Source organism: Acidicapsa borealis (assembly GCF_059115245.1).
The window spans coordinates 5,007,320-5,064,990 of record NZ_JCACNY010000001.1 but is presented as its reverse complement, the minus strand read 5'-3'; the positions used below and the strand labels follow the sequence as shown (position 1 = coordinate 5,064,990).

Sequence of the window (57,671 nt, the reverse complement as noted above, 5' to 3'; positions counted from 1 at the left end):
GGAAGCTTATCCGTTCTCAGTCGCTTTGTAGAAGATTTCGGCGAAGTTTTCGTACTATGCCGTGCCGCTTCAGGCGGTGAGTCGGGTGAGGGTAAGAACGGTGATGTCATCGTCCTGGCCAAAGGCAACAGCCGCTTCGGTTGCCTGCTCCGCCGTCGGCTTCGTAGCAAAGAGCGTCTGTAATCGCTCAAAGCTATACAGCTCACCGCTTGGACTACGCGCTTCCAGCAGGCCATCAGTATAGAGAGCAAGATTGTCGTCAGCCCCGAGCTGGACAGTAGTTTCCTCGTAAGTAGCCTCAGCAGTCAGCCCCAGCGGAAACGCTCCCGGCAGATCGACCTCCCGCTCATTGATAAACGGCGAAGTATGCCCGGCACTGGCAAAGACGCAGCTCCCGTCTGCATCCAGCCGCAGCGCGATCGCCGTAGCAAACCCGCCGCTGAGCCTTCCATACAACCGGCGATTCAACCCACTCAGAATCTCTGCCGGACTCGTCGATGTCTCCGCGAATGTCCGTATCGCGCCCACGATCATCGACACCGCCATCGCGGCCTTCAACCCCTTGCCACTCACATCCCCCAGGACAATCAGCGTCGAGCCAGATACGAGCGGAATCACCTGGAAGAAATCCCCGCCCACCTCGCTCGCCGGCCTGTAAGCGCTCGTCAACACATAGCCAGGCACCGCCGGCAGGTCTTCCGGAATCAGCACCTGCTGCAACTCCCGCGCGCTCTTGAATTCCTGCTCGATCACAATCTGCCTCTGCCGCTCCTCCTGCATAAAGCAATAAACCGCATACACAATGGCGATCAGCAACAGGAGCTCCGTAACTCCGGCAGCGCTCATCGAATTGCCGTAGATGTTAAACAATGGCCCATCGACGATCGCCGCGAGCCACTGCATGTGCGTGTAGCGGCTGCCTTGCGTGAATAGATCATGCAAGGTGGGGATCAGATCTTCCAGAAACGCGCCAATCGCCACCAGCCAGTTCGCGACCGGCAAGCGCCTCCTTCGGAAGAGCGCGCAAAGAATCAGGGCCAGGGGAACGAAGTTGAGAATCGTGTAGATAGCGGTCAGTACCGCATCCGCCTGCTGCACGAGCGGGGAGTTACCCGCGGAGATCGCAGCTGGCGCAACGACCAGGCAGCCATCCAGCGAGAAAGACACGATCTCGATGATCGCCAGCACTCTCAGAATGCGCGAGATCGTCGGGCTCTCGTTCAGGCGCAGAAGCAGGAACAGGATGTACCAGATCGCAACATTGGCCACGCCAAAGATCGGCTGAGTTAACCCGAGCGCCAGCAGATAGTGAATCGGAACCCGCATGATGTTCAGGAAATCCACGACAACCACGGCCGTCGCGTAATACGCCATGCACAGCAGCAACCACTGACGGCGGTCGCGCACCCAGGCAAGAAACGCCAGCAATCCAATCAGCAGGCGCAGCGCGTGAAGTCCGAATCGAAGCTGGCGCCGGCGCAACCACTGGAAATCGGAAGCCTCCTTGATCGTGCCGATAGCCTCCGGGCTTCCCAGAACCGGAGGAGCGGAAAACCCTCCCAGATCTCCCGAATCAAACGACACCAGGCCCGCCTTCCAAACCCGTACTGCGAGCACTCCTTCGCTGGCATGCCCCAGTCCAAACGTCTGCGGCGGCGCACGCATGTACCAGACCGGATGCGGAGGCAGCTTGCCGAAGCGGCCCACCAGCGCACCATTCCAGTACACCTCGTACGCGTCGTCGATCGTAGGAACGAACAACGCAACATCCGGGGACGCGCCAGCCGACATCTGCACCGTGATATGACGCCGGTACCAGCCAAAGCCCGTATAACGCGCATGGCCCTGCAAGCCCCAGGGCTTGTTCGCAGTCAACTGCTCCCAGCCACCCTGTCCCGTAGCATCGTCAATTCCCGGTGCAGCCCAGCGCGCATCATCGCCTGTATGAAACTGCCAGGGGCCATCCAGCAGTACTGCCCCCTTGCCAATCCCTTCCAGCGCGAGCACCGGAGCAAGATCGCCGGCGGATGACCCCGGCGCAGGTTCTGCCGCAATCGCCGCCGATACTCCGACCAACATCATCAGGGCCCAGGAAAGACAGCGCGAGAGCATGACGCAAGCATACCCGGACACACCGCCGCCGTCGTTAGTTTTCCTCTCCAGCGGTGCCGCCCCGCAGCACATACATTCCCGCTGACCCTGGTTTTGTGGAGGGATTCTGAACGGCTGCGGTTATAGTCGTGCTTAGTCACGTAGTTCAGTCAGCACGCCCAGCACCATTCCTGCAATCGATTTCAGTGGAGGTCTCATGTCCCTGCGCTCCCGCATCTGTGCGCTCGCAATTCTTATCTGTTGCTCCACCTTCTCCTTCGCCCTGCCGCCGGAAGTCCATCATCCCCTCGACGGTCTGACCCCGCAGGAATACTGGAAGGCCTACAACGCCCTTCAGGCCGCAGGCAAGCTCGCCCCCAAGACCGCCTTCGCCAGCATCCTCCTCCGTGAACCGCCCAAGGCCGAAGTCCTCGCCTGGAAGCCCGGCCAGCCCATCGTCCGCAAGGTCGACGTCATCCTGCTCACCGAGAGCAAGACCTACGCGGCAGTAGTCGATGTCTCCGGCGAAGCACCCAACTCAGGCAAGATCGACTCCTTCACCGAGATGCCCAAGGATCAGGCACCCTTCACCACCAGCGAGTCCCGCTCCCTCGATGACGACATCAAGAAAGATCCTCGTGTGCAGGCCGCCTTCAAGGCGCGCAACATGACCGATCTCCGCAACGTCCACTGCGGCGTCACTCCGGCAGGTTTCGTAGGCCTGCCCGAACAGACCGAAGGCCGGCGCATCGGCTGGGGCGGCTGCTCCGATACCTCAAACGCTCTCTACAACTGGGACCGCCGCATTGAAGGCATCTTCTTCGTCGTCGATCTCAAGGACAAGAAGATCCTCCGCTTCACCGACTACGGCGCAGTGACCCTGCCGCCCACCACCAGCATCTATGACGCCGACGGCGGCCCCGCCGTCCCCGGCACCAAGCCCATCCAGATCACCGAGCCCGATGGCCCCAGCTACACCATCAAGGAAGGCCAGATCACCTGGCAGCACTGGAACTTCCGCTTCCGCCTCGATCCGCGCTTGGGCCCTGTCGTCAACCTCGTCAACTACGAAGACGCAGGCAAGCAGCGGTCAGTCCTGTATGAAGGCTCGCTCTCCGAAATGTATGTCCCCTATCAGGATCCGTCCGAGACGTGGAACTCGCATGTCTTCCTCGACGCCGGCGAGTACTTCCAGAACACCGGCTCCGGCGGCATCATCAAGCCTCTCGAACCGGGCATCGACTGCCCCACCTACGCAACCTTCTTCAGCGGAACATCCTTCAACGACAGCGGCGCGCCCTACATCCGCCCTAAGCTAGCCTGCCTCTTCGAGCGCGTCACCGGCGACGCCGTCTGGCGTCACTGGGACGGCAGCACCGGAGCCATCTCCGGCCGCCCGGGTAGGGAACTGGTCTTCCGCACCGTGGCCACCGTCGGCAACTATGACTACACCTTCGACTGGCGCTTCGAGCAGGACGCATCCATCATCGTCGGCGTAGGCGCGACCGGCATCCTTGAAGTGAAGGCCGTTCCCGATCAGCGCGCCGACGGCCAGCTTTCGCCAGCTATGGCCGGCAAAACCCCCGAAGGCCGCCAGGTCGAGTTCGGCCAGCTCATCGCCCCCGGCATGTCCGCCGTCGATCACGACCACTTCTTCAGCTTCCGTCTCGATCTCGACGTGGACGGCCAGAACAACTCGCTCATGGTCGACAAGCTCATCCCCTACAAACTCCCCGACAGCTCGCCCGGCCGCAAATGGATCTGGGCCATGATGCCAGACATGGCGAAGACTGAAAGCGATGCCAAGCTCGACGTCTCGATCGAACACCCCGCCATGTGGCGCTTCGCCAACGAAGGCACCAAGAACGCCCTCGGCCAGCTAAGCAGCTTCGCCATCATGCCCGGAGAAACCGGCATCAGCCTCCTGCCCTCCAGCGAATGGCCGCAGAAGCGAGCCGGCTTCTCCGAACACATCCTTTGGGTCACCCCCTATGATCCCAGCCAGCGCTACGTGTCAGGAACGTACGTCTCCGGCAGCAAAGGCGAAGACACCCTCACCGAGTGGACCAAGAAGAACCGCGCCATCATGAACACCGACATCGTCGCCTGGTACACCATGGGCTTCCACCACGTCCCCCGCCCCGAAGACTGGCCGCAGATGCCCACCATGTGGCACACCTTCACCCTGCTCCCCTACCAGTTCCTCAACAAGAATCCAACGATGGATCTGCCAGTAGTTCCGTAACTCAGCGATGCTCCATAAAACAAATAAGCAACGAGTCTGGGCTGACGAAGCAATCCTTCGTCAGCCCAGTTTTTCGATATTGGAAATACAGATACAAATCTCCGCAGAACCGCAGATTCCTTAGGCAATTGCGACATGTCGCTACGAACCCTATTCAACCAGTAAGTTGGCGATGATGCGCCATTTGAGAAACTTCTGGTGATATCGACGGACTATCGGGCTTATTCTGTTCTCAATGCCTGCAGCGGCTCAATGCGCGAAGCTCGTCGAGCGGGAATGTATGCGGCAATGAGCGCGACCGAGCAAAGGAGCAAACCAACACCCGAGAAGACAACCGGGTTTGTTGGAGTTGTGCCAAAGAGCAAGGACTGGATTCCTTTGCTCAATGCGAAAGAACCGAGTGTGCCGAGCGCAACGCCAGCGATTGCGAGTCGCAAGGTGGTTGCGAGAACTCCTCGTAGCACAAGGGCAGCGCTCGCTCCCAAGGCCATGCGTATACCAATTTCTTTGGTGCGCTGATTCACCGAATGAGAAATCAGCGCGTAGATTCCCAGTGATGCAAGCAACAAGGCGAACCCTGCAAACCCCGAAAGCAGCATAACCAGAAAACGTCGAGGGGATACCACTTTGTCTACCAGTCCCTGAAGTGTCTGGAACTCGGTCAGCGGGAGATTCGGATCGATTGGCCGGAGCGCCATTCGCATGCCTGCCGTGAGGCTTTCTGGTGGGAGAGTGCTTCGCACAACCAGCCTCATTGCGGCAAAGTCCCCAGTTTGGCGCATCGGCAGGTACATTTCAGATCCGCCTGATTTTTCGGGACTCCCGTGATGCACATCGCCGACGACGCCGATGACTCGCCTTCCGCCATCCTGTGTCATCATCTGCCCGACTGGGTCCTGGCCCGGCCACAGGGTACGGGCGAGGGTCTCATTCACCATAACGACGGGTTCAGTCGACGCGCGATCGCTCTCGGTGAAATATCTCCCCGACTTCAACGTGATTCCCAGTGTCTCGAAATATCCATCCGTTACCACGCGAATGAACGCCTCGGGATGATGGTTCTTGTCGTATACCTTTCCTTTGGCTCCGACCTGCCACCCTCGATTTCCATCCAGCGGCAGGACGTCGCTGATGCCGGCTGCCGAGACTCCAGGGACCGCACGGGCGCGATGCAATACTTCGTCGATAAATGCGTTCTCTTGTTCGGGGACCAATATTCGAGAACTCGGGTCGATTCGCAATGCGGCTGCGCGTTCCGGCTGGAAACCGAGATCAACTGCCAGGATGCGCAGGAAACTTTGCATGAGCAGCGTGGCGCCGACGAGCAGCACGCAGGCGAGGGCGAACTGAGAGACCACCAGACCGTCGCGAAACCAGGTATGCCGGCTGCCACTCGACTCGCGTCCAGCCTCCTGCAGACCGTCACGGAGCTTATACGCGGGGACCTGTAGCGCGGGTGCCAGTCCAAAGAGCACTCCCGAAGCGAACGCCGTCAAGATGGCGAAGGCGAGGGTGCTGCTGTCGACCCGAACGCTTTGAAGAAGTGGAAGGTTGAAAGCACTGAGATGGGCCACCGCGCGGGTGCCGGCAACAGCGAGCAGCAGGCCCAACGCGGCGCCGCAAAACGAAAGGGTGACGCTTTCGGTAAGCACCTGCCGCAGAAGCCGAAGACGGCCAGCTCCCAACGCCGCTCGAATCGCCATTTCCTTTTGCCGTGACCCCATGCGGGCCAATTGCAGATGCGAAAGGTTGGCGCAAACAATCAGCATGACTACGCCTACGGCACACAGAAGCACGATGAGAGCAGGGCGCACCTGCCCGCTTACGTGCTTTGCCAGAGGGGCCAATTGGGGGGTGATGGGATTCCGCTCTGAATGTTGGCTATTGAGTTGCTTCGCCAGCGTCGTAAATTCCGCCTGTGCGCTCGCGACGGTGACGGCAGGCTTGAGCCTCCCCACGATTCTCATTGAGTTCCCGGCCGGTTTCGTTGGATCGTTAATCGGCCAGGGAATAAAGACGTCGATCGGGGTGCCCGGGGCAAATATGCTCGCGAAATCGAAAGAGGCAGGCAAGATGCCGACGATCGTTACCGGTTGGTTGTTCAGGGTCAGCTTCTGTCCCACGATGCTCGGGTCCGAGGCAAACCGTCTGCGCCAAAAGCTCGAACTCAACAGCATGGCGGGAGGAGCGGAAAACTTGCCCTCGCTTTCCTCCCTCGTGAAGGATCTTCCGATGGCGGGTTGCACTCCCAACAGGGTGAAAAAGTTCTGCGTAACCGGAACACCGGTAAGACGTTCGGGCTCACCAATCCCTGTCAGTTTCATGTCGCCCGCGCTGTAGGCTCCGAACCAGCCCGCGAGATCGGAGAAGGATTGATTGTGATCGCGGAGATCGGCGTATTGTTCCGGTTGGGTGGACGTAAAGTCATCGCCGTTGGTGATCCAAACCAATTGCCCAGGATCGCGAAAGGGGAGCGGGCGTAACAGCATCGCATTGACCACGCTGAATACAGTCGAAGCGCCTCCGATGCCGAGACCTACGATGAGAATCGCAAAGATGGTGGAACCGGGGTTGCGGCACATTCCGCGAATTCCGTACTTTAGATCGCTGATGAAGGATTCAAGCCAACTCCATGACCAGGTGGCGCGGGTTTGCTCGCGAATGAGCGTTGGATTGCCAAAAGCGCGAAGAGCCGCATACCGAGCCTGTTCTGAAGTCAATCCGCGTTCCCGCTGCTCCTCTTCTTCCAAGGCAAGATCGGATTGCAGTTCGCGATCCAGGTCGCTATTTCTTTTTGAGTTTTGCCACCAACGCATCCTAGCTCTCCTCCGCAGTGGGCCACATAACACGAGCTACAGCTTCGGCCATCTGCTTCCATTGCGATTCTTCGACAACAAGCTGCTTCCGCCCCTTTTCTGTGAGCCGGTAGTACTTGAATTCCCTGTTTTTGTCGGAGGCCATCTCCCACTTGGAGACCACCCATCCCCTCTCCTCAAGGCGGTGGAGAGCAGGATAGAGAGAGCCGTGTTGCATCTGCAGAAAATCGTTTGTGGTCCTCTGAATGTGCTTCCCGATCTGGTGACCGTGAGCGGGTCCGTGAAGAAGCGTCCTCAGGATGAGCATGTCGAGAGTGCCCTGAAGGAGGCCTGAGCGTGGTTGTTGGTTTTTCTCTGCCATGGAAGATCGTCTACCCTCAACTTGACGACGATAGTAGACAATCGACCATCGCTTGTCAAGGATTCTGCAATGGATCGATTCACGAATCGTGACTTCAGGCCAACGTACTTATTGACCATGCCCCGTTTCGCTCTTGGATCGTTCGTCCCGTGAAACGCGCATATCGTTCTTCCGCTCCACATGTTGAAGCCAGCCAATTCTCATCTGCCCCCAGCAAGATGCATCTCGCCGCAGTTGATACGATAATGAGTTGGAGCCAACCATGCCAAAAGTCTTAGACGGCGTAGCCATCGCCGCCGAAATCAAGCTCGAAGTCGCAGAGGAAGTCAAGAAGCTCGCCCTGGGAGGCATCCGTCCGGGCCTCGCCGCCGTGCTTGTCGGCCATGTTCCGGCGTCCGAAATCTACGTCCGCAGTAAGGTCAAGACCTGCGCCGAGCTCGGCCTTTTCAGCGAGATGATCACCCCGCCCGAGTCCGTCACCACCGAAGAGATGCTCGCCCTCGTCGCCAGCCTCAACGCTCGCGAAGACATCGACGGCATCCTGCTGCAGCTCCCGCTGCCTGCCCACGTAGACGCCAAACTTCTCCTCGACTCCGTCAGCCCGGATAAGGACGTAGACGGCTTTCATCCCGTCAACGCAGGCCGTCTGCAGGCAGGCCGCCCTGCGCTGGCTCCCTGCACTCCCGCAGGCGTGATCGAGATCCTCAAGCGCAGCGGCATCCCCATCAGCGGCCAGAACGCTGTCGTCGTCGGCCGCAGCGACATTGTAGGCAAGCCAGCAGCCATGCTGCTGCTCCACGAGAACGCGACGATCACCATCTGCCACTCCAAGACCCGGGACCTCGGCGCAGTCACGCGCGAGGCGGACATTCTCGTCGCCGCCATCGGCCGCCCCGGCTTCATCACGCCGGAAATGGTCAAACCCGGCGCAACCGTCATCGACGTCGGCATCAACCGCATCACCGATCCCGTCGAGTTCGAGAAGTTCTTCGCCGGAGACGGCAAACGCGCCGACACCTTCTCGAAGCGCGGCTCCACGATCGTCGGCGACGTCCATCCGAAAGCTTTTGAAGTCGCCGGAGCTTACACACCTGTCCCCGGCGGCGTCGGCCCATTGACCATCGCCATGCTCATGTCGAACACCGTCCGCGCAGCCCGCATGCGCCGAGGCCTCTAGCTCATGGTCCGAGTCGGACTTACCGGCGGCCTCGGCAGCGGCAAGAGCACCGTCGCCAACATCTTCCGCGAACTCGGCGCCGAGGTCATCGAAGCCGACGAGCTTGGCCGCGCCATGATGGAGCCCGGCCAGCCCGTCTTCGATGAAATCGTCTACGAATTCGGCCCTGCCGTCCTCACCGCCGACGGCCGCCTGGACCGCGCAAAGCTGGCGGATCTCGCCTTCCGCGGAGGCCGCCTCGACGACCTGAACGCCATCGTTCACCCCGCCGTGATCGCCGCGCAGGGCGACTGGATGCGCAGCATCTTCGCCCGCAACCACGAAGCCATAGCCGTCGTAGAATCCGCGCTCATTTTCGAAGTCGAACGCGATGCCCGCCAGCGCGGCGAGTCCGAAGGTCTGCTCTCCTACTGGCGCCGCCGCTTTGACCGCGTCATCGTCGTCACCGCTCCCGAAGAAGTCCGCGTCGCCCGCTACGTCGCCCGCCAGTCTCCCGGCGGCTGGGACGAGAAGGTCGCCGCCGACGCCCGCTCCCGCATCGCCCGCCAGATGACCGACGAGCTCAAATCCGCCCGCGCCGACTACGTCATCGAAAACACCAGCGACCTGGCCAACCTCCGCACCCAAACCGAGGCCATCTGGCATCAGCTTGTCGACTTCAGCAACAATTCCGAGAGCTACGAGTTATTACAATAGAAGAGATTCTTATCGTGTGCAGGCCTCCAGTTTGGTGCGCCTGCCGCTGTATTTCTGAAAGGCTTGTAAGCATATGAAACTGCGTCGCGTGTTGCTGGTCGTCCTTCTGGTAGGCGGATTCTGGTTCGTCACCAGCCATTTGCCTGAGAGCCTGAGCCACCTCAATCTCACCAGGACTTCCTGGTCCGGCTCCGGCGTGAAGTCGCCCCTGGAACTGACCGAGGCCCACGCCGCCCCCAACTATGACTCCGAAGAAGTCAACAACATCGCCGTCTACAAGAAGGTCCTGCCCTCGGTCGTCAACATCACTTCGAAGTCGATGACTTTCAACTTCTTCTACGGCCAGGTACCGCAGGAGGGCCAGGGCTCGGGCTTCATCCTCGACAAGGCCGGCCACGTCCTGACCAATTTCCACGTCATCGCCGATGCCAACCGCATCGAAGTCATGACCAGCGACAAGCACCACTACAAGGCCACCATCGTCGGCGCGGACAAGGTCCACGATCTCGCTCTCCTGCAGATCAACGCACCCAACCTGCAGCCCGTAACCCTTGCCGATTCAACCGATCTCGTCGTGGGTCAGAAAGTCTACGCGATTGGGAATCCCTTCGGCCTCAGCGGTACCATGACCCGCGGCATCATCAGCTCCATCCGCTCCATTCGCGGCCCGGAAGGCGCACCCATTGACGACGCCATCCAGACCGACGCCGCCATCAACCCCGGCAACTCCGGCGGTCCGCTGCTCAACTCCCGCGGCGAAGTCATCGGCATCAACACCCTCATCGCCACCGGCGGTGCTGAGCAAAGCTCCGGCATCGGTTTCGCCATCCCGGTCAACACAGCGAAGACCGTTCTCGGCGACCTGACCAAGTACGGCCGCGTCCGCCGCCCGTCGCTCGGCATCGTCTCGCTGGCCATCAATGCCGATCTGGCGGACCAGATGGGTCTCGCCGCTGAATCCGGCGTCCTTGTCCAGAAGGTTGTTCCCGGCGGAGCAGCCGAACGCGCGGGAATCCACGGCGGCAACCAGCAGGCCTACCTCGGCAATATGCCCATCGTCCTAGGCGGCGACCTCATCGTGGAACTCGACGGCACCGAGATCAACGACACCACTGATATCACCGCAGTCATGGCCCGCCACCAGCCGGGCGACGTGATCAACGCCACCATCTACCGGGGCCGCAAGAAGCTGACCGTCAAGCTGGCCCTGAGCGAAGGCCGCGAAGTCAACACGTAGCGTTTTGCCTGCGATATATCTTGAGGGGGTGAGGGGGTATTTCTTTTTCCTCTGACGGATGCGCTTCTGTTCAAACAAAATAGAACCAATGGCCGGGACTTCTGTTTGGAAGTCCCCGGCCCTGTTTTCCTGACTCTCTAGAACTTCACGCCCAGAGTCTCCAGGAACTTCTTCACATCCGGCCAGACAGCCTTCAGATCGGTAGCCGTCTGAATGTCCAGTGCGATATTCAGCGGATTGGCCGCAGCGCCCGCCAGTTCCGCCAGCGGCTTTTCAGCCGCCGTCACCAGTGTTGCCAGCGCTGCCACCACCCCCGGCGCAGCCGCAACGATGCCGTGAGCCTTCCCCAGCCACTTCAAAGCGTCTTCCGCGGCAAGCTCGATTCCTTTTTCAATATTCACCAGAATATTTGCCATGGCACTTCCACCCTTCCTTCCGCCTGGGCCGCCTGTCCGCAGCGTCTCAGGCCTGCTTTTCACGTGAATTTGGCCAGGAAATCTCCGCCCGCCACTTACGGCTCTCCATCAACGTACGTACAGAGGGGAGGACCGGGAGAACCACGGGCAGCAGGCGGAGCGTTCCCCGGCCAGTTCCAAGGCTAGGCCAATCGCGATTAAATCAACGCAATTCGGAGGGTGGAAATAACTTCATTAGAATAAGCAGCTTGCGGGGGATTCGTGTAAGCCGCTACTTGACAGATCCGGCTGCAGCCGCGCGAACATACCGCCGGCCAACGATTTCATACTCGCCGGACAGCACCCGGACAATCGCTTCCGTATATGCCATGTGCTCCTCGACAAGGATCCGGAAAGTCAGCGAGTGCGCATCATCCTCGTCCAGAACCGGAATGCAGCGTTGCAGAATGATCGCGCCGCTATCCAGCCCCTCGTCCACGAAATGCACAGTACACCCGGCAACCTTGCAACCGTAGTCAAACGCCTGGTGCTGGGCATCGAGTCCCGGAAACGCGGGCAGCAGCGAAGGATGAATGTTCAGGATCCGGTTGGGAAACGCCGCCACAAACTCCGGCGAAAGCAATCGCATGTACCCCGCCAGGCATACCAGATCCACATCGTAATCCCGCAGGCAAGCCGCTACATCGGCATCGTGTTCCGCCCGCTTGCGGCCTTTGGAAACCAGTAGAGCAGTCGGCAGGCCCTGTTCCCGGGCCACAGCAATGCCCTGAGCATCCTCAGTATTGGCGATTACGATCGCGATCTCTGCGTTCGGCAAACGTCCTTCACGGATCGAGCGAGCGATAGCCTGAAAGTTAGAACCCCGTCCCGATAAAAGAATGCCCAATCGTGCCTTACCTGGGCTTGTCATACGTAATGTACCTTGCGACCATCCTTATCATTCTTATCGGACTTGATAATACGCCCGATGACATGGAACTTTTCTTCGGCGCGGCTGAGAACCGCCTGTGCCTTGCGGAATTTCTCCGCTGGCACCACGACGATGAGACCGACGCCCATGTTAAAGGTACGCATCATCTCGTCCTGCGGTACCTGCCCCAGCTCCTGCAAATGAGAAAAAATCGGCAGCACCGGCCATGAGCCAAGTTCTACCTGCGCTGCCGTCCCTCTTGGTAGGATGCGCGGCAGGTTCTCGGTGATTCCTCCTCCGGTAATATGCGCCATTCCGGCCGCCAGCCCGGCATTCGACAGCTTCTGCATGATCGAGAGATAGCTGCGGTGCACCTTCATCAGCGCTGTCCCGGCCTTGTCCCCGATCGCGCCGACGTATTGCGTTGACTTGTATTTCGCAACTTCAAAAAACAGCTTCCGCGCCAGGGAATATCCGTTGGTATGCAGCCCGGTCGAGGGCAGCCCGATCAGCACATCCCCCGGAGCAATTGTCTCCCCGGTGATCAGCTTGCTCTTGTCCACCGCGCCCACGATAAATCCGGCCAGATCGTACTCGCCGTCCTGATAGAAGCCTGGCATCTGCGCCGTTTCGCCGCCAATGAGCGCGCAGCCATTCGCCTTGCAGCCGTCGGCAAGGCCGGTCACGATCTGCTCGATCACGGAATTGTCCAGCTTGCCCGTTGCGAGGTAGTCGAGGAAAAACAGCGGGGTCGCGCCCTGCACCGCAATGTCGTTGACGCAGTGGTTCACCAGGTCGCAGCCCACGGTATTGTGGATGCCGAGATCGAAGGCCAGCTTCAGCTTGGTGCCCACGCCGTCCGCCGAACTCACCAGGATCGGCTCCGCCCACTTCTTCATGTCCAGCTGAAACAGCGCCCCGAAGCCGCCAATTCCGCCCAGAACGCTGCGGTTGAAGGTGCGCTTGGCCAGGTACTTGATCCGGTCCTTCGCCCGGTCGCCCGAGGAGATATCCACGCCGGCATCGGCATAGGTGACAGGCTTGCGAGCCGTTGATGCAGTTGTTGCGGTGCTGGTAGACGTGGCGGTGGAACCTGCGGCGGAGCTGGACGAAGTTTTGGGCAAGGTGTGCCTTCAGGGAGGGAATTTGCGGTTTGCGGAAGCAAGCCGGAAACCCTGATTTTAACAGGCTGCAACCCACCTGGTGGTATCGATTCGCCATAAGATGCGACCGCATATACTGGCCAAGGAGACAGAGGACAAAATGGCCGACCAAATTCACACGCAGTCGCATGCATTGCAGCTCAGGGCCGAAGGCCTCTTTCCCGGCGGCGTCAACTCGCCTGTTCGCGGCTTCCGCTCCGTCGGCGGAGATCCTCCGTTCGTCGCCCGCGCCGAGGGAGCCTACCTCTATGACGCCGATGGCAACCGCTACATCGACTTCTTCGGTTCCTGGGGTCCGATGATCCTCGGCCACGCTTTCCCGCCGGTTGTCGAAGCGATTCAGAAGGCCGCGCAGAACTCCTCAAGCTTCGGCGCTTCCACCGCGGCTGAAGGCGACCTGGCTGAGCTGGTCATGGCCTGTTATCCGGCGATCGAACGGATGAGGTTTGTCAGCTCCGGCACCGAGGCGACCATGTCTGCCATTCGCGTCGCCCGTGGAGCGACAGGCCGCAAGTACATCATCAAGTTCGAAGGCTGCTACCACGGCCATTCCGACGGCCTGCTGGTCAAAGCCGGCTCCGGCATCGCGACGCTGGGGATTCCTGGGTCGGCTGGAGTTCCGGAAGAGATCGCTTCTTTGACCATGGCGCTGCCCTACAACGACCTGGCAGCGGTAGAAGCCGCATTCGCGCTCCACCCGGACGACATCGCCTGCATCATTCTTGAGCCGGTCGTCGGCAACGCCGGATGTATCGCCCCGGCGGAAGGCTACTTGGCCGGTCTGCGGGCGCTCACCTCGCAATACGGCGCGCTGCTCATCGTGGACGAGGTGATGACCGGCTTCCGGCTCGCCCTTGGCGGTGCGCTGGAACTGTATGGCGTCGATGCCGACCTGGTTACTCTCGGCAAGATCATCGGCGGCGGCTTGCCCTGCGGAGCCTTTGGCGGCAAGCGCGAATTCATGGAAAAGCTCGCCCCGCTCGGCCCTGTCTATCAGGCAGGAACGCTGAGCGGCAATCCGCTGGCCATGGCCGCGGGGTTGGCCACGGTAGGCTATCTCCGCGAACATCGCGAAACCGTCTATCTCCAGCTCGAATGGATCTCTAAAACCGTAGCCGACCGCGTAGCCGCCGAAGCAGAAGCTGCAGGCATCCCAGTCACGCTGAACCGGGTAGGCTCCATGTGGACCTGGTTCTTCACCGACAAGCCGGTCAAGAACTACGCCGACGCGACCTACAGCGACACGGAGGCCTTCGGCAAATTCCATCGGGCGATGCTAGCGCAGGGCGTCTGGCTGCCGCCATCGCAGTTCGAGGCAGCGTTCCTGGGTACCGCCCACGGCAACGCCGAGATCGAAGCCACAGTGGCAGCCGCGAAGGTGGCCTTTGCTAGCATCTGAGGCTCAGATTCAGAACGTGCAGAAGGCAATCTGCGCTGAATATGACGCAGCGTTTTGTGCTGCACATAGCGAACACAAATGCGGGGTGGCATTGCATACGAGCGGCCTTGAGCCAGTGAATGGGCTACGTCATCCGCCAACAACCGATACGACTGGATGGTACATCTGGTGTGGAGAAGAGTATTCGACAAACTCTGATTTCTTCGCATCGCAATGTACGAGCCACCTCTATGAACAGCTTCCGGCAATCGCAAAGTATCTCGCCCTGCCTCCCGGTTACCGGTTTCTGATTGCGGAGGATCACGTAGACATTTGGTTTGATGAGCAGCTGCTTGTCGTCTGATTTATTTGTTCGAGAACTTGCGTATTATTTATCTCGAAAAGCGCATAATAGAGGTTAGGCAGTCTTCGCTACCAGCGAGACTGCCTTTGCTTTTGAAATTGCCCTTGTTTTTCTTACTGTCATTCCTGAAGGGAATCTGCTGTTAAACCGCAACAAAGTGCAACAAAAGCGCACAAAATAACGACGCAACCATAGCGGTATCAAGGGGTTACGAACAAAACACGTACCCACCCACCCCTAGGCTGAGAAATTGCCCATTTTGTAATTTCGCTCAACTCAAACCGCAGCATCCCAGGCATCCAGGCGCACGAAGTCGTGGGTTTGGCGGAATCTCTGAATCAGCATCTCAGTAGCCGCAATTGTCCGCGAACGGTCCAGATCAAGGCCACGATGGCTGCCATCATGCAGCACAGAATTGGTGGCATTCCCACTCCGCTGGTTGCGCCCGATGATGCCGGTTACGCGGTCAGCGATCTGATCGGCGGTTAGCTTCGTCCAGTCATTTCCAATCGAGTTCCAGGTCACCGGAATCAACCCCAGCTCCCGCGCAATCCGGAAGGTAGCCGGCCTTCGCCGGCCAAACGGGGGCCGGAAGTAGCGGATTGGCGAGCCGGTCAGGTCTTCGAGCAGCGCGGAAGTCCGCGTGATCTCGTCGCGGGTTTTTCGCGAGCTAGTCAGAGCCAGGTTCGGATGCGTCCAGGTGTGATTGCCGATCAGGTGCCCGGCAGCATGCGTCCGCCGCACAAGATTCGGGAACTCGGCGGCGTACATGCCGATCAGGAAGAAGGTGGCTTTCACCTCAAACCGGTCCAGCAGGTCCAGAAGCATCGGCGTCCAGCGCGGATTGGGCCCGTCGTCGAAGGTCAGCGCAATCTGCGGTTTACCGGCGGCTGGATTCGGAACTCCGGCCAGTGCGGCACCAAAGATGCGCGACCCCGGAGCCAGAGCTGCATAGATCGTTCCGCCGGTCAGAGCCAGCGCGGCAGCGATGGAGGCAATCGCGATTTCTGTCGTTGTGGGCATCGTCTCTCCGTTATTGTCGCGCATTGCGGTGACCTGCTTTTGCGCCCGACGAGCCAGCAGGCGTACACTCTGAGAGGTTCGGACCGCATCCTGAGCGCACGGAGCGGCACTGGAGAAAAATGAGCCTTACGACGCCTCCCAACGAGAGCCGCGACCAGAATCGCAACGCGGCTGCCCCGACTTCCTCCCTGACAACCAAAGTCACCATGCCAGCCCTCGCAGCCATGAAGCGCGAAGGCAAGCCCATCACCGCGCTCACCGCTTACGATTACGCGACTTCGCGGCTGGTGGACGAAGCTGGCATCGACATGATTCTGGTGGGGGATTCGCTGGCGATGGTCGTGCTTGGGCAGGACAATACGCTTTCCGTTACCGTCGACGAGATGCTGCATCACACACGTGCTGTCCGCCGCGCTGTTCGGCGTGCGCTGGTGGTCGCGGATATGCCCTTCGGCAGCTATCACGGCAGGATCTCGGAAGGCGTCGCCAACGCTGTGCGCTTTATTAAGGAAGCGGGAGCGGAAGCTGTGAAGGTCGAAGGCGCGCGGACTGAACTTGTGCGTGCTCTGACCGATGCGGAGATTCCTGTTGTCGGCCATCTCGGTCTCACGCCGCAGTCTGTCCATCGCATGGGCGGATACCGCGTTCAAGCCAAGACCGCCGAGACGGTGCTGCAACTCCGCGCTGACGCCGAAGCTCTGGCCGAAGCGGGCGCAGGCGCGATTGTGCTCGAAGGTGTTCCCCGCGAAGTGGCAGCAGCCGTTACCGCCAGCCTCGATATTCCGACCATTGGGATTGGCGCTGGTCCGGAGTGCGACGGCCAGATTCTCGTCTTCCACGACATTCTGAATATGACCTTCGCGCCGCATGCTAAATTTGTCCGCCAGTACGCGGATGTGTCGGCCGTGATTCGCGGCGCCGTTGAGCAGTATAGGGAAGACGTGGAGCACCGCAGCTTTCCCAGCGATGCCGAGAGCTACCATCTGCCAGCAGCTGTACGAGATGCTGTCGAAGCGGAACTGGCTTCAGAGAGCACGCCGCAACTGAAGATCGTCGCCGGGATCCACAAGGTCTAGTTATGAAGGTCTAGCATGCAGGTCATTCGAACCGTAGCCGAGCTGCGTCAGTGGTCCCGCGCAGCTCGCAAATCAGGCAAGACTGTCGGTCTTGTTCCGACGATGGGTGCGCTGCATGAGGGGCATATTTCTCTCGTGCGTGCGGCTGAGGCGCAGTGCGGAGCCGTTGCTGCCAGTATTTTCGTCAATCCGACGCAGTTCGGGCCGAACGAGGATTTCTCCAAGTATCCGCGAACCTGGGATGCGGATATAGCGATGCTCGAAGCGGAAGGCGTCGATGTGGTCTTCGCGCCGACGCCGGAAGAGATGTATCCGGCGGGTGCGGTGACCTTTGTCGAAGTGGCCGGGCTGAGTGACCGGCTCGATGGTGCTTCCAGGCCTGGGCACTTTCGCGGGGTCGCGACGGTTGTGATGAAGCTCTTTACTGCGGCTGAGCCCGACCGCGCTTACTTCGGGCAGAAAGACGCTGCGCAGGTGGCGGTGCTGCGGCGGATGGTTGCGGATCTTTATCTGCCGGTTGAGATCCTTGTTTGTCCGATTGTCCGCGAGCCGGATGGACTGGCGATGAGTTCGCGGAATCGCTATCTGAGTTCTGAGGAGCGCAGGCAGTCGCTGGTGTTGAGCCGTGCGCTCAAGTCTGTTGAAGCAGCGGTGACGAAGGGCGAGCGTTCGGCAGCAGTTCTCATCGAGGCTGCTCAGGCAGTGTTCGCGGCTGAGGCGGCGGTGCGGGTTGACTATACCGTCGCTGTCGATTGGGAAACGCTGCTGCCTGTCGAGAAAGTAGAGCAGGGAACGCTCTTCGCAGTCGCCGCATACGTTGGGACAACGCGGCTGATCGACAATCTGATCGTCAGCTAAATTAAAAATCCCAGGCTGCAATCTGCGGCCTGGGATTCTGTCCTACGACAATGCGCGGTTTAGTGCGCGTGCTCTTTTTCCGGAGCTGGCGTGAAGGGTTCTGGGCCGAGGTGACCGCGGTGGCAGGTTCCGCAGGTGACCGGAGCGCCGGAGCTGTCGATCTTTGATACGTAGTTGCCGTTGATGTCTTCGGTCATCTTGTACATGACGCGAGCTGTCTGCTTCTCTTCCTTGGCGTCGCTGGCGAAGTCGAGGCGCGGCTTGCCGTTCGGGCCGATTTCCTTAGAGGCGGCGTGGCAGGTCTTGCAGCCAGTGCCCAGTTCGCCTTCCCACTGCTCCATGATCTCGTGGACTTGCTGACCTGTGAGGTTCCGCGGCAGAACTTTGAGATTGACCGGCGCGGGCATTTCGTGGGGCGGCGGAGGAGCCTGCGGCGTCTGGGCCGGAGCAGGCTGACCGTTGGAGGCGGCGAATACGAGAGTTCGTCCGGCTATGAGTGAGATGGATGCGGCCGTAAGCGTGACAACGGCGGCCAGCGAAATGCGGGAAAGTCTCATGCGCAGAATCCTTTGGGTGCGGGAACAGTCACCAGTGTAGACGGCGACATCTGAGGTCAGTTTACACAGCCGTTTTCCCAACAGGTCTGGCAATTGCAAATTTTGATTTGGGGGATCGAGAGACGCACGGGTTGCCTGGAAGAGAGAAGCGTAGGGGCAGGTCGGCGGCGTGGCGGATGCCGATGCGTGGGGTAATTTCCGGTTCCTGGAAGGGGAAGCCGTCGTCGCGAATCTGCAGGGGCGATTGCGGGTCGATCAGGTCGAGGCCGTTATGTGCCGGACGGGTGATGGCGAGCGCCTGGCAGAGAATTCCCGGGCCTCCGGTCAGCCAGGCGGGCGGAGGATTGGCGGGCAGCTTGCGGTTCAGGGCCATGATGTCCAGTCCGAGGACTGGTTCCAGGGCGCGGATCAGGATGGCGCCTGCTCTGCCTTCTGGTTCGCAGGTCACGTTCATGCAGAAGTACATGCCGTAGATGAAGTAGACGTAGCTGAACCCGGGCGGTCCGAACATGACCTTATTGCGTGGAGTGATGCCGCGAAAGCTGTGCGAGGCGGGGTCCGGAGTGGCGGTGATATGCGGGCCAAGGTAGGCTTCGACTTCGACGATGCGTCCTGCAAGCCAGCCGTAGTGAGTCCGGTGCGCGAGCAGTTTGCCGAGGAGCAGGGGAGCGACGGATTCCGGCGGCTCGGCGAAGAACCGCCTTGGAATCTGCTTCCAGCTTCTCGGCAACGATTGCGCTACCACGGTTAGCCTTTGTGGGCTTCGATGGCGGCGAGGACTTCTTCGGCGTGGCCTTCTGGTTTGACCTTGGGGAAGATCTGGAGCAGCTTCTGGTCGGGGCCGATGACGAAGGTGGTGCGTTCGATACCGATCACTTTCTTCCCATACATATTCTTTTCCTTGAGCACCCCAAACTGATTGCACACGATTTCGTCTACATCTGCGAGGAGCGGGTAGGGGAGATTGTATTTTTCCTTGAACTTGCGCTGGGATTTGACGGTGTCGCGTGAGATACCGAGGACGATGGCTCCGGCGGTCTGGAGCTTTTCGAAGGTATCGCGGAAGCCACAGGCCTCAATGGTGCAGCCAGGCGTGTCGGCTTTGGGGTAAAAGAAGAGTACGACGGGCTTTCCGGCGAAGTCGGTCAGGTTGACTGTCTTATCCTGATCGTCCTGGAGGGTAAAGTTGGCTACGGTTTCGTTCAGTTCCATGGAGGGTTCCTCATTGGATGGCGTTGGGGTAAGAGTTGCGGGATTGTCTGGATTGCCGGTCAAGGCTGCTGGGTTAGCCGGCGTAGACGCTTGCGCTGTATCGCGCAACACTCTGGATTATTCCCGATGTGGGTTGGGTGTGTCATTGCCGGGGTCAAAGACGGTTTTCATGGGACTTGGTTTGGCTGCGTTTGTCATGGCCTTCGGCGCGGGTGCGGCGATGGCTCAATATCCGGGTAAAGCTGCGAAGACGGGGAAGCCGGAGCCGGTGTTGCGCTCTGTGGCGGTCGTCGAATGGACGGGCGAGCCGGGAAAGCCGTCAGCGAGCCGGTTGGTGCCGGTGGCGGTGTTTGACGGTGAGCAGCTGAACGACGGCACGATCTACCTGAATCGGCCTGAACCGCTGGCCTTAGCTGGCGGTACTGAATATGAGCTACAGAAAGATGGGAAAGCATCAGGGGTGTTCGATGTCTTTGGGGCGAGCGAGATCAATGGCGCTTGGCAGGGCTTTGGCGCGTGGAAGCCACTGACGGCGACTGAGGCGGCCAAGGCGGCTGGAGCGTATAACACTAGTTCTCTCTATGCGCCGGTCGATGTGCCTGATGATGACCATCCGGTGCTGAAGCGGAAACATCCGAAGGGGACGGATACGGACGAGCCGAAGCCGGCTGATTCTTCTACGAATGCCTCGACGAAAAGGCCCGATTCAGGTTCGACTTCGGATGATCCGGATCGCCCGAAGCTGAAGCGGAAGAGCGATGACTCTTCTGACACGACTGCGAAAAGTGGGGCAGGTGTAGGGTCGGGGACGGCTTCGCCGGACTCGGATCCTGACCGGCCGAAGCTGAAGCGGAAGGCGGACGATAGCTCGGTTACGACTGCGAAAAGTGAAACAGGTTCTACGACCACCGCAAACAATGATCCTGACCGGCCGACGATCCGGCGCAAGAGACATACGGATGAGGAAGGTGGATCTTCGAATGTTGCGCCCGACCCGGACCGTCCGCGGCTGAAGCATGGCAAGCCGGCAGATTCGGTGGAAGAGACGACGCATCTGGTGGGCTATCCGCCGACGCTGCAACAGGCTGTGGCGGTCTCCGATGCGCGCAAGTGGGACGAGCATCCGTGGAAGTACAGCTGGGCGAATCCTGAGGATGAGGCGAAGATGAAATCGGCGCTGGAGGCTCTGGCGCGGACGGCGCTGGGGTTGGATCCGCCTCCGGCGCCTGCCAAGCCGGTTCGCAAGACGGCGGCTGGGAAGACTGTTGCCGCGAAGAAGTCGATGCTGGCTGCGCTTCCCCCGGAGCCGGTGGCACTGGAGGATGAGCAGTTTCGGGTGTTTGAGCTGACGTACGGATCTTCGGCGACGATGGTGCTCACCGCTAGCAGCCCTAAGCCGGCTGAACCTACGACCCTGGATGCCTCAGGCGACAAAGATCCGATGGGCGGGCCTCCGGTGATCAAGCGCGGAAAGCCTACGGCGAGTTCCAATGCCGCGCCAGTGGCTCCCAAGACGCATCAGGCAAGTCCGGCCAAGCCTGCGCCGCAGAAATATGTGACTTTGATTGCACAGCCCGATCTGTATGGCGGGGTGATGGTGCTGTTGAAGAGTGTGACTGACTCGGCGCATCTGGATGTGACGCCACGCATGAAGCTGATCGATGCGGTGGATGCTGAGGGGGACAACCGCGGCGAGCTGCTGTTTGAGTTGCGTGGACCGGCACAGCGGCAGTTTGGCCTGTACCGGGTGGTACGCGGGTCCGCGGAACAGCTTTTCGCTACCGTAGCAATTCCTTAAGTCAAAAAAGCCCAGGCCGATGCATAGCGGCCTGGGCTTCGAATTTAAATCCTCAGATAACTACTTTGGTATCTGGCTGGCGTCCCAGCCGCCGCCGAGGGAGCGGATCAGCTCGACGCTGGCGGCGAACTGGCGGCTTTTCAGGTCTGCTTCGGTGCGCTCGTTTGCCAGGAGAGTTGTCTCGGCTGTCAGGACTTCAAGATAGCTGGTCACGCCGCCTTTGTAGCGCTGGTTGGAGATATCCAGAGAGTGCTGGGCGGAAGCGACTGCGTCGCGCTGGGCTGCCTTTTCCTGCTCGAGAATGCGGAGGTTGGAAAGTTTGTCTTCGACTTCGTTAAAGGCGAGGAAGACTACGCCCCTGTAGTTGGAGGCGCTGGCTTCGAAGAGGTCGCGCTGCTGGTTGGTGACGGCTTTGCGGCGGCCGCCGTCTATGAGCAGTTCGGTGGCCTGTGCGCCGAGTGACCAGAGGGCGCTGGGTCCGGAGATCCAAGTGCCGGCGTGGGTGCTTTCAAAGCCGCCACCGCCGCCCAGCGAGATGGTGGGGTAAAACGCGCTGATGGCGATGCCGATCTGTGCGTTGGCCTGGGCGGCGCGCCGTTCTGCTGCGGCGATATCGGGCCGGCGCTGCAGGAGTTGGGATGGTACGCCGAGGGGGATAGTGGGCAGATTGCCTTCGAGTGGGCTGCGGGGAATGGAAAAGGTGGGCAGTTTATAGTCAGCAATGGAGCCTACGGCGTGTTCGTACTGGGCTCGCGCTACTCCGACATCGATGAGCTGGGCGCGGGTGGTATCGAGCAGCGTTTTAGCCTGGGCAACGTCGGCTTCTGTGCCGATGCCGCCGGCAAGACGGCGTTTGGTGAGTTCGTACGATTCGGTGAGGTCCTTGATATTTGACTCGAGAAGCTGGGACTGCGTATCGAGGCCGCGCAGCTCGAAGTAATCTTCGGCCATTTCGGATTCGAGGCTGAGGGAGGTATTGGCCATGTCGGCAGCGTCAGCCTGTGCGGCTGCGACGTTACCCTCGACGGTGCGGCGGATCTTGCCCCAGAAGTCGGGCTCCCACGAGGCCTGGCCTTCCAGCGTCAGATCGTTGTAGTTGTCGATGGAGCTGCCGGTGGTGAGCGGCCGATGCTTGGACAGCCGGTCATGGCTGAAGCCTGGGCCTGCGGAGAGTGTCGGGTAGTATTCGGCGCGGGCCTGCTTCACCTGTTCGCGGGCGGCGAGGTAGGTTTCGTAGGCCTGGTGAACGCTCTGGTTATAGGTGGCGATGCGCTCTTCGAGGGCGTTGAGCTGGGGATCGTTGTAAATCTCCCACCACTTGCCCTTGAGCATGCCGTCGGACGGAGATGCCGTGGTCCAGCTGCCGCCATTGGGGCTTTCGGGTGGGGGGACGGTGACGTTGCTGGCACCGGTTTCCTTATAGATTGCTGGGGTGTTGTAGACGGGGCGCTTGTAGTCCGGGCCGACGGGTTTGCAGCCGGGGAGGAAGCCGAGTCCGATCAGAGCGATGGGAGCCCAAGTCTTGGCTCGTCCTATCCGCTTTTGTTGTGTCTTGGAGAGGGAGGACATGCCTACTTGCCCCCCTGCGCTGCTTTTTCTTCCTGGGCGGAAAGGACGTGGACCTTTTCGCCGTCGATGAGCGAATCGGGCGGGTCCTGGATGATCTGGTCGTCTTTATTGATGCCGGTGATGACCTGGACTGTGCGGCCGTCGTCCTGGCCCATGGTGACGGGAACGAGGTGCGCTACGCCGTCCCTGACGACGCCGACGCGAAGGCCTTCGTTGCGGAAGATGAGGGCTGAGACGGGAAGAATGAAGGCGTTGCCGACGGGGTTGACCTTGAAGTGGACCTGAGCGAGGGTGCCGGCGAGGAGCTTGCCGTCGTGGTTGTCTACGTCGATTTCTACGAGCAGTGTTCTGCTGGCGGGGTCGATGGCGTCGGCGGTGCGCACCAGCTTGCCGTGGAAGGTCTGGTTGGGGTGCTCGGCGAAGGTGAGGTCGATGATTTCACCCTTCTTCACTGAAGCGGAGTAGACGCCGGGCAGGTTGGTGTAGACGCGCAGAGTATTTACGGCCTGGATGCGGAAGAGCTCCGTGCCGGTACCGGAATTGACGAGCTGGCCGGTGTCGATGTTGCGGGCGGTGACTACGCCGTCGAAGGGGGCGTAGACCTTCTCGAAGGAGGTCAGCTCCTTGTAGTGCTGGACATTGGCTTCGGCGGATTTGACCTGCGCTGCCGTGGATGAGGCCTGGTTGACGTAAGTATCGGTGTCCTGCTGGGAGACGGCGTTGGTCTTGACGAGGTCCCTGTAGCGGTCCGCCTGGATCTTGGCGTTGTTGGCGTTGGCCTTGGCGGTGTTTACGTCTGCTTCCGCCTGGGCCAGCTGCTGGTCGATTTCCGGGCTTGCGATTTCGGCCAGCAGTGCGCCTTTGCTCACTTTGGCGCCGATATCGAAGTACCAGCGGGAAAGGTAGCCGGAGGTGCGGGCGAAGATGGGTGAGTCCGTGTATGCGGTCACGTTACCGGGCAGGGCGAGTTCTTGAATCGGTTGGCCCGGCTTGGGCGCCATGGTGATGACCGAGGGGGCGGCCATTTCTTCGGTGTGGTCTTTGAGCTTGGCACTGGCGTGCATTCGCGGCAGGATGCCGACGACGGCGAGGACGGCGAGCACGAGGATGAGCACAACGGCAGCGGTGATAGCGTGACCGGTCTTGATGGGTTTCTGGTCAGGCGCGGTTTCGTTGTCGTGATGCGAAGGGGCCTGGGGTTGTGCGGGCGTATTTGGTTCAGTGCTCATAGCTGCTCCGGAAATTGCTCGTCAACGACGGTGCTTGACGTCTTGGCACGCTTGCTGCGGGCCTTCTTTTCGATGCGCCCGTGCAGGGCGGCGAAGAATGTCGGTACGAAGAAGAGTGTGGCGACTGTTGCCAGCAACAGGCCGCCGATGACGGCGCGGCCGAGCGGGGCGTTCTGCTCGCCGCCGTCGCCGAGGCCGAGGGCCATGGGTACCATGCCGATGATCATGGCCAATGCGGTCATTAAAACGGGGCGGAAGCGGACGAAGCCGGAGTTCAGCGCGGCCTTGCGGGCGTCGCCGACCAGGATTTCGAGCTGTTCACGGGCGAAGCTGACGACCAGGATCGAGTTTGCTGTGGCCACGCCCATGCACATGATGGTGCCGGTGAGGGCAGGGACACTGAGGCGGGTTCCGGTGAGGAAGAGGAACCAGACGATGCCGGTGATCGCTGCGGGTAGTGCGGAGATGATCAGGAACGGGTCCAGCCAGGATTGGAAGTTGACCACGATGAGGAAGTAAACCAGCAGGATCGAGAAGGCGAGTCCGGCTAGAAGTCCTTTATACGATTTCTCCATCGTGTCACTCTGGCCGCGGAGGACGATCTGAGTTCCGGCCGGCACATCCTTTGCGTGCGCTTTAATTTTTGTGTTGATGGCGCGAGTCACCGAGCCGAGGTCGGCTCCATCGACGTTTGCGTAGATATCGAGCACTGGCTGAATGTCGTAGTGGCTGACGGTGCCGAGTTCGTTGCCGGGAACGAGGGTCGAGAGGTTGCTGAGGACCTGCATCGATTGTGGACTTCCGGGAGCGGAGGTAAAGGCTGTGGGACTTGGGGCGGTGGGCATGCCTGCGGTGCCGCTTGAAGTGGTGACGGGCAGGCTCTGCAGCTTGGCGACGGAATCAATGTTGTACTGCGGCGCCTGGATGGCGATGTTGTAGGAGACGCCATTCTTGGGGTCGAGGTAGAAGTTGGGTGTGGTCTGGAAGCTGCCGCTGAGCGCTACGAGGATGCTGGTGGCGACGTCTTTCTGGGTCAGGCCGACCTCCTCGGAGCGGGTGCGGTCTACGTTCACGGTGAACTTGGGCGCATTGAAGGGCTGCTGGATGCGGGTGTCCACGGCTCCGGGGACGAACTTCACATCGTTGAGCAGCTTCTCTGCATAGACGCGATTTTCCTGCAGTTTCGGTCCGATGATCTGGATGTCGATTGGCGAGGACAGGCCAAAGTTCAGAATCTGCGTGACGATATCGACGGGCAGGACGTAGAAGGTAACGCCGGGGAATTGCCGGGCGAGACTGTCGCGCAGGTTCAGGACGTAGTTCTCGGTGGGGTGATGTTTTTCGGTGAGCTGCACGGAGATATCGGCATCGGCGGTACCGATGGGGGCCGAGGTGGAGTAGGAGAGGTTGTAGCCGGAGTAGGGAAGTCCGATGTTGTCGATGATGCTGACCATTTCGTCCTTCGGGATTTCCCGGCGGATGGCCGAATCGATGTGGTCGCAGAGCGAGGCGGTTTCCTCAATGCGCATGCCGGTGTGAGCGCGGACGTGGATCTTGAAGGCGCCGGAGTCGACCGTCGGGAAGAAGTCTTGGCCGAGCCACGGGACGAGGCCGCCCACTGACACAATGCAGATCAGCAGGAAGATGACGATGAAGGCAGTGGCGTGATCCACGGCGAAGGTGAGTAGCCGGACGTAGCCGTTGCGGATTTTTTCGAAGTAGTGCTCAAAGCCGCGCTGGAAGGCGACGAAGGGATTGCGGCTGGTTTTTCGCTTCTCGGCGTCTTCGTCGGTGTGCTCCTTGAGCAGGTACTTGGCCATGGTGGGCACGACGGTACGCGAGAGCAGGTAGCTGGCGAGCATGGCGAAGACGACGGCTTCGGCGAGCGGTACGAAGAGATAGCGCGAGACGCCGCTGAGGAAGAACATCGGGACGAAGACGATGCAGATGGCGAGGGTCGAGACGAGCGCGGGAATGGCGATCTGGGCTGCGCCGTCGAGGATGGCCTGCTCGATTTCTTTGCCGGATTCGAGATTGCGGTTGATATTTTCGATTTCGACGGTGGCGTCATCGACCAGGATGCCGACGGCCAGCGCGAGGCCGCCGAGGGTCATGATGTTGATGGTTTCGCCGAGCGCGTAGAGCATGATCAGCGAACTGAGGATCGACAGAGGAATGGAGACGGCGATGATGACCGTGGAGCGCCAGCTTCCGAGGAAAATCAGGATCATTGCGCCGGTGAGGCAGGCAGCGATGATGGCTTCGCGGACGACGCCGTTGATGGCGCCGCGAACGAAGATGGACTGATCGTTGAGCGGGGTGACGCGCAGGTTGGGATTGAGCTGGGCGAGGATCGGTGGCAGCTTTTCGTTAATGCCCTTGATGATCGCCAGGGTGGATGCCGAACCGCTCTTCAGGATGGACATCAGCGTAGCGCGCTGGCCATCGACGCGGACGATGTTGGTCTGGGGCGGGAAGCCGTCGCGAACGTGGGCGACATCCCGGACGTAGATTACGGCGCCGTTCACAGCACGGATGGGCAGGTCGTTGAGCTCGGCTACGATGGGCGGCGCGGAGTTGGTCTCGATCGCGTATTCCGTCTTGCCGACCTTCATGGTTCCGGATGGGGCGATCAGGTTCTGAGCGGAGATGGCGTTGACCACGTCGGCAGGCGAGAGGCCCTTGGCCTGCAAAGCGTTGATATTGAGATCGACCTGAATCTGGCGCTGTTTGCCGCCGTAGGGATAGGGAATGGCTGCGCCCTGGACGGTGGCGAGGCGGGTGCGGATGATGTTCTGGCCGAAATCATTGAGCTGCTGTTCGGAGAGGCCCTGGCCGGAGAGACCGAGTTGCAAAACGGGTACGCTCGACGCGTTGTACTGGATGATGAAGGGCGGTGTGGTGCCGGGAGGCAGCGAGCGGAGCTGCACCTGGTTGATGGAGTTGACCTGGGCGACGGCGGAACCGATATCGACATGCGGCTGAAAGAAGACCTTGATGACGGCGATGCCGTTGAGCGACTGGGACTCGATGTGTTCGATGTCGTTGACCGTGGTGGTCATGCCGCGTTCGCTGTTAGAGGTGATGCGGTTGGACATCTCTTCCGCGGAGAGGCCAGTAAACTGCCAGACAACCGAGACGACAGGGATATTGATATTGGGGAAGATATCTGTCGGCATCGACAGGATACTGAAGGCCCCAATGATAAGCAGAAGAATGGCAAAGACGGCAAAGGTATATGGCCGCCGTAACGCCAGCCGGACAATCCACATAGTTTTTTTGGTCGCTCCCGGAGACTCGAAGAAAAACGGTCGCAGTTATGAATTCAGTCTAAATTCTGCAGACTGGGAAACGTGCTTTCAGCCAAGTCATTTCAACAGGCGCACACGGTATAGGACGAACGAGCCACCTATGAAGATGCAGGAAAGCCCGAAGCTGTATGAGTTCGGCATCTTTAGCCCCGGCCTATGTGCAGCCTGGAAGGGGTTAGAAGGTAGCGAAAACTGCAAGGATTGCAATACAAGCAGCAATGGCGAGGCTGACGCCATCCCGGATGGCGAAGATGACAGGGTCCTCGTCGAGCTCGCCACGGGAGGCAAGCAGCCAGACCCGGTAGAGCCAGAAGAGCATGAGCGGAACGATCAGCCATAGACGTCCCGAATGGTGATACAGGGCGTCCACGTCTGGACGAGCGATGTAAAGCATGAAAACCAGTACTGCGGCGGTGGCACTGGTGGTGCCGAAGCTGCGAATCTGCTCCAAGTCGCTGACCAGGTATCCGCGGCCATGGGAGTTGACGATGCCGCGTTCGCGGAGGTTGGCGAGTTCACTGAAGCGCTTGACCATGGCCAGCGAGAGGAAAAGGAAGACGGCGAAACTGGAGAGCCATGGGGAGATCAGGGTGCCGGTCGCGGCGCCGCCGGCCTGCATGCGCAGGGTGTAAAGCCCGGCCAGGAGCAGGACATCGACCAGGGGAACGCGCTTGAAGACCCAGGAATAAGCCGAGGTCGTGACCACGTAGAGCAATAGCCACAGTGAAAAATTCAGCGGGAGGGAGGGGAGAAAGGCACAGCAGCCGGCGACCAGGAGCGCGGCAACGGCCAAGCCGGTAAAGACCGGGAGGTCTCCTGCGGCGAAGGGGCGGAAGCGCTTTTTCAGGTGCCGGCGGTCACTCTCGATGTCCAGCAAATCGTTGAGGAGATAGTTGGCCGAGGCGATGAAGCTGAAGCAGAAGAAGGCCGCGATTGCCGGAATCAGCGTGTGCCAGGAGAGCTTATGCGAGAGCAGCAGGGGCAGGAAGAGAAGCACGTTCTTAGCCCACTGGTGCATGCGGATTGCTTTCAGAATCGTGCTTCCGATTGGCTTGTGGTCGCGGAAAGTCTGCGTAACCGGCAGGCTCCTGGCCTTCAGTGCCACGGTCAACGCGCGGGACGGGTTGGCGGTATACGCGTGTCCGGCGTGGGAGAGCGCGGGAAGGTCGGCCATGCCGTTACCGATGTAGTCGAAATACGGAAAACGCTGCTGAAGCCCGGCCAGCTTGTGGTGGTGGGTCAGGTTAGTTGCGCCGTCGGAGGCCAGAACGCCGGAAAACAGGCCGAGGTGGTCTGCGACGCGCTCGGCCAGGGAGATGTCCGCTCCGGTGGCCAGATAGATTGGGCGTCCCAGCTGATGCTGCTGTTCGAGGAAGTGGAGGACAGCCTTGTTGTAGGGCAGTTGTGAGGCATCGAGCGGAGCCAGGGCCGCGACTTTGGCCTTGACGAACGCTTTTCCGCCGGAGGCGAGCCATTTGGGAACGTGCAGAAGCTGGCTGGGCCGATTGCGGAGCAGGACGCAGAGTGAATCGTGGAAGGTGTCGGATTTGACCAGCGTTCCATCGAGGTCGACGCAGAGCGGCGTGCCGTCGGCGTCCGCAGCTGGATCGGCCCGGTATAGACTGGAGCCGATTTTTCCGCTTTCGCCTGACTGGATCACGTTTGTTTCATATCCTTCTGCGGGATCTCTGCCGCGCTACAAAAAATTGCATCGTAACTATATAAGTTTCGTTCAGTATATCGTTGTACGGAAAATGGGTTCCACAGGGGCCAGCCGGTAATTCCTGCCGAAACAATTCTTGGGGCTTGACCGTCCGAAGGTAGGAGCGTCAGTCTAAGGCTTGCCGTTGTTTTCACCACCGGGCCGCGTACATCAGAACACCTGGCAGAACGGCGCAACGGAACGCGCACCGGACCGCATCGAACTTTTGACTGCAAAACAGCATTCACTACAAAAAGGGAACGTATGCCTTTGTCTTCTCCAACCGATGTACCCAGCACCGAATCGTCTCAATCTCAGCCAGTACCCGCAAAGCGTAAGTTGGGGTGGATCCGGCCCATTCTTTACCTGCTGGTGATTGGCCTTGTCGTTTTTGCCGTATATCGGGTGTACGAGAATAAGCAGGCTGCGAAGGCGCAGGCGGAAAAGCAAGCCAACGCCCTCCTGAATCGCCCGGTGCCGGTGCAAGCTGTACCAGTGGAACAGCGGCCGATGCCTGTTTATCTGACAGCGCTGGGTACGGTGACCCCGTACTACAGCGTGACGGTGAAGGCGCGCGTGAACGGGCAGCTAGACAAGGTGAACTTTACCGAAGGCCAGCAGGTCAAAGCCGGTCAGACGATCATGGTGATCGACCCCAAGCCTTTTAAGGCCGCCCTGGATCAGGCCAAGGGAACGCTGGCGCATGACCAGGCGCTGCTGAAGAATGCGCAGGCTGAGTTTAACCGCTACACGGCGCTGTATGCCGCCGGTGTCGTTTCGAAAGAGTCGCTCGACTCTCAGCAGTCCTCCTTCGGGCAGTACGAAGGCCAGATCAAGAGTGACGAGGCGGCAATCGAGACGGCGCAGCTTTCGCTGGACTGGTGCACGATCCAGTCGCCGATCTCGGGCAAGATTGGCCTGCGGCTGGTCGATCCGGGCAACATCATCACGGCGAATACGACGAACCTGGTAATCGTCAATCAGCTGCAGCCGATCGCAGTTTACTTCACCCTGCCTGAAAATCTGTTGCCGCAGGTGCTTTCCAAGTTGCGCGCAGACCAGCGGCTAGTGGCCGAGGCTTTTGATCGCGGCGACACAACGCGGCTCGCGATCGGGCAGTTGCTGACCTCGGACAATCAGATCGACACGACGACTGGAACGGCGAAATTGAAGGCTGTTTTTACCAATGCCGATGAGAGCCTGTTTCCCAACCAGTTTGTGAACATTCACCTCATTATTCAGCAGCGGCCCAAGGCGCTTGTGCTGCCGTCTGCGGCGATCCAGACCGGTTCAAATGGCACATTCGTCTGGGAAGTACAGCAGGACAGCACGGTCAAGATGATTCCGGTTAAGGTGGCATTGGCTGAGGGCCAGTTGACGATCCTGGACAGCGGCCCGCCTGCGGGCGCGGAGATCGTTATCGATGGCGCGGACCGACTGCATGACGGCGCCAAGGTGATTCCCAGCTCCCCGAAACAGAAGGTGAGCGCTGATAGCCAGGCCTCAACACAACTGCCTCCGGACACGGCCGGGCAGAAGACTCCGTCCGCGCCGGCTCCGATGACGGCGGGTCAGATGGAGACAGAGCATCCGGACAAGCGGCGCTCCACCAGTGAGCCGCCGGCGAATCATTCGGGCAGCGCGAATCATGCAGGCCATCCGAACCAGCCTAAGCGGAGCCAGCCTTGAATCCGTCACGGCCATTTATTCTGCGCCCGGTAGCGACCTCGCTGCTGATGGTGGCGATTTTGCTGGCCGGCTTCGTCAGCTATCTGCAGCTGCCTGTTTCTGCGCTGCCGGAAGTTGACTACCCGATCATCCAGGTGCTCACTTTCTATCCCGGTGCGGGACCCGATGTGATGTCGTCTTCGGTTACGGCTCCGCTGGAGCGGCAGTTTGGACAGATGCCGGGACTCAAGCAGATGACCTCGGTCAGCTCTGGCGGCGGGTCGGTCATCACGCTTGAGTTCAACCTTGACGAGAACATCGATGTTGCCGAACAGGAAGTTCAGGCTGCGATCAACGCGGCCAACAGCTTCCTGCCGACTGACTTGCCGAACCCGCCGGTCTACAGCAAGGTCAATCCAGCCGACGCGCCGATCATGACGCTTGCCCTGACCTCGGATGTGTTGCCGCTTGATAAGGTCGAGGATGCGGCGGATACCAATCTTGCGCAGAAGATCTCGCAGGTCACCGGAGTGGGGCTCGTGTCCATCGCCGGCGGGCAGAAGCCTTCGGTGCGCATTCAGGCGAATCCCGCACAGCTTGCCTCCTACAACCTCAGTTTGGAAGACCTGCGCACTGCGTTAGGTGCCGCTAACGTCGATCAGGCCAAGGGTACGCTGAATGGATCGCGGCAGTCCTATACCGTAGGCGCCAACGATCAGCTTTTGTCGAGTGCGGAATATAAGCCAATCATCATTGCCTATCGCAATGGTGCGGCGGTGCGCACGACCGATGTGGCCACGGTAGTCGACGCTGCTGAAAACTCGCAGCAAGCGGCATGGATGGCGACTCCGGCTCTGGGGAGTCATCCGGCGGTGATTCTCAACATTCAACGGCAGCCGGGTGCAAACATTATTGGCGTTGTTGACCGGATCACGGCTCTGCTGCCGCAGTTGAAGACCAGTCTGCCTGCGTCCATCCAGGTGCAGGTTCTTACTGATCGCACTTCTGTCATTCGTGCTTCGGTGGAGGATGTTCAGTTCTCACTGATTCTGACCATTGGGCTGGTCGTCATGGTGATCTTCCTCTTTCTGAGGAATCTGGTCGCGACGATCATTCCTGCTGTTGCGGTGCCCCTGTCACTGGTAGGTACTTTTGGTGTGATGTACCTGCTGGGCTACAGCCTGAACAATCTCACGCTGATGGCGCTTACTATCTCGACCGGCTTCGTTGTCGATGATGCCATCGTGATGATCGAGAACATCTCGCGCTACATCGAGGAAGGCGAGGACCCGCTCCATGCCGCGCTGAAGGGCGCCGGACAGATCGGCTTTACGATCGTCTCGCTGACGGTCTCGCTGATCGCGGTGCTGATCCCGCTGCTCTTCATGGGCGACGTGGTTGGGCGGCTCTTCCGCGAGTTCGCAGTCACGCTGGCGATTACGATTCTCGTCTCCGCAGTGGTCTCGCTGACGCTGACGCCGATGATGTGTGCGCGCTTGCTGAAGCACAAGCCTGAGGCCCAGCAAGGGCGGTTCTATCGCGCCTCGGAAAAGGTCTTCGAATCTGTCATAGCCTTCTATGGCCGCACACTTGAAGTCATTCTGCGACACCAGTTCACAACACTTCTCGTAACGATCGGCACTCTGGTCGCTACGATTGTGCTGTTCCTTATCGTGCCCAAGGGCTTCTTTCCTGTACAGGATACGGGCGTGATCCTGGGCATCTCGGAAGCTCCGCAGACGGTGTCGTTCGAGAGCATGGCGAAACGTCAGCAGAAGCTTGTGGATATCGTGCTGCAGGACCCGGCGGTCGAGAGTGTTTCCTCGTTCATCGGAGTGGATGGTACGAACACCACGCTGAACAGCGGCCGCATTCAGATCAATCTGAAGCCGCTCGCAGATCGTGGAATCTCGGCGACAGACGTCATTGCGCGCCTGCAGCCGAAGTTCGAAAATCTGCAGGAAATTCAACTTTTTCTTCAGCCATCGCAGGATCTGACCGTGGAAGATCGTGTGAGCCGCACGCAGTTCCAGTACGCGCTTGGCGATCCCGATCAGGTCGAGTTGGCGAAGTACACACGCAAGATGGTGCAGGAGTTGAGCAAGCAGCCTGAGTTGCGGGATGTGGCCAGCGATCTGCAGGACCAGGGACTTGGTACACAGCTGGTGATCAATCGCGATACGGCGGCGCGCCTTGGCATCGCGGTTGCGGATATCGATAACACGCTGTACGACGCTTTCGGGCAGCGGCAGGTGTCCACGATTTTCACGCAGTTGAATCAGTATCACGTGGTGATGGAGGTCGGGCCGAACTTCCAGACTGACCCTTCGGTGCTCGCGAGCCTCTATGTGAAATCTTCCAACGGAACGCAGGTGCCGTTGAGCAACCTGGCGCACTGGGAGCAGACGCGCGCACAGCTTGCGATCGGTCATCAAGGACAATTCCCAGCGACCGTTATCAGCTTCAATGTGGCGCCGGGCAAGTCGCTGGGCGATGCTGTTGCCGCGACCAAGCGAGTCGAGCAGGCTATCCAACTGCCCGCCAGCATCAATGGAACGTTTGAAGGCACTGCTGCGGCATTCCAGGCGTCGCTGGCCAACGAACCAATCCTGATTCTTGCAGCATTGATCACTGTCTATATCGTTCTCGGTGTTCTGTACGAAAGCTATGTGCATCCGATCACCATCATCTCTACTTTGCCCTCCGCAGGTGTAGGTGCGATTCTTGCGCTGCTGGTGACGCGCACCGACTTCAGTGTGATTGCGCTGATTGGCGTGATCCTGCTGATCGGCATCGTGAAGAAGAACGCGATTATGATGATCGACTTTGCGCTCGAGGCAGAGCGGGAAGGGCATAAGTCTCCGCACGACGCGATTTTTCAGGCTTGCCTGCTGCGTTTCCGGCCGATCATGATGACCACCATGGCGGCTCTGCTGGGTGGGTTGCCGCTGGCCCTGGGTTCGGGCGTGGGGTCTGAGCTGCGCAAGCCGCTGGGTATCACCATCGTGGGCGGATTGCTGGTCTCGCAGTTGCTCACTTTGTATACGACGCCTGTGATCTATCTCTACTTTGACCGGCTGGCGAACCGCATGGGCAAGAAGAGCAGGACTGTTGAGATGGATGAACACGCGCACGCCATTGCCGGCGATTAACGAACCAGCGAGCAAGCAGAACACGTAAGGACGTATGCATCTTTCCGCTCCATTTATCCGCAGACCGGTAGCTACTACGCTGCTCAGCCTGGCATTGCTGATGGCTGGCTCGGTTGCTTATTCGTTGCTGCCCGTGGCTTCGTTGCCCGAAGTAGATCTTCCGACCGTCTCTGTCAGTGCCGGGTTGCCAGGAGGCAGCCCGGAGACGATGGCCTCAAATGTGGCGGCGCCGTTGGAGCGTCAGTTCGGGAGGATCGCTGGCATTACGCAGATGACTTCGTCGAGCTCGCTGGGTTCGGCATCGGTGACATTGCAGTTCGATATGAACCGCGACATCAACGCGGCGGCACGCGACGTGCAGGCGGCGATCAATGCGGCGCGCAGCCAGTTGCCATCGTACCTTCCGCAGAACCCCAGTTATCGAAAAACAAACCCTGCGGATGCGCCGATCCTCATTCTTACGCTGACTTCGGATGTGGTACCGAAGCCGCAGATTTACGATATAGCCGATTCGATTCTCGCGCAGAAGATTGCGCAGATTCAGGGAGTCGGTCAGGTATTTGTCGGCGGCAGCTCGAGTCCTGCGGTGCGTGTTGAGTTGAATCCGATGCAGTTGAGTTCGTATGGTGTCGGTCTTGAAGCGGTGCGCACAGCGCTCGCGAATGCTAATGCCAATCGGCCTAAGGGCTCGTTTCATGACGACCGGAACCGCTGGCTGATCGACGATAACGATCAGATATTCAAGTCGCAGGACTATGCGCCGCTGATCGCAGGCTACAACGCAACGACCGGTGCGCCCGTACGTGTATCCGATCTGGGCACGGTCACCGACTCAGTAGCCGATCTTCACAGCGCTGGTCTGGCTGGGATCAACGCTGGTCCTGGGTCGGTGATGCGTCCGGCTATTCTCATCATCGTGTTCAAAGTGCCTGGCGCGAACGTGATCGAATCCGTGGATAACGTTCTGGGTGAGTTACCGCGCCTGCAGGCCGAAATTCCTCCGACCATTCGCATCAACGTAGCAGTCGATCGTACAACTACGATCCGCGCGAGTGTCAGAGATGTGGAACGGTCTTTGATTATCAGCGTAGTGCTGGTGGTGCTGGTAGTTTTTCTCTTCCTTCGCGAGGTCTGGGCTACAGTAATTCCGTCTATTGCAGTGCCGCTTTCTCTGGTGGGCACGTTCGGCGTGATGTACATGCTTGGGTACACGCTGGATAATCTTTCGCTGATGGCGTTGACCATCTCGACCGGCTTCGTCGTTGACGATGCGATCGTGGTGATCGAGAACATCACGCGCTACCTTGAACAGGGAATGAAGCCGTTTGAAGCGGCTATGAGAGGTTCGCGCGAGATCGGCTTTACTGTGCTTTCGATGAGCATTTCGCTGATCGCTGTGTTTATTCCTATTCTCCTGATGGGTGGTGTTATCGGTAGCCTCTTTCGAGAGTTTGCAGTCACACTTAGCGTAGCAATCGCCATGTCCCTGCTCGTCTCATTGACCACAACTCCCATGATGTGTGCACAGTTCCTGAAGCCGCATGATCCAGCAAGGCACGGTCGTCTGTACAAGGTCAGTGAACGAGCTTTCCAGTGGCTTTTAGATGAATACTTGCTCGGGTTGAGCTGGGTCCTGAGGCACCAATGGCTGATGCTCGGTGTGACAGTCGGGACCTTTGGTCTGAGCGTCTATCTGTACACAATCGTGCCTACTGGACTCTTTCCCCAGCAGGATACTGGGCGCCTGGGTGGATCAACGCGAGCGGCTCAGGACATCTCCTTTGATGCGATGAAGGTCAAGCAGCAAACCCTGGCGCAAATGGTGCTGGACGACCCGGCCATACAAACAGTAACCGCCTTTGTCGGCGGCGGTGGGCCGGGTGGCGGCAGCAACAATGTCGGTCGCATGTTTATTGCTCTTAAGCCTTTGGGCGATCGCGGCAAGAACGAGAAGGGCAGAGAGGTCTCAGCCGATGACGTTGTCAACCGTTTGCGTAAGAGACTGACGAGTGTTCCTGGCGCAACGCTATTTCTACAGGTGCAACAGGAGTTTCAGACTGGCGGACGGGGCAGCGATGCGCAGTATCAGTACACGCTGTCGGACGAGAATCTGGATGAGTTGAATACCTGGGCGCCAAGGTTGCTGGCAAAGATGCGTACACTGCAGCAACTGAGAGATGTTTCGTCTGACCAGCAGGACCAGGGCCTGCAGGCGAAGCTGGTCATTGATCGAGATGCAGCGTCACGGCTAGGCATTACTATGACGCAGATCGATCAGGTGCTCTATGACGCGTTTGGCCAGCGCGAGGTCTCGACGATGTATACGGCGTTAAACCAGTACTTCGTGGTGATGGAGGTAGCGCCGGAGTTTCAAAACAGCCCGGATTCACTGAATGGAATCTATATCAAGACTACGTCGGGTGCCACGGTTCCGTTGGCTACGATCGCTCACTTTGATTCATCGCGCACATCTCTTCAGGTCAATCATCAAGGTCAGTATCCGGCGGTTACGCTTACTTTTAATCTAGCTCCCAACGTAGCCCTCGGCGATGCTGTGACATCACTGGAAAACGCTCAGCGTGAGATGGGTATGCCTTCTACGGTCCATGCAACGTTTCAGGGAACGGCTCAGGTTTACAAGGCTTCGCTGGCCAATGAGCCATACCTGATCCTGGCCGCTCTAGCGGCAGTTTATATCGTACTGGGCATTCTCTATGAGAGCCTGATTCACCCCATCACCATTCTGACTACGCTGCCATCTGCAGGCGTCGGTGCGATCCTGGCGTTGCTGCTCACCGGGACGGATCTCAGCATCATCGCGTTGATCGGCATTCTGCTGCTGATCGGGATTGTGAAGAAGAACGCGATCATGATGATTGATTTCGCCTTGCAGGCCGAGCGTGATGATGGACTGCCTCCGATGGAGGCTATCTACAAGGCTTGCCAGTTGCGTTTCCGACCGATCATGATGACCACACTGTCGGCTTTGTTCGGTGCCCTTCCGCTCGCGTTTGGCACGGGCGTGGGAGCAGAGCTTCGCAGGCCACTGGGTATCACGATCGTGGGTGGTCTGATCGTTTCGCAGATGCTTACTTTGTTTACCACGCCGGTGGTATATCTATTCTTCGATCGCCTGCAATGGCGGCTTATGAAGCCGCACCGCGTGGGTTCAGAACTCGAAGAGGCGCCGTCGCACGGGGACTAAGCCAGCCAAGTGGCAGCATGAGTTCCTGCTGGCTGGGTGCCGGACGTGATATCTTCCCCTGATATGAAAGTCGCTACTCCGGAAGAACGATTTGCCAAGGGTCAGGCGCGGCGCAAGCAGATGCCGCGCAAGCAGAATGCCGAGTTTTCGGCAAAGGGCCGGCTAACTCCTCCACTGCAGTTGCTTCAGCGCTCGGTGAAGGGGCGTGTCCCTGCGCTTATCAAAATTAAATACGAACGCATGATTGCTTCGCCTTTCGGCTTTTTTCGCGGGGCGGTTCCAGTGATGGCAGCCGATCTTGCGGCTATGCCCAATACTGGCATCCTGGTTCAGCTTTGTGGTGATGCGCATGTGAACAATCTTGGCGCATATGCGGCGGAAGATGGACGCCTGATCTTCGATATCAATGATTTTGACGAAACGTTTCAGGGTCCTTTTGAGTGGGATCTGAAGCGCATGGCGGCATCTCTCGTGGTGGCAGGGCGCGCTGCGGGGAATAAAGACAGCGTCAATACGCGCGCTGTGTTGCGTTGCATCATCAGTTATGCCGAGCGGATGCGTGCGTATGCGCCGATGCCGGTGCTTGAAATGATTCGGGACCAGATCAGCCGGATCGAAGAGATTGCGCCGGTGCATCTGGCTTTGCGCAAGGCTCTGCGCACAACACCACTGCATACGTTGGAGCAACTTACAGAGCCAGTCCCTGCTGCAGGTTCGGCGGTTGACTCGTCGAAGAAGGCTACCAAACCTGCGAAGGAAGTCGACCTGAATACGCCGCGGCAGTACCGCGAAAATAAGCCTATCCTCACTCGCGTGACTGGGGCGAAGGCGAAGACAGTGATCGATTCGCTGAAGGCCTACGCGCAGACATTGCAGTCGCAGCGCCAGCATTTTCTGGCGCAGTACAGGCCTGTCGATGTGGCCTTCAAAGTTGTCGGTACTGGATCGGTGGGATTGCGCGATTATTGCGTTTACATGGAAGGCAATGGGCCGGGCGACCCTCTGTTCCTGCAGATTAAGGAAGAGGCTGCGTCGGCGTATGCGCCTTATCTGAGCGATCCTCATGTGCCGAAACATCAGGGCCAGCGGGTGGTAGAGGGACAGAGACTGATCCAGACTGGCACGGATATTCTGCTTGGCTATACGACGATTGAAGGGCGCGACTATCTGGTGCGCAGGTTGAGCGATCACAAGGCTTCTATCGAGCTGACCGACCTGAATGGCGAAGGTCTTATTGAGTATGCACAGCTCTGCGGCGAACTTTTGGCGCGCGGTCATGCGCGGTCCGGCGACGCACAGGAGATTGCCGGATACCTTGGCGCGGGCGAGGGGTTTGCCGACGCACTCGCCCATTTCGGCCACGCGTATGCAGATCAGACGGAGAAGGATTGGGCGGCGTTGAAGCGCGCGAAACGATAGCAGGGCTTCCACGCGCTTGCCCAGGCTGGATGCAGCGTGATACACAAAGGCGGCATGAGTTATATTCTTTCGCTCGATCAGGGGACGACTAGTTCCCGCGCAATTCTCTTCGACCACGCTGGCGCAATCGTCTCCGTGGCACAGCAGGAATTCAAGCAGATTTATCCCAAGCCCGGTTGGGTGGAGCATGATCCCACCGAGATCTTGACCTCGCAGATGAGCTGCGCGGTGCAAGCGCTGGTGCGCGCTGGACTGGAAGCGCATGATGTGGCCGCGCTGGGCATCACGAACCAGCGCGAGACGGTCGTCGTGTGGGATCGCGAGACTGGGCAGCCGGTCTATAACGCGATTGTCTGGCAGGACCGGCGTGGTGCAGGCCATTGCGAACGACTGGTGGCCGATGGCGCGGAGCCGATGGTTCGCGAGAAGACCGGTCTCGTGCTGGATCCATATTTTTCCGCGACAAAAGTAGCGTGGATCCTCGACAACGTGCCTGGTGCGCGTGCCCGTGCCGAGGCAGGCAAGCTCGCCATGGGAACGGTGGATAGCTGGCTGATCTGGCACTTGACGAGCGGGCAGGGCAGCGGATCCGCCGCGCCGGTGCATGTCACGGACCAGACGAATGCCTCGCGTACTTTGCTTTACAACATCGTCGAAGGCCGCTGGGATGACGAGCTGTTGAAGCTTTTTGGTATTCCTGCGAGCATGCTCCCGGAGGTCAAATGGTCGAGCGAGCGCATCGCAGAGGTAAACACTTCGCATGGGCTTGGTGGGATTGCCATTGCAGGCATCGCAGGCGACCAGCAGGCGGCGCTCCTTGGCCAGCTCTGTTTCAATCCCGGTGAGGCGAAGAATACCTATGGCACCGGTTGCTTCCTGTTGCAGAACATCGGCACTGGTTTTCTGCAGTCCAAGAACCGGTTGATTACCACGCTGGCTGCGAGCGCGAACCGGAAGCTCGAATATGCGCTTGAGGGCAGCATTTTTATCGGTGGCGCGGTTGTGCAGTGGCTGCGGGACAATCTGAAGATGATTCATTCGTCGTCGGATGTGGAATCGCTCGCGGCGACGGTACCCGATACGGATGGCGTGGTTTTCGTGCCTGCGTTTGTGGGTTTGGGTGCGCCGCACTGGGATCCGCACGCCAGCGGACTGATCATTGGTCTCCGCCGCAGCACACAGCCTGGGCACATTGCACGTGCAGCTCTGGAGAGCGTTGCTTTTCAGGTGGCCGACGCACTGGAAGCGATGCAGCAGGATTCGGCTGCTGGCACCGGTACCAAGTTGCCCGCGTTACGCGTTGATGGCGGCGCGGCGGTGAATGACCTGATGATGCAGTTCCAGGCCGATGTGCTGGGTGTGCCTGTGATCCGCCCCAAGGTGACGGAGACGACGGCCCTGGGCGCTGCGTATCTGGCGGGGCTTGCGACGGGCTTCTGGGATAGCGCAGACGAGTTGCGGGCAAACCGGCATCAAGATACCCAGTTTGATCCAAAGCTTCCCGCTGACGAAGTGGCTGCTCGAAGAAACCGCTGGAAGGATGCGGTGGAGCGTTCGCGGCGCTGGAATGTCTGACCGCTGCCGGCTAGGGGCGCGACGCGTAGTCCAGCAGGTGCAGGTAGCTGCGGTAGACCTTTCCTGTGGCCCTGCTGATGCCGATCTCGCAGGTGCGGCTTGAGGAATAGTAGCCGTCGTGCCGCTGCAGCTCAAGCTCTACCGCTTCTCCGGTGGTGGCTGACGCGGTTAGCTCAGGGTGCAGAAAACCCCGGTCCCCGGCGAAGGCGCAGCAACCTGCCTCCTGCGGAACGACTACCTCGTCGCTGCACGCGTCGGCGAGTGCAACCAGCTTTGCCCCGATCCCCATCTTGGTTGCGGAGCAGACTGGATGCAATGCAACGGATGGCAGGGTTCGCTGAATATCGAGACGCGGCAGGATCGTGCTGTGGGCAAACTCGATTGCATCGAGAATGTGCAGCTTGTCTAATCTCTGCTGGTTCTCCGGTGTGAGTTGCGCACGGCAGGTTTTCAAGCCGTAGGTGCAGGGGCTGGTATCGACAACGACAGGTAGACGCGCGGAATCGGACCATCGATAGAGGCTCGCGATGGTGTGGTTCACACTGGCTTCGTTGGCTGCTTCAAAGCCTTTCGAAGAGAACGGCACGCCGCAGCAATGGCCGGGCAGATCGCGCGGAACATAGAGCTTGATGCGCGCACGTTCCGCGATATTGAGCAGTGCCTGCATGTTCGTTGTTTCTTCCGGCTCACCGGGTAAAGCGCCCATCATGCGCGAGATGCAGGCGGCAAAGTAGACGGCGTCCGCGCCTTCGCTCTTGCTTTGGGGCAGCGCTCCCTTGCGAGGCTTTGGCATCGGATAGCCCCATTGCCAGAATGGCTCGTCGAAGAGCTTGCGGCTCGTTCGATCAGCTAACTTGGTAATACCAGTCATGAACTCTGGACCGAGTGCACCTTCTATTCGATGGCCAAGCCCGAGAGCCATGCGCGCACCCCATTCCGGCAGGATGAAGTGATGGGCCATGCGTGTCGCGATCCAGTTGGCAAAGGCGGTGTGGCGGATGGCGCGGAAGCGCTTCGTCAGCTTGCCGGTGTCGATACTGACCGGGCAATCGGTGGCGCAAAGGCCATCGGCAGCGCAGGTGTCGAGTGCCATGTATGGGAAGTCGCGCTCGAGCGCCTCGCGGCTTGCTGGTAAGGCGTTGTTGTCACGCATCCGCTGCATCTCACGGCGCACCACGATGCGCTGGCGCGGAGTGAGCGTAATGTCGCGGCTTGGGCAGCTGTGCTCGCAGAAGCCGCACTCGATGCATTTGTCCACCTCCGGCTCAACGACTGGAAACTCCTTCAAGTCGCTCACGTGCGCCAGTGGGTCGGAGTTGACGATGACGCCGGGGTTGAGCAGATTGAGCGGGTCGGCGATCGCCTTCAACTCCTGCATGATGCGATAGGCATCCGCTCCCCACTCCGTTTCGACGAAGGGAGCCATGTTGCGGCCTGTGCCGTGCTCGGCCTTCAATGCGCCATCGTATTTGGCGACGACGAGAGTCACAACGTCGTCCATGAAGTATCGATAGCGCTCGATCTCGCGGGTGGTGTTGAAGCCCTGGGTGAGGACGAAGTGCAGATTTCCATCCTTGGCGTGACCAAAGATGATGGCGTTGTCATAGCCATGTCGTGCGAACAGCGCCTGCAGGTCCAGCGCGGCATCAGCCAGCCTTTCGACAGGCAGCGCAATGTCTTCGATGATAGCTGTCGTCCCGCTGGCCCGTACCGCTCCGACGGAAGGAAACATACCTTTGCGAATCTTCCAGAGTTTCGCGTGCTGCATGGGGTCTGTCGTGAACACTGCGGGATGAAGCAGCGGCAGCCTGGCAACGACAAGCTGCGCCGCGTTTTCCAGTATGCGTAACTGCGCATCGTCATTGGTCTGGAATTCGACCAGCAGCGCTGCTGCCTGATTTGGCAGTTCTTTCAGATAGGTGGGCACACCCGGTTGATCCTCAACCGATCGCAGCGACGCGCAATCCATGAGCTCAAGAGCAGCGGCGCCTGCCGCAGTAAGAGCGCCGATTGCCGAACACGCAGCATGCAGGTCAGGAAAGATAAGCAGCCCGGTCGACTTCTTCGCATAGTCGGGGACTGTGTGCAGCACCGCTTCCGCGATGAAGGCCAGGGTTCCTTCCGAGCCAATGAGAAGATGGCTGAAGATATCGACTGGCCGGTCAAAGTCCAGGAGGGCATTGAGCGAGTAGCCGGTAGTGTTCTTGGTCTTGTACTTGCTCCGGATGCGCGCTTCCAGTTCGGGCTGACTCTTGATTTGCCTTTTCAGTTGCAGCAGCCTTGCGCAGAGCTCCGGCTCGAGCATACGGAAGATGTTGTCGGCGTTCGGATCGGCGGTGTCGATCTGCGTTCCCGACGGCAGGATGAAGGTCAACGAACTGAGGGTGTGATAGGCATTCTGCGCAACCCCGCAGCACATGCCGCTGGCGTTGTTCGCGAGAATGCCGCCTAAACGGCAACTCGCAATCGAGGCGGGGTCGGGCCCGATCTTTCTTCCATACAGTTGCAGCGCCTGGTTGGCTTGCTGACCGATCAGGCCTGGCTGTACACGGATTGCCTTGCCATTCTGCTCTACGCGAACAGAGCGCCAATGGCGTCCGATGTCCACCAAAATGCCGTCTGTGATGGCCTGGCCGGAAAGGCTGGTACCCCCGGCGCGAAACGTCAGCGGGATGTGCCGCTGATGGCTGAAACGGAACAGGTGCTTGATCTCTTCTACGGTCTTCGGCTGAATTACTGCGCGCGGAATAAGCCGATAAAAGCTGGCATCCGAAGCAAACGCGACGAGTTCGATCGGCCGGATGAGGATGCGCTCTGGATCGATGAGGTGCTCAAGCGAGCGCAGAATCTCGTTCGACTGCACCTGGCTGCCAATCGTGGGCGCTTCTGCTGTTGCCGCGGCTCCGGGCTTCAGTGAGGCTGTCATCGTTTGGTCGATCCTCATGATTCCGCTTTCATCCTATTATGGAACTGCTGATTCGATATTTCAGTTGTGTTTGTGACGCGGTGAAGTTCATTGCTTTTCGGATGTAAGCTTGTTGTCACACAATCAATCCCATTAGAGGAATTAAGTACCCATTGCCATTCCACTTGTATGCACAGCCGTCGTACACTGAGAACGTTCCAAATCAGCGGCTGCGAGCGGTATGGCTGCATATCCGAGGTCGGCGGTGCGCGTTTCTCTTTTTATCACCTGCTACAACGATGCTCTTTTTCCTGAGACGGGGAAGGCAGTCGTCAACGTGCTCGAGCGGCTGGGACACGAGATCGAGTTCCGGCCGGAGCAGACCTGCTGCGGCCAGATGCACTGGAACACAGGTTACCTGCGCGAGGCCGTGCCGATCATCCGACATTTTGTGAAGGTGTATCAGGATGCGGAGGCAGTGGTGATTCCTTCGTCTTCCTGCGTCTCGATGATACGTGATCACTACATCAAGGCCGCGGAAATGGATGGGGATGCAAAGCTCGTCGCTGACGTGGAATCGCTGTTGCCGCGCATTTTCGAGTTCTCTGAGTTCCTGGTGCGCAAGCTCGGAGTTGAGGATGTAGGAGCGACCTATCCGCACAAGGTGACGTACCACGCAAGCTGTCACTCGATGCGGAGCCTGCATCTCGGCGACATCCCGATCCGCCTGCTGAAGCAGGTGCGCGGCCTCGATCTGCAGCCGATCCAGAACATCCAGGAATGCTGTGGTTTTGGCGGTACATTCGCTATCAAGAATGCAGATGTTTCTTCCGCGATGCTGGCCGACAAGGTCCGCAATGTACTGAATACCGGGGCTGAGGTTTGCACTGCGGTGGACAATAGCTGCCTGATGCATCTCTACGGATCGCTGCATCGTCAGCGGACATTCGTAAGGACGGCTCACTTAGCAGAGATTCTTGCTTCAGGCCAGATCGCGGGGAATGCATGAGCCAGACGCAATGGCATACACGCGATTTTCCTACTGCAGCGAAGGAGCTGCTGCAGGACTCACAGACGCGCAAGAACGTGCAGCATGCGACCAACGTCATTCAGGGCAAGCGCAATAAGGTCACTGCTGAGCTTCCGGATTGGGAAGACCTGCGGGAGGCCGGCGCTCAGGTACGCGCTCACACACTGCGGCATCTCGATCACTATCTCACGCAGTTCGAGGAGAACTGCACGCGCGCCGGCGGCCATGTGCACTGGGCCAGCGATGCAGCCGAGGCCAACCGAATCATCCTAGGCCTGATACAACAACACCAGGCGAAGGAAGTCATCAAGATCAAGACGATGACTTCGGAAGAAATCGGGCTCAATGCCACGCTTGAGGCTAACGGTATTCGCCCGATTGAGACAGACCTCGCCGAGCTCATCATTCAGCTTGGCAAGGACCGGCCATCGCATTTTGTCGCGCCGGCGCTGCACGTGAACAAGGCTCAGGTGCGGGCGATGTTTCAGCGTGAGATGAACCTGCCAAATCTGGGCGATCAGCCGGAGGACCTGGCTACAGCGGCGCGGGACTATCTTCGCGAGAAGTATCTTCGCATCAAGGTCGCAATTTCCGGCGGTAACTTTCTTATCGCGGATACGGGCGGTATGTGCATCGTGGAGTCCGAAGGCAACGGGCGCATGTGCCTGACTCTGCCCGATGTGCTGATCTCAATCGTGGGTATCGAGAAGGTCATTCCCAGCTTCCAGGATCTTGAGATCTTTCTGCAGACGCTGCCTCGGTCCGCTACGGGCGAGCGCATGAACCCGTACAACTCGACCTGGTGTGGTGTTCATCCCGGAGATGGTCCCCAGGAATTTCACGTTGTTCTGTTGGACAATGGCCGCAGCCCGATTCTTGCCGATAAGGAGGCGCGGCAGACGCTGCAGTGCATTCGCTGCGCAGCCTGTCTCAATGCGTGCCCTGTTTACCATCAGACCGGTGGGCACGCCTATGAGTCCGTATACGCGGGGCCGATTGGGGCGATTCTCACGCCGCAGCTGCAATCAATGGAACAGGGGCGTTCGCTGCCGTATGCATCGTCGCTGTGTGGCGCCTGCTATGAGGTCTGCCCGGTGAAGATTAACATTCCCGAGGTGCTGATTCATCTGCGTGGCAAGATCGTTCGCGAAGAGCAGGCGACGCTTGCCGGGAAACTCAGCCTCTGGAACATCGGCATGCAGGCTGCGGCATTTCTCTTCAAAGACTCAAGCAGGCTGTCGATGGCCGAGCACATGGGGCAGGTCGGGCAGAAGCTGCTTGTTTCGAAAAACGGCTTCATCGAGTGGATGCCCCTGATGCTGAGCGGCTGGACGCAGACGCGCGATCTGAAGGCTATGCCGGCGCAATCGTTCCGCGACTGGTGGGCGCAGGAGAAAGCTCCTCATGCCGGTAACGGCAAGCCAGTTGAAAGGAAGCCGAGTGTCTGAGCCAACCAGCAGTCGCGCGCGCATCCTTGCCAGTATTCGCATGTCGCTTGGCTCAGCTAGTGCTCCTAAAGCCATCGCGGCCGAATATGCATCGATTCCGCGCACTTACACGCGAAGCAGCGATGCGAGCCGGCCAGAGTTGTTTGAATTATTGACGGATCGCCTGATCGAATACGACGCAGGCATATACACCGCGTCCCCGCACACGATTGCTGAAACCATAGGTCGGATTCTTATGAAGCGGGGTAAGTCGGGCCTTGCGATTCCCGCCGCATTGCCGCAAGCCTGGCTGCCCGAAGGATTTGTCTTTGAGGTTGCGCAGGGGTACGACGCGTATCAACTCGACCGCAGCCAGGGTATCCTCTGCGGCTGTACTGTGGCTATTGCCGAGACCGGCTCGATTGTTCTCCAGAATGCAGATGCGCAGGGCGCGCGCATCCTTTCTCTCGTGCCGGACTATCACCTTTGCGTCGTATTCGGTAGCCAGATTGTGGCTACCGTACCCGAGGCATTCGCGCGGCTGGCTGCAACATCGACCGTACCAACGACGTTCATCTCGGGACCATCGGCAACGGCGGATATCGAAATGACGCGTATTAAGGGCGTGCATGGTCCAAGGTTTCTGGACGTATTGCTTGTAGAGGACTAGTCGAGAAAGACTAACTCGGGCTTACGCACGAGGAATTGGATGATCAGCCAGGCGGTGAGGTAAGCAGTTCCCGCGAAAAAGAAGATCGCCGTGTAGCTGTGTGAGTGCTGGAGTACCTCGCCCACGATTAGTGCCGCCAACATGCCGCCAGCAGCTCCGCCAAAACCACCTATACCGGTCACGCTGCCGACTGCTGCGCGCGGAAAAATGTCCGAGGCCAGCGTAAAGATGTTCGCGGACCAGCCCTGATGCGCAGCGGCAGCGAGGCTGATCACTGCGACAATCGTCCACAGGTTGTGGATCTGGCCGACAAGCATGAAGGGCGTGACGCAGAGTGCACACATCAACATCGCCGTGCGTCGAGCAGCTTTCACGCCCAGACCCATTCGGATGAAGAGTGCTGGCAGCCAGCCGCCGAAGATGCTGCCAAAAGTGGACGCGACGTAAATGACGATGATCGGTAAGGCAAGCGTGGTCAGCTTGAGATGGAAGTCGGAAGCGAGATACTTGGGGAGCCAGAAGAGCAGAAACCACCAGACCGGGTCAGTCAAAAACTTGCCAAGTAGTACAGCCCATGTCTGACGATAACCAAGCAGGCGAAGCCACGGCACTTTTACGACGCTCGTCGCGGGATCGCTGCGGATGTACGCGAGTTCGCGCGGGCTGAGCTTAGCGTCATGTTCGGGGTTCTGATACGTAGTCCACCAGAGGATGAGCCAGATGAAACTGAATGCCCCGGTAAAGAGAAACGCCGCCTGCCAGCCCAGATGGTCCGCGACCCAAGGCACACAAAGCGGTACGAGAATCGCTCCTATGCTGGTGCCGCTATTGAAAATACCTGTAGCGAGTGCGCGCTCTTTTTTCGGGAACCATTCCGCGACCGTCTTGATTGCCGCGGGAAAATTTCCTGACTCACCAAGTCCAAGGAAGAACCGCGAGACACCGAAGGATAGCGCGGAGCGTGCGATGGCATGGCTCATTGATGCCAGGCTCCATAGCCCGATCGTCAGTGCGTATCCAAGGCGAACTCCGATGCGATCGATGATGCCGCCGACGACCAGCAGACCCAATGCATACGCAGCCTGAAATGCGACCACGATGTAGCCGTACTGGACTTCATTCCAGCCAATCTTGATCTGTAGAAGGGGTGCCAGAAAACTCAGCACCTGCCGGTCCATGTAGTTGATCGTGTTGGCGAAGAAGAGTAGTGCGCAGATGCGCCAGCGAATATTGCCGATCTTGAAGGACTCGAGAGCCAACTCTACTGGCTCTTCGGGTTCACGCGGCAGTGGATTGATACCGGATGGCATACTTATCCTTCGGCTGGATCATGCTTCCCGTTGCTCGGCGATGTCACTTGCCAGGCGCAGGAAAACCAAAGTAGCGATTGGCATTGTTGAAGCAGATATCGCGTATCATGCCGCCAACCAACATATCATCGTTGGGCAGGAGTCCGCGCTCCATCTCACTGCCGAGCAGGTTGCACAAGACTCTACGGAAATATTCATGTCGCGGATAGGACATGAAAGATCGTGAGTCCGTAACCATGCCCACGAACTGGGTAAGCAGACTGACATTCGAGAGTGCATCCAGTTGCAACTCAATGCCATTCTTCTGATCCAGGAACCACCAGCTTGCGCCGAACTGCACTTTGCCTGCGATGCCTTCGGCAGAGAAGCTGCCAGTGATCGTCGCAAAGGGATAGTTCTCCACCGGATTGGAGTTATAGAGGATTGTCCGAGGAAGCGCATTCGCTGCGTCGAGCTTGTCGAGGAATGCTGCCAGGGCCTGAAGCTGCGCTGTGCCGCCCATGGTGTCAAAACCAGTGTCAGGGCCGTGGATGGCCTTTGCACGTGAGTTGACGTTGCGAAGGGCGCCGAGATGGAGTTGCATCGTCCACCCGGACTGCGCGTAGAGCTGCCCCAGGAAGAACATGACGTAGCTTGCAAACTTGCGATGTTCTGTTGGGCTTGCAGCGAGTCCATTGCGCGCGCTGTCGTAGATTGCCGCAGCTTCCGAGTCCGAGCATGGGTCTGCGTAACAGATGTCCAACCCATGGTCTGAAAGCCGGCAGCCGACAGCGTGAAAATCATGTTGTCGCTGCTCAATTGCCGCGAGAAATGAGGCGAACGAACTGATATCGATGGCCGAGGCCAACGCAAGCCTGTCGACCCATGCATTGAAGGCTTCCGGAAGGTCCACACGTAAGGCTGCATCGGGGCGAAAGGTTGGTAGCACGCGGGTCTCCAGGGAAGACGCGGCGATCGCTTTGTGATGATCGAGCGTGTCGGTCGGATCATCGGTTGTGCCGATCGTATGCACCTTGAACTTGCGCAGAATGCCGTGGACATCGAGGCCGTCGTCAAAGACTGCATTGGCCTGCTGCCAGATATCTGGTGCGGAGTGGGCATCCAGTAAATCCGTGATGCCGAAGTATCGCTCTAGTTCAAGATGTGTCCAGTGATAGAGGGGGTTTCGCAGCGTCGACGGAACGGTGCGAGCCCAGGCCTGGAACTTCTCATATGGGGTTGCATTACCGGTGCAGAAGCGCTCCGGCTCACCGACGGCGCGCATGGCCCGCCACTTGTAGTGATCGCCTTCCAGCCAGATTTCAAACAAATTATCGAAACGCCGGTTCTGTGCGATATCCCGAGGCGAGAGATGACAGTGGTAGTCAAAGACAGGTTGCGGTGCTGCGTATTCCTGATAGAGGCGGATTGCTGCATCGTTCTCCAGCAGGAAGTTTTCATTGATGAACGACACTTGGTTCTCCTCTGGTTAAGTAAGCGCCTCAACTTTAAGTAAGGGCCTCGACTGCGGTCATGATGCCGCGCAGCTCTGCCAGCCCGCGTAGTCGTCCCACCGCAGGATAGCCGGGCACCGCAGGTCTTCCGATGTCGGTAAGAATCTGGTTGCCGTGATCGGCGCGAAAGGGAATTGGGGTGTGATCCTCCGAAGCAACTCTGCGTCGCTCTTCGTGGACAAGAATCTTCATCAACGCCACCAGATCAACGTCTCCGGCCAGGTGCGCAGCTTCATAGAAAGCATCCTGGCCGGTCTGCTGCTTGGTCGAACGCAAATGTACGAAGTAGATGCGGTCAGCTACGGTCTGCATGATGGCAGGAGGATCATTGTCCAGCCGCGCACCGAGTGAGCCGGAGCAGAACGTAATGCCGTTCGATGGCTCCGATGTCTGGTTGAGCAGGAACTGCAGATCGTCCCCAGTGCTCGCAATGCGCGGCAAGCCCAGCAAGGGGCGAGGAGGATCATCGGGATGAATACAGAGCCTCACGCCAGCCTCTGTGGCGGCAGGGCAGACAGCGCGCAGAAACGCTCCGAGATTGGCACGCAGACCCTCGCGGCCTATGTCCGCATAGCCGGCAATTGCGTTCCGCACATACTCCACGGTGTAGACGTCCGAAGTCCCGGGCAGGCCAGCGAGAACAGTCCGCGCAAAGCGGGCGCGTTCCTCTTCATCCATCGCCTGCAGACGTGTATGCGCTGCGCGCTGCTGCTCCTCCGTCCAGTCGGCTTCAGCCCCGGGTCGCTTGAGGATGTAAAGATCGAAGGCTGCGAGTGCAGCCGACTCAAAACGCATCGAGATCGACCCGTCCGGCAGGGGATAAGCAAGGTCTGTACGCAACCAGTCCAGCACGGGCATGAAGTTGTAGCAGACTGTGTATATGCCGCATGCTGCTAGATTGCGCAGCGTCTCGATGTAGTTGTCGATGTGCTGCTGCCAGAGCTTGCCGCGCTGCTTGATCTGCTCGCTGACATTGACGCTTTCAACGACCGACCATGTTAGTCCGGCAGCGGCAACAATAGCCTGCCGCTCTTGAATGGCTTGAACACTCCAGACTTCACCGGGCGGTATGTCATGTAGCGCGGTAACAATGCCGGTCGCACCTGCCTGACGTGCGTCCGCCAACGTCACTGCATCGCGCGGGCCGAACCAGCGCCAGGTTTGTTCCATCTTTCGATCTCCGTAAGGAATCTGTCGTGTAAATACGGCTCAGGCCGATTCGAGAATGAGATTGGCGTACTGGGTTGTATCGCCAGTCCGAATAAGGCCGATCGCCGATGGCACACGCTTCTTGAAGTCGATGTGCGGTTCGAATGTGATGGGAATTCCCAGCAACATATCTTCGAGCCTGCCTGTCACTTCCGGAGTATTGGCCGCAACAAACTCCTGCGCTGCGAAGACTCTGCCGATCGTGTAGTTCTGTTTGATGGCTGCCAGGACATCGATCACACGTGGCACGTCATCAATCAGCGAGATGTCGACAGTCTCGATCATTGGCCAGAAAGGGAATCCGCGGTCAGCGATGACCAGCGTGTTGGTATGACGTACGCGGCAGAGCAGGGAATTGATAACTGGATTGAGGATTCCTGTCTTCAGCATCGAGGCTCCAAACTTGGGATACGCAATAGTGCGTCAAAGTGAAACTCCGCGTTTCCACGGAATGAAATCGTCCTGGCGAAGAATCTCTGCCTTGGTTTGTTTTTCTCCGCTGGCGACCTGCACGATCAGCTCGAGGATGGCGTCGCCCATGGATTCGATCGTGCTCTCGCCGTCGATGATCGGGCCGGTGTCAATATCAATAATGTCAGACATGCGCTGGGCGAGTTTGGTGTTTGTGGCCACCTTGATCACAGGTGTGATCGGGTTTCCGGTTGGTGTACCGAGTCCCGTTGTGAACAGCACAATATTCGCTCCAGCACCGGCCTGGGCAGTAACGCACTCGACGTCGTTGCCTGGAGTGCATTGAAGGGTGAGGCCCGTGGCCTTTACATACTCGGGATAATCGAGCACATCATTCACGGGCGAAGTGCCGCCCTTTCTCCCTGCTCCCGCGGACTTCATCGCATCCGTCAACAGCCCATCGCGGATGTTGCCCGGGGACGGATTCATCTCGAATCCGCTGTGGACGGCCTTAGCACGTGCTTCGTAACTTCGCATCAACTGGATGAATTTGTCGCCGACGGCGGGGGCAGCAGCGCGGTCGATCAGGTTTTGCTCCACGCCGCAGAGTTCGGGAAATTCAGACAGAATGGACTTGCCGCCGAGAGCCGCAAGCAGATCGGAGACCTGCCCGACCGCGGGATTCGCAGAGATGCCAGAGAAGCCGTCCGAGCCGCCGCACTTGAGGCCTACGGTCAGCTTTGAAAGCGGCGCTGGCTTGCGCTCGATCTGATTCGCCTTTACCAGCCCTTCGAAGGTCTGGCGAATGGCGTCGGCGATCATGGCGGATTCGAGGCCATACTTCTGCTGCTCAAAGACCAGCACCGGCTTTGTCAGCGATGGGTTGCGCTTCCGAATTTCTTCGAAGAGGTCGCCGGTCTGCGCATGCTGGCAGCCGAGACTGAGGATCGTAGCCCCGGCCACGTTGGGATGATTGATGTATCCAGCGAGGAGACCGCACAGCGTGCGAGCATCTTCGCGCGTGCCGCCGCAACCACCCTGGTGCACTAGAAACTTGATGCCGTCGACGTTCGGAAAGACACGGTTGGCTACAGGTTCTTTGCTCACGTTGCCTGCGATGGCACCGGTTTCCTGATAGGCAGCCAGCAACTCGCGGACCTGCCCGCGATAGAGCTTTGGCCTGCCATATCCCAGTTCTTCTTCAAAGGCCTCTCGTAGAGCGTCGACATTGCGGTTCTCGCAGAAGACCATCGGGATAACCAGCCAGTGGTTGCGTGTGCCCACCTGGCCATCTTCGCGGTGGAATCCGTCGAAAGTCCTCGTTTGCCAGCGCGCCACATCGGGCGCCGTCCACTGGTACTCCGAGCGCTTGCCGGTGAAGCCCGCCGCGTCGTGCACCACGTTTGAGGTCGACAGCAGCCCTCCGCGCGCAATAGGTAGATGAGCGCGCCCGACAACGACCCCGTACATCCTGATCTCGCCTCCAACAGGAAAATCCTGCATGGCGAACTTGTGCTTGGCCGGTATATTAGCCACGAGCGAGTATCGTTCGCCGCCAAACGGGATTTCTTCTCCTGCGGGCAAGTCGGAAAGCGCTACGAGAACGTTGTCATTTGGATCGAGTTGAATGGCCTTCGGGGATGTCACGCTGTTTTCCTTGGAGTGTTGTCTGCAGAATATTACTTTCCGCATAATTCTACATTCCAGCCTGCAATTTCGGTTATCGGTTACTGAACCATTCCTGAAATCAACAATTTAAGTGGCCAGAATTGTCTCCTTCTCGCCGGCATTTCCAAGAGCAACCTTCCTTACGTTTCCCTTACAAAAGCATTAGCCCAGCCTGATTCAGCAGCCTGAATACTTAGATTGTGGCGCACGCTGCGGATGTTTTTTGCGAGGTTGTGTAATGCAGGACGTTTGGATGGTTGTGTTTACGGCAGCGTTTTTCGTACTGGCCTTTGGATATGTCCAGGCCTGTCAGAAGTTGAGGTAACGGAATGAGCTTTATTACAGTCCTGGTGCTGGTTTTGTCTGCTCTGTTGTTGGGCTATTTAACGGCTACGCTGCTGTTTCCGGAGAAGTTCTGAAATGACTGGCAACGGTTGGTTACAGTTCTTGTTGTTTTCCGGGTTGTTGCTGATCTCAGTGCGACCTTTGGGAATCTATATTGCTCATGTGCTTGAAGGCGAGCGCACCTGGTTCGACTTCCTCCTTCGGCCGATCGAGCGCCTGATTTACAAATTGAGCGGTGTGAAGGCGGACCAGGAAATGACCTGGCGTGAGTATGCCTTCGCTCTCCTTGGCTTCTCCGCAGTGAGCCTGCTCGGGACCTACCTGATCGAGCGGGCCCAGGGCGTACTGGTGCTGGCTTGGATGAATCCGCAGAAGCTCCCTGGGATTGAGCAGGCACTTGCCTGGAGCACGGCCGCCTCCTTCACGACCAATACCAACTGGCAGTCGTACGTCCCTGAGACGACGATGAGCTATCTCACGCAGATGGCCGGTCTGGCGTATCACAACTTCGCCAGCGCTGCAGTAGGCATAGCAGTGGCGGTGGCTCTCGTGCGCGGTATCAAGCGGACTTCCTCGCCCACCATCGGCAACTTTTGGGTAGACGCTACCCGCAGCATACTTTACATCTTGCTTCCTGCCAGCATCCTCTTTGCCCTGGTCTTGGTCTGGCAGGGCGTTCCGCAGAATCTGCACCCCTATACCCAGGTCACGACCCTCGAAGCGCAGACACAGACGATCGCGCAAGGACCAGTTGCTTCACAGGAAGCCATCAAGATGCTGGGCACCAACGGTGGAGGCTTCTTCAATGGCAACAGTGCTCATCCTTTTGAGAATCCCACGCCCTTCACAAACCTGCTGCAAATGCTTGCCATCTTCCTCATTCCAGCAGCGCTCACAGTGACGCTGGGACGGTTGACCGGGTCGCCGGGACACGGTTGGGCCGTGCTGGCGTCGATGTTCGTCCTCTTTGCTGTGGGATTCACCGCAGTCTATTGGGCCGAGGCGCATCCTCATCCGATGATTCACGGCGCACTGCAGACAGCTACCGCGACCGCACCCGGGGGCAATATGGAGGGCAAGGAAGTCCGCTTTGGGATATCGCAGACCTCACTCTTCGCCACCATCACTACGGATGCAAGTTGCGGAGCCGTCAACGGCATGCATGACTCCCTTACTGCTCTCGGTGGCATGGTTGTCCTTACCAACATCATGCTCGGCGAGGTTGTCTTTGGCGGCGTTGGCTCCGGACTATACGGCATCCTCATCTTCGTCATCCTCGCGGTATTTATCGCGGGCCTGATGGTCGGCCGTACGCCGGAATATCTCGGCAAGAAAATCGAATCGTATGACGTCAAGATGGCAATGCTCTACGTGCTCATCTTCCCGCTCATCATCCTTATCCTCACCGCGATCTTCGTGATGTCCCCGGCTATTGGCCTGAGCAGTCTGAACAACGCTGGCCCCCACGGTCTGACCGAAATCCTTTACGCTTTCACCTCGGCCACGGGCAACAACGGTTCTGCCTTCGCAGGTTTGAATGCCAACACGTGGTGGTATAACGTTGTACTCGGTGCTGCCATGCTAGGCGGGCGATTGTTGATGATCGTGCCGGTGCTAGCGCTTGCCGGCAACCTCGCGCAGAAGAAGAGCGTTCCTCCTTCGCCGGGGACGTTCCCTGTGAACACCGGCCTCTTCACTGTCCTGTTGACCGGCATCATCGTTATCCTCGGCGCACTCACCTTCTTCCCGGTGCTTAGCTTAGGGCCTGTTCTTGAACACTTACAGCTTCATGCTGGACACCTTTTTTAAACGCAGGCGAATATGGCAAACAAGAAAAGTCTTTGGAGTACCGATATTCTGCGCCAGGCATCCGTCGATGCTTTGCGCAAGCTCGACCCACGGTTGATGGTCAAGAACCCGGTGATGTTCGTCGTTGAAGTAGGCAGCGTGCTCACGACTTGCTTGCTGATTGGCGACTTGGTGAATCACCGCACCGGTCTCGGATTCAACCTGCAGATCACCCTGTGGCTCTGGTTCACTGTACTCTTCGCCAACTTCGCTGAGGCCATGGCCGAGGGGCGTGGCAAGGCCCAGGCCGACACGCTGCGCAAGGCCAAGGGCGAAACCATCGCGCGCCGCTACAACGCATCCGGCGAACTGGAAGACATTACGAGCAGTCTCCTGCGCGTGAACGATGTGATCTATGTTGAAGCCGGTCAGTTCATCGCTGGTGATGGTGAAGTGATCGAAGGCGTAGCCTCGGTCGATGAGTCCGCGATCACTGGTGAATCGGCGCCTGTCATTCGCGAAGCGGGCGGCGATCGTTCGGCCGTCACTGGCGGTACGCGCGTACTGTCGGACTTCATCAAAGTGAAAATCTCGGCCAATCCTGGTGAGACATTTCTCGATCGCATGATTGCTCTCGTTGAAGGAGCCACACGGCAGAAGACTCCCAACGAAATTGCACTGAGCATCCTGCTCTCTGGTCTTACGATCATCTTCCTCCTCGCCGTTGTAACCCTGCAGCCCTTTGCGATCTACTCGCAGGCCCCGCAGACCGTTTTCGTTCTGGTATCGCTGCTCGTTTGCCTCATTCCAACCACGATCGGCGGGCTTCTTTCAGCGATCGGCATTGCAGGCATGGACCGGCTTGTTCAATACAACGTGCTTGCCATGAGCGGTCGCGCTGTTGAAGCCGCAGGGGACGTCAGTACACTGCTGTTGGATAAGACGGGCACGATCACCCTAGGCAATCGTCAGGCCACGGAATTTTATCCCGCACCCGATGTGAGCCATGAGCGCATGGCGGATGCGGCCCAGCTTTCCTCGCTCTCCGATGAAACGCCCGAAGGCCGCTCCATTGTGGTGCTCGCCAAGGAGAAGTACAATCTGCGTGGTCGCGATCTCTCGTCGATCCATGCGGAGTTTGTACCCTTCACTGCACAGACCCGCATGTCTGGCGTCGACCTGCCCGGATCGCGCATCCGCAAAGGTTCAGTCGATGCTATCGCCCGCTTTCTTGAAGAGCAAGACTCAAGCCTGCCTCGCAAGGTTCGCGATCAGGTCGAGGAAATCGCCCGCGCCGGTGGTACTCCGCTGGTTGTCGCGGAGAACGCCACGGCACTCGGCGTGATCTATCTCAAGGACATCGTCAAAGGCGGATTGAAAGAGCGCCTCGCGCGTTTGCGCGCCATGGGCATCCGCACCATCATGATCACGGGGGATAACCCGCTAACCGCCGCTGTCATTGCGCGCGAAGCTGGAGTGGACGACTTCCTCGCCGAAGCCAAGCCCAAAGACAAGATGGACCTGATCAAGCGTGAGCAAGCTAAGGGCAAGCTCGTAGCCATGACAGGCGACGGCACCAACGATGCACCCGCGCTCGCACAGGCCGATGTAGGCGTGGCCATGAACTCCGGGACGCAGGCGGCCAAGGAAGCCGGCAACATGGTTGACCTCGACTCCAATCCGACGAAGCTCATTGAGATCGTTGAAATCGGCAAGCAGCTCCTCATGACCCGCGGCGCGCTCACGACGTTCTCCATTGCCAACGACGTAGCCAAGTACTTTGCCATTATTCCCGCGATGTTTGCAGGCGTATTCCCCGTGCTGAACGCACTCAACATCATGCATCTGGCCACGCCGCAATCAGCCATCCTGTCCGCGGTTATCTTTAACGCGGTCATCATCATCGCACTCATTCCACTCGCCCTCAGAGGGGTGAAGTATGAGCCGAAAGCGGCGGCAGTGCTGCTCCGCCAAAACCTGCTTATCTATGGCCTCGGCGGCATCATCGTGCCCTTCATCGGTATCAAGGCGATCGACCTTGTACTCGTAGCATTGCACCTGGCTTAAGGAGAAATAGCTTGCATTCCGTCTGGACTACCGCAATTCGATTCACTTTGATCACTACCGTGTTGCTTGGCCTGGCATATCCTCTCGCAATGACTGGCATCGCCGGGGTTATCTTCCCGCATCAAGCATCGGGCAGCCTCATTCTCAAGGATGGCAGGGTTATCGGCTCGGCATTGCTAGGCCAAAGCTTCACCAGCGACCGCTACTTTCATCCACGCCCCTCCGCTGCAGGCAACGGATATGACGCAACCAGTTCGGGTGGTTCGAACTATGCTCAGTCCAATCTGAAGCTGGTCCAGCGCATTCAGGGCGACATCGACAAGTTGGCAGCGCATAATCCCGGTAAGCCTGTTCCGATCGATCTTGTAACTACTTCCGGTTCAGGACTCGATCCGGATATCACGCCAGACGCTGCGTATTACCAGGTCAGCCGCGTCGCGACCGCGCGCCATCTCAGTGAAGATGAGATCAACAAGCTCGTTGCGACTCACGTAACTCCGCGAACTCTGGGCCTGCTGGGCGAACCACGAGTCAACGTGCTGCAACTGAATCTCGATCTCGATCAGTTAGCAAAGTAAGCAAGACTATTTCTTTGGAGCGGGCAGCGGGCTTTTTCTAGCGATGCAAGCGACGCAGAGCTCGCCCGTGATGCCCTTGCCCTCTTCGACGGTGAAGATGCGATCCACGCTCTTAGGGCTGAGCGTCTCTCGCTTGCCGCTGGGCCAGTGAATCTCGACTCCCGTGATACGGGTGTTGTCGCCCAAACCAAAGTGAACACGAAAGTCGTTGGATGAGGCATAGCTGCCTCCGCTGATCACATCACCCCGCTGTCGTCGTGTGCCTGTGGTGACGTACACGCTTGCACCGACTGCATCGCGAGGGCTTTTAGCGCCGCCGATCAAACGAAGCTCAATCCAATGATGCGAATCGGAATTCACATTTCTCAGCAGTGTTGGAGTGGCATCCATATTGTTGATTACAACATCGATCTTGCCATCATTGAATACATCGCCGAACGCCGCGCCGCGCCCAGCGATCACAACCGCAAGACCCGTGTTGCGCACTGGCGGAATCAGCTCGAATGACTTTCCATCGACATTGTGAAAGAGCAGTGGCCGCTCCGCGAATGTCGTTCCCCAA

The 57,671-nt window shown here is 58.9% G+C and carries 42 protein-coding genes (1 of these 42 cut by a window edge); 21 read left to right on the top strand and 21 right to left on the bottom strand.

The window, feature by feature from the left end:
- Window positions 1-69: 69 nt before the first annotated feature.
- Complete coding sequence (locus AC5S27_RS20520) at window positions 70-2,082, bottom strand: PP2C family protein-serine/threonine phosphatase (RefSeq protein ID WP_493936424.1); 2,013 nt, start codon at window positions 2,080-2,082, stop codon at window positions 70-72.
- Window positions 2,083-2,308: 226 nt separating this feature from the next.
- Here AC5S27_RS20520 and AC5S27_RS20515 point away from each other — a divergent pair, with 226 nt between their 5' ends.
- Window positions 2,309-4,336, top strand: a complete 2,028-nt coding sequence (locus AC5S27_RS20515; protein ID WP_493936423.1) for a copper amine oxidase — start codon at window positions 2,309-2,311, stop codon at window positions 4,334-4,336.
- A 221-nt stretch (window positions 4,337-4,557) separates the two neighbouring features.
- Here the strand turns inward: AC5S27_RS20515 and AC5S27_RS20510 are convergent, their stop codons facing one another.
- Both AC5S27_RS20510 and AC5S27_RS20505 read right to left on the bottom strand, forming a co-directional pair.
- The gene (locus AC5S27_RS20510) at window positions 4,558-7,152 is read right to left on the bottom strand and encodes an ABC transporter permease (protein WP_493936422.1); all 2,595 of its coding nucleotides are present in this window, start codon (window positions 7,150-7,152) and stop codon (window positions 4,558-4,560) included.
- Between the two features lies 1 nt (window position 7,153).
- Window positions 7,154-7,513, bottom strand: a complete 360-nt coding sequence (locus AC5S27_RS20505; protein WP_493936421.1) for a PadR family transcriptional regulator — start codon at window positions 7,511-7,513, stop codon at window positions 7,154-7,156.
- Between the two features lie 262 nt (window positions 7,514-7,775).
- Between AC5S27_RS20505 and AC5S27_RS20500 the strand changes: the two genes are divergently transcribed.
- The 3 genes from AC5S27_RS20500 to AC5S27_RS20490 all read left to right on the top strand — a co-directional run bounded on the left by AC5S27_RS20500 (window position 7,776) and on the right by AC5S27_RS20490 (window position 10,623).
- On the top strand, window positions 7,776-8,690 hold the full coding sequence (locus AC5S27_RS20500) for a bifunctional 5,10-methylenetetrahydrofolate dehydrogenase/5,10-methenyltetrahydrofolate cyclohydrolase (protein WP_493936420.1): 915 nt from the start codon (window positions 7,776-7,778) through the stop codon (window positions 8,688-8,690).
- 3 nt (window positions 8,691-8,693) lie between these two features.
- Window positions 8,694-9,386, top strand: coding sequence for a dephospho-CoA kinase (coaE, locus tag AC5S27_RS20495; protein WP_493936419.1), 693 nt, complete (start codon window positions 8,694-8,696; stop codon window positions 9,384-9,386).
- A 73-nt stretch (window positions 9,387-9,459) separates the two neighbouring features.
- Window positions 9,460-10,623 carry a S1C family serine protease gene (locus AC5S27_RS20490; protein WP_493936418.1) on the top strand — a complete coding sequence of 388 codons (1,164 nt, stop codon included), beginning with the start codon at window positions 9,460-9,462 and terminating at the stop codon, window positions 10,621-10,623.
- 137 nt (window positions 10,624-10,760) lie between these two features.
- Here the strand turns inward: AC5S27_RS20490 and AC5S27_RS20485 are convergent, their stop codons facing one another.
- The 3 genes from AC5S27_RS20485 to purM all read right to left on the bottom strand — a co-directional run bounded on the left by AC5S27_RS20485 (window position 10,761) and on the right by purM (window position 13,073).
- On the bottom strand, window positions 10,761-11,039 hold the full coding sequence (locus AC5S27_RS20485; protein ID WP_493936417.1) for a hypothetical protein: 279 nt from the start codon (window positions 11,037-11,039) through the stop codon (window positions 10,761-10,763).
- Between the two features lie 271 nt (window positions 11,040-11,310).
- Window positions 11,311-11,949, bottom strand: a complete 639-nt coding sequence (purN, locus tag AC5S27_RS20480) for a phosphoribosylglycinamide formyltransferase (RefSeq protein WP_493936416.1) — start codon at window positions 11,947-11,949, stop codon at window positions 11,311-11,313.
- Complete coding sequence (gene purM, locus AC5S27_RS20475; RefSeq protein WP_493936415.1) at window positions 11,946-13,073, bottom strand: phosphoribosylformylglycinamidine cyclo-ligase; 1,128 nt, start codon at window positions 13,071-13,073, stop codon at window positions 11,946-11,948. Before purM ends, purN begins: the two co-directional genes overlap by 4 nt.
- Window positions 13,074-13,212: 139 nt before the next feature.
- Between purM and hemL the strand changes: the two genes are divergently transcribed.
- Window positions 13,213-14,511, top strand: coding sequence for a glutamate-1-semialdehyde 2,1-aminomutase (gene hemL, locus AC5S27_RS20470; RefSeq protein WP_493936414.1), 1,299 nt, complete (start codon window positions 13,213-13,215; stop codon window positions 14,509-14,511).
- Between the two features lie 16 nt (window positions 14,512-14,527).
- Window positions 14,528-14,854 carry an immunity protein Imm33 domain-containing protein gene (locus tag AC5S27_RS20465; protein ID WP_493937342.1) on the top strand — a complete coding sequence of 109 codons (327 nt, stop codon included), beginning with the start codon at window positions 14,528-14,530 and terminating at the stop codon, window positions 14,852-14,854.
- Window positions 14,855-15,130: 276 nt separating this feature from the next.
- Here the strand turns inward: AC5S27_RS20465 and AC5S27_RS20460 are convergent, their stop codons facing one another.
- Window positions 15,131-15,877 carry a polysaccharide deacetylase family protein gene (locus tag AC5S27_RS20460; protein ID WP_493936413.1) on the bottom strand — a complete coding sequence of 249 codons (747 nt, stop codon included), beginning with the start codon at window positions 15,875-15,877 and terminating at the stop codon, window positions 15,131-15,133.
- Window positions 15,878-15,996: 119 nt separating this feature from the next.
- Between AC5S27_RS20460 and panB the strand changes: the two genes are divergently transcribed.
- Together panB and panC are read left to right on the top strand one after the other, a co-directional pair.
- The gene (gene panB / locus AC5S27_RS20455; RefSeq protein WP_493936412.1) at window positions 15,997-16,953 is read left to right on the top strand and encodes a 3-methyl-2-oxobutanoate hydroxymethyltransferase; all 957 of its coding nucleotides are present in this window, start codon (window positions 15,997-15,999) and stop codon (window positions 16,951-16,953) included.
- Between the two features lie 15 nt (window positions 16,954-16,968).
- Complete coding sequence (panC, locus tag AC5S27_RS20450) at window positions 16,969-17,811, top strand: pantoate--beta-alanine ligase (protein ID WP_493936411.1); 843 nt, start codon at window positions 16,969-16,971, stop codon at window positions 17,809-17,811.
- Between the two features lie 59 nt (window positions 17,812-17,870).
- On the opposite strand, the gene AC5S27_RS20445 is transcribed toward panC, so the two are convergent.
- The 3 genes from AC5S27_RS20445 to bcp form a co-directional block, all read right to left on the bottom strand.
- Complete coding sequence (locus AC5S27_RS20445; protein WP_493936410.1) at window positions 17,871-18,368, bottom strand: c-type cytochrome; 498 nt, start codon at window positions 18,366-18,368, stop codon at window positions 17,871-17,873.
- Window positions 18,369-18,429: 61 nt separating this feature from the next.
- Window positions 18,430-19,098, bottom strand: coding sequence for a DNA-3-methyladenine glycosylase (locus AC5S27_RS20440; protein ID WP_493936409.1), 669 nt, complete (start codon window positions 19,096-19,098; stop codon window positions 18,430-18,432).
- A gap of 17 nt (window positions 19,099-19,115) precedes the next feature.
- Window positions 19,116-19,580 (bottom strand): thioredoxin-dependent thiol peroxidase, encoded by a 465-nt coding sequence (gene bcp / locus AC5S27_RS20435; protein WP_493936408.1) that lies wholly within the window; start codon window positions 19,578-19,580, stop codon window positions 19,116-19,118.
- Here bcp and AC5S27_RS20430 point away from each other — a divergent pair.
- Window positions 19,555-21,378, top strand: a complete 1,824-nt coding sequence (locus AC5S27_RS20430; protein WP_493936407.1) for a hypothetical protein — start codon at window positions 19,555-19,557, stop codon at window positions 21,376-21,378. The genes bcp and AC5S27_RS20430 overlap by 26 nt on opposite strands.
- Window positions 21,379-21,438: 60 nt before the next feature.
- Here the strand turns inward: AC5S27_RS20430 and AC5S27_RS20425 are convergent, their stop codons facing one another.
- The 4 genes from AC5S27_RS20425 to AC5S27_RS20410 all read right to left on the bottom strand — a co-directional run bounded on the left by AC5S27_RS20425 (window position 21,439) and on the right by AC5S27_RS20410 (window position 29,147).
- Entirely contained in the window at window positions 21,439-22,947 is a 1,509-nt protein-coding gene (locus AC5S27_RS20425; protein WP_493936406.1) for an efflux transporter outer membrane subunit, read from the bottom strand.
- Window positions 22,948-22,949: 2 nt separating this feature from the next.
- Complete coding sequence (locus AC5S27_RS20420) at window positions 22,950-24,176, bottom strand: efflux RND transporter periplasmic adaptor subunit (protein WP_493936405.1); 1,227 nt, start codon at window positions 24,174-24,176, stop codon at window positions 22,950-22,952.
- On the bottom strand, window positions 24,173-27,448 hold the full coding sequence (locus tag AC5S27_RS20415; RefSeq protein WP_493936404.1) for an efflux RND transporter permease subunit: 3,276 nt from the start codon (window positions 27,446-27,448) through the stop codon (window positions 24,173-24,175). Before AC5S27_RS20415 ends, AC5S27_RS20420 begins: the two co-directional genes overlap by 4 nt.
- Window positions 27,449-27,662: 214 nt before the next feature.
- A complete protein-coding gene (locus tag AC5S27_RS20410) occupies window positions 27,663-29,147 on the bottom strand; it encodes a UbiA family prenyltransferase (protein WP_493936403.1) in 1,485 nt (494 codons plus the stop codon).
- A 306-nt stretch (window positions 29,148-29,453) separates the two neighbouring features.
- On the opposite strand from AC5S27_RS20410, the gene AC5S27_RS20405 reads away from it, so the two are divergent.
- From AC5S27_RS20405 to glpK, 5 genes are all read left to right on the top strand, one after another.
- Window positions 29,454-30,878 carry an efflux RND transporter periplasmic adaptor subunit gene (locus AC5S27_RS20405; RefSeq protein WP_493936402.1) on the top strand — a complete coding sequence of 475 codons (1,425 nt, stop codon included), beginning with the start codon at window positions 29,454-29,456 and terminating at the stop codon, window positions 30,876-30,878.
- On the top strand, window positions 30,875-34,009 hold the full coding sequence (locus AC5S27_RS20400) for a multidrug efflux RND transporter permease subunit (RefSeq protein ID WP_493936401.1): 3,135 nt from the start codon (window positions 30,875-30,877) through the stop codon (window positions 34,007-34,009). Before AC5S27_RS20405 ends, AC5S27_RS20400 begins: the two co-directional genes overlap by 4 nt.
- 34 nt (window positions 34,010-34,043) lie before the next feature.
- Window positions 34,044-37,214, top strand: a complete 3,171-nt coding sequence (locus AC5S27_RS20395; RefSeq protein ID WP_493936400.1) for a multidrug efflux RND transporter permease subunit — start codon at window positions 34,044-34,046, stop codon at window positions 37,212-37,214.
- A gap of 63 nt (window positions 37,215-37,277) precedes the next feature.
- The gene (locus tag AC5S27_RS20390; RefSeq protein ID WP_493936399.1) at window positions 37,278-38,633 is read left to right on the top strand and encodes a DUF2252 domain-containing protein; all 1,356 of its coding nucleotides are present in this window, start codon (window positions 37,278-37,280) and stop codon (window positions 38,631-38,633) included.
- Between the two features lie 54 nt (window positions 38,634-38,687).
- Entirely contained in the window at window positions 38,688-40,208 is a 1,521-nt protein-coding gene (glpK, locus tag AC5S27_RS20385; RefSeq protein WP_493936398.1) for a glycerol kinase GlpK, read from the top strand.
- A 10-nt stretch (window positions 40,209-40,218) separates the two neighbouring features.
- Here glpK and AC5S27_RS20380 read toward each other — a convergent pair whose 3' ends face one another.
- The gene (locus AC5S27_RS20380; RefSeq protein WP_493936397.1) at window positions 40,219-43,152 is read right to left on the bottom strand and encodes an FAD-binding and (Fe-S)-binding domain-containing protein; all 2,934 of its coding nucleotides are present in this window, start codon (window positions 43,150-43,152) and stop codon (window positions 40,219-40,221) included.
- Between the two features lie 226 nt (window positions 43,153-43,378).
- Between AC5S27_RS20380 and AC5S27_RS20375 the strand changes: the two genes are divergently transcribed.
- The 3 genes from AC5S27_RS20375 to AC5S27_RS20365 are packed head-to-tail and all read left to right on the top strand — an operon-like array spanning window position 43,379 to window position 46,240.
- A complete protein-coding gene (locus tag AC5S27_RS20375) occupies window positions 43,379-44,122 on the top strand; it encodes a (Fe-S)-binding protein (protein WP_493936396.1) in 744 nt (247 codons plus the stop codon).
- The gene (locus AC5S27_RS20370; RefSeq protein ID WP_493936395.1) at window positions 44,119-45,591 is read left to right on the top strand and encodes a LutB/LldF family L-lactate oxidation iron-sulfur protein; all 1,473 of its coding nucleotides are present in this window, start codon (window positions 44,119-44,121) and stop codon (window positions 45,589-45,591) included. The genes AC5S27_RS20375 and AC5S27_RS20370 overlap by 4 nt, the downstream gene beginning before the upstream one ends.
- The gene (locus tag AC5S27_RS20365) at window positions 45,584-46,240 is read left to right on the top strand and encodes a LutC/YkgG family protein (protein ID WP_493936394.1); all 657 of its coding nucleotides are present in this window, start codon (window positions 45,584-45,586) and stop codon (window positions 46,238-46,240) included. Before AC5S27_RS20370 ends, AC5S27_RS20365 begins: the two co-directional genes overlap by 8 nt.
- Here the strand turns inward: AC5S27_RS20365 and AC5S27_RS20360 are convergent.
- From AC5S27_RS20360 to AC5S27_RS20340, 5 genes are read right to left on the bottom strand one after another with little or no spacing between them, the layout of a single operon-like run.
- Window positions 46,237-47,550: an MFS transporter gene (locus AC5S27_RS20360; RefSeq protein WP_493936393.1), complete on the bottom strand. Its 1,314-nt coding sequence runs from the start codon at window positions 47,548-47,550 to the stop codon at window positions 46,237-46,239. The two genes, AC5S27_RS20365 and AC5S27_RS20360, sit on opposite strands and share 4 nt — an antisense overlap.
- Before the next feature lie 43 nt (window positions 47,551-47,593).
- Window positions 47,594-49,003, bottom strand: coding sequence for a glucuronate isomerase (gene uxaC / locus AC5S27_RS20355; protein WP_493936392.1), 1,410 nt, complete (start codon window positions 49,001-49,003; stop codon window positions 47,594-47,596).
- A 34-nt stretch (window positions 49,004-49,037) separates the two neighbouring features.
- Window positions 49,038-50,213, bottom strand: coding sequence for a mannonate dehydratase (gene uxuA, locus AC5S27_RS20350; protein ID WP_493936391.1), 1,176 nt, complete (start codon window positions 50,211-50,213; stop codon window positions 49,038-49,040).
- A 39-nt stretch (window positions 50,214-50,252) separates the two neighbouring features.
- Window positions 50,253-50,642, bottom strand: coding sequence for an RbsD/FucU domain-containing protein (locus AC5S27_RS20345; protein ID WP_493936390.1), 390 nt, complete (start codon window positions 50,640-50,642; stop codon window positions 50,253-50,255).
- 33 nt (window positions 50,643-50,675) lie between these two features.
- Complete coding sequence (locus AC5S27_RS20340; protein ID WP_493936389.1) at window positions 50,676-52,310, bottom strand: UxaA family hydrolase; 1,635 nt, start codon at window positions 52,308-52,310, stop codon at window positions 50,676-50,678.
- Window positions 52,311-52,660: 350 nt separating this feature from the next.
- On the opposite strand from AC5S27_RS20340, the gene AC5S27_RS20335 reads away from it, so the two are divergent.
- Genes AC5S27_RS20335 through kdpC form a run of 4 tightly spaced genes read left to right on the top strand, consistent with a single transcriptional unit; the run spans window position 52,661 to window position 57,109 of the window.
- Window positions 52,661-52,750: a potassium-transporting ATPase subunit F gene (locus AC5S27_RS20335; RefSeq protein ID WP_493936388.1), complete on the top strand. Its 90-nt coding sequence runs from the start codon at window positions 52,661-52,663 to the stop codon at window positions 52,748-52,750.
- A gap of 1 nt (window position 52,751) precedes the next feature.
- Window positions 52,752-54,485, top strand: coding sequence for a potassium-transporting ATPase subunit KdpA (gene kdpA, locus AC5S27_RS20330; protein ID WP_493936387.1), 1,734 nt, complete (start codon window positions 52,752-52,754; stop codon window positions 54,483-54,485).
- A 12-nt stretch (window positions 54,486-54,497) separates the two neighbouring features.
- A complete protein-coding gene (kdpB, locus tag AC5S27_RS20325; RefSeq protein ID WP_493936386.1) occupies window positions 54,498-56,531 on the top strand; it encodes a potassium-transporting ATPase subunit KdpB in 2,034 nt (677 codons plus the stop codon).
- An 11-nt stretch (window positions 56,532-56,542) separates the two neighbouring features.
- The gene (kdpC, locus tag AC5S27_RS20320; RefSeq protein WP_493936385.1) at window positions 56,543-57,109 is read left to right on the top strand and encodes a potassium-transporting ATPase subunit KdpC; all 567 of its coding nucleotides are present in this window, start codon (window positions 56,543-56,545) and stop codon (window positions 57,107-57,109) included.
- Between the two features lie 6 nt (window positions 57,110-57,115).
- Here kdpC and AC5S27_RS20315 read toward each other — a convergent pair whose 3' ends face one another.
- Window positions 57,116-57,671, bottom strand: partial view of a CRTAC1 family protein gene (locus tag AC5S27_RS20315; protein ID WP_493937341.1) — the end only. 1,217 nt of this gene lie beyond the right edge of the window; only the last 556 of its 1,773 coding nucleotides appear in the window; its start codon lies beyond the right edge, outside the window — the gene reads right to left on this strand; the stop codon is at window positions 57,116-57,118.

What these genes read in the sequence shown, in the direction of transcription:
- kdpB (WP_493936386.1), top strand. Translation starts at nt 54,498, where the DNA reads ATGGCAAACAAGAAAAGTCTTTGGAGTACCGATATTCTGCGCCAGGCA.
- purN (WP_493936416.1), bottom strand. Translation starts at nt 11,949, where the DNA reads ATGACAAGCCCAGGTAAGGCACGATTGGGCATTCTTTTATCGGGACGG.
- AC5S27_RS20360 (WP_493936393.1), bottom strand. Translation starts at nt 47,550, where the DNA reads ATGCCATCCGGTATCAATCCACTGCCGCGTGAACCCGAAGAGCCAGTA.
- AC5S27_RS20445 (WP_493936410.1), bottom strand. Translation starts at nt 18,368, where the DNA reads ATGAGACTTTCCCGCATTTCGCTGGCCGCCGTTGTCACGCTTACGGCC.
- coaE (WP_493936419.1), top strand. Translation starts at nt 8,694, where the DNA reads ATGGTCCGAGTCGGACTTACCGGCGGCCTCGGCAGCGGCAAGAGCACC.
- hemL (WP_493936414.1), top strand. Translation starts at nt 13,213, where the DNA reads ATGGCCGACCAAATTCACACGCAGTCGCATGCATTGCAGCTCAGGGCC.
- AC5S27_RS20420 (WP_493936405.1), bottom strand. Translation starts at nt 24,176, where the DNA reads ATGAGCACTGAACCAAATACGCCCGCACAACCCCAGGCCCCTTCGCAT.
- glpK (WP_493936398.1), top strand. Translation starts at nt 38,688, where the DNA reads ATGAGTTATATTCTTTCGCTCGATCAGGGGACGACTAGTTCCCGCGCA.
- uxuA (WP_493936391.1), bottom strand. Translation starts at nt 50,213, where the DNA reads ATGGAACAAACCTGGCGCTGGTTCGGCCCGCGCGATGCAGTGACGTTG.
- bcp (WP_493936408.1), bottom strand. Translation starts at nt 19,580, where the DNA reads ATGGAACTGAACGAAACCGTAGCCAACTTTACCCTCCAGGACGATCAG.
- AC5S27_RS20395 (WP_493936400.1), top strand. Translation starts at nt 34,044, where the DNA reads ATGCATCTTTCCGCTCCATTTATCCGCAGACCGGTAGCTACTACGCTG.
- AC5S27_RS20490 (WP_493936418.1), top strand. Translation starts at nt 9,460, where the DNA reads ATGAAACTGCGTCGCGTGTTGCTGGTCGTCCTTCTGGTAGGCGGATTC.
- AC5S27_RS20505 (WP_493936421.1), bottom strand. Translation starts at nt 7,513, where the DNA reads ATGGCAGAGAAAAACCAACAACCACGCTCAGGCCTCCTTCAGGGCACT.
- panB (WP_493936412.1), top strand. Translation starts at nt 15,997, where the DNA reads ATGAGCCTTACGACGCCTCCCAACGAGAGCCGCGACCAGAATCGCAAC.
- panC (WP_493936411.1), top strand. Translation starts at nt 16,969, where the DNA reads ATGCAGGTCATTCGAACCGTAGCCGAGCTGCGTCAGTGGTCCCGCGCA.
- AC5S27_RS20390 (WP_493936399.1), top strand. Translation starts at nt 37,278, where the DNA reads ATGAAAGTCGCTACTCCGGAAGAACGATTTGCCAAGGGTCAGGCGCGG.
- AC5S27_RS20520 (WP_493936424.1), bottom strand. Translation starts at nt 2,082, where the DNA reads ATGATGTTGGTCGGAGTATCGGCGGCGATTGCGGCAGAACCTGCGCCG.
- AC5S27_RS20460 (WP_493936413.1), bottom strand. Translation starts at nt 15,877, where the DNA reads ATGCCCACAACGACAGAAATCGCGATTGCCTCCATCGCTGCCGCGCTG.
- AC5S27_RS20485 (WP_493936417.1), bottom strand. Translation starts at nt 11,039, where the DNA reads ATGGCAAATATTCTGGTGAATATTGAAAAAGGAATCGAGCTTGCCGCG.
- AC5S27_RS20510 (WP_493936422.1), bottom strand. Translation starts at nt 7,152, where the DNA reads ATGCGTTGGTGGCAAAACTCAAAAAGAAATAGCGACCTGGATCGCGAA.
- AC5S27_RS20380 (WP_493936397.1), bottom strand. Translation starts at nt 43,152, where the DNA reads ATGAGGATCGACCAAACGATGACAGCCTCACTGAAGCCCGGAGCCGCG.
- AC5S27_RS20425 (WP_493936406.1), bottom strand. Translation starts at nt 22,947, where the DNA reads ATGTCCTCCCTCTCCAAGACACAACAAAAGCGGATAGGACGAGCCAAG.
- kdpA (WP_493936387.1), top strand. Translation starts at nt 52,752, where the DNA reads ATGACTGGCAACGGTTGGTTACAGTTCTTGTTGTTTTCCGGGTTGTTG.
- AC5S27_RS20515 (WP_493936423.1), top strand. Translation starts at nt 2,309, where the DNA reads ATGTCCCTGCGCTCCCGCATCTGTGCGCTCGCAATTCTTATCTGTTGC.
- AC5S27_RS20500 (WP_493936420.1), top strand. Translation starts at nt 7,776, where the DNA reads ATGCCAAAAGTCTTAGACGGCGTAGCCATCGCCGCCGAAATCAAGCTC.
- AC5S27_RS20335 (WP_493936388.1), top strand. Translation starts at nt 52,661, where the DNA reads ATGAGCTTTATTACAGTCCTGGTGCTGGTTTTGTCTGCTCTGTTGTTG.
- AC5S27_RS20345 (WP_493936390.1), bottom strand. Translation starts at nt 50,642, where the DNA reads ATGCTGAAGACAGGAATCCTCAATCCAGTTATCAATTCCCTGCTCTGC.
- AC5S27_RS20415 (WP_493936404.1), bottom strand. Translation starts at nt 27,448, where the DNA reads ATGTGGATTGTCCGGCTGGCGTTACGGCGGCCATATACCTTTGCCGTC.
- AC5S27_RS20370 (WP_493936395.1), top strand. Translation starts at nt 44,119, where the DNA reads ATGAGCCAGACGCAATGGCATACACGCGATTTTCCTACTGCAGCGAAG.
- AC5S27_RS20405 (WP_493936402.1), top strand. Translation starts at nt 29,454, where the DNA reads ATGCCTTTGTCTTCTCCAACCGATGTACCCAGCACCGAATCGTCTCAA.